Origin of the sequence: Pseudomonas sp. PB120, assembly GCF_009761815.1 — a bacterium.
Taxonomy (GTDB): domain Bacteria; phylum Pseudomonadota; class Gammaproteobacteria; order Pseudomonadales; family Pseudomonadaceae; genus Aquipseudomonas.
Window position 1 is genome coordinate 1 of record NZ_RWIN01000048.1, and the last position, 40,799, is coordinate 40,799.

Here is a 40,799-nt window from a genome sequence, read left to right on the forward strand (position 1 = left end):
CCTGCTCGCGATGACGGAGTGTCAGCTGAATCAATGTGACTGTCACACCGCCATCGCGAGCAGGCTCGCTCCCACAGGGATCTCCACAGGGATTGTGTGGTTCAGAAAACTCTGGGGTATCAGGGCTTACCGGAAATCCCGTACTTGCGCAGGCGAATGGCAATCGCGCTGTGCGACGTCTGCAACCGCGCAGCGAGCAAACGACTGGAGGGATAGCTGCGGTAAAGCTGTTCGAGCAAATGCTTTTCAAACCCTTCGACAGCCTCTTCCAGACTGCCCACTTCACCGTCGATTTGCCGCTCGACAGCCGTCCGCGCGATGTCCAGATCATCGATGCCCACCAACGGATTTTCACAAATGGCAGCAGCACGAAAAATCACGTTTTGCAGCTGCCGCACATTGCCCGGCCAGCGGTTGCCGAGCAGCGCCGGGTAGGTGCCGGGCGCCAGCCGACACAGCGGCCGCTGGATCTGCGCACAGGCCTGCTGCATGAAGTGATTGGCCATCAACAGTATGTCATGACCGCGCTCGCGCAATGGCGGCACCTGCAGGTTGAGCACATTCAACCGGTAAAACAGGTCTTCGCGAAAGCGGCCTTCGGCGACCATTTTTTCCAGGTCACGGTGCGTGGCGCTGAGCACCCGCACGTTGACCTTGACCTCACGGTCGCCACCGACCCGACGGAAGCAGCCATCGCTCAAAAAGCGCAGCAACTTGGCTTGCAGGTACGGCGACATTTCACCGATTTCATCGAGGAACACCGAGCCGTTATCCGCCAGTTCCAGCAGGCCGAGCTTTCCGCCGCGCTGAGCGCCAGTGAAGGCGCCGGAGGCATAGCCGAACAACTCGCTTTCGGCGAGGCTCTCCGGTAGGGCCGCGCAGTTCAGGGCCAGGAACGGCGCGTCCCGGCGGGTGCTGATGGCGTGGCAAGCACGGGCCACCAGTTCTTTGCCGGTGCCGGTCTCGCCCTGAATCAACAGCGGCGCGTCGAGAGTTGCAACGCGTTGGGCGCGGGCCTTGAGCGCACGGATCACCGGCGATTCGCCGAGCAACGCGTCGAAGCCTTCAGCGTGGTCGTGATGCAGCGCTGACAGGCGTTCACCGATGCGGCTCGGTTGATACAGGGTGAGCAACGCCCCGGCGTCGGTGATTGGCATGGCATCGAGCAGCAAGGTCTGGCCGGCAAGGCTGACCTCATGCATCGGCAGACGGAAACCGTGCTCGATCAACGTGCGTTGCAACGACGGGTCATCGAACAAAGCCGTCAACGGCTCACCGGCCGGTTCGCGGCCGCAGAGTGCGATCAGCGCCGGATTGGCCAGCAACACCTGACCCTCTCCATCCACCGCCAGCACCGGGTCGGAACTGGCCGCCAGCAATGCATCCAGCTGCAAGCGCCGACGTTGCCCCGGCAGGATGTCGACCATCGTCACCGCTTGCACGCCGCGTACGCCGAGCAGCGCATCGCGCAGTTCCTCCAGCACATCGGCGCCGAGGGTCGGCGCGTCGATGTACACGTTCGGCGGGACCATCTCCACGGCGTCCAGGTTGAAGCTGCGCCCACCGAGCAGGGCCAGCACTTCCTGGGTGATGCCGACGCGGTCGATGAAGGTGACGTGAATGCGCATGGGAGGCCTGCAAGGGTGGCGAACGAAAATGAGTATGACCGGCAAGCATCGTGCCTGTCAGGTGCTGCCGGTGTTGCGCGAGCAGGCGGCCAGGTCTTCGAGAAATGCCTCGAGGATCGGCGGCGGGGCGGTGCCGCGCCGGGTGATCACGTCGAACGGCGACATCAGTTGCAGGCTGGCCGGCGCCAGTTGGTGCATCTCGCCGGTCTTGATCCACTGCGCGGCGAAGTGCGCGGGCAGAAAGCCCAGGTAGGCCCCGGAGATGATCAGAATCGCCAGTGCTTCGATGTTGTCGACGGTGGCCGCTGCCTTGCTGACGCCCAGGTGTTCCAGGTCGTATTGCTGCATGTAGCCGCGCACGACAATCCGGCTCGCGGAAATCTCTTCGAGCAGTTCATCGCCCTCGGCGGTGCTCCCATGCAGCGGATGCCGCCGCCCGCAATACAGGCCCAGCGCTTCCTGATACAGCGGCGAGTGCAACAGGCCCGGCACGTAGATCGGGAAGTGCCCGATGGCCAGGTGCAGGCGGCCGTCGAGCACGCGTTCTTCCAGTTCGGCGGGGGTGCCGACGTACACGTTCAGGTGCACGTCATGCCCCCGGGACACGAAGCGCTGGGTGGTGCGCGGGATCGGCGAGTCCGGGTCGGTGATGGTGGTGTCGATGATCCCCAGGTTGAGCTTGCCGCTGATGTGCTGCTTCAACACATCGGCGTCCATGCAGAAATTTTCCACCGCCGACAACAGGCGCTGGGTCGCTTCATGGATCGCCACGCCTTGCTCGGTCAGGCGAAAACCGCTGCGCCCGCGCTGGCAGAGTTTGACCCCAAGGCGGGTTTCCAGGTGGGTCATCTGCTCGCTGATGGTCGACTGCCCGGCATTCAACGCCGCTTGCGCCGCAGAAAAACCGCCGCACCGGACAATCGTGGCAAACACCCTGAGCAGTTTCAGATCGACGTCGTGAAGCTGAATCACCTTGGACCTCCCGCGTGTGGATGCATCGGTAATGCCGATATGAGTATCTGATGTTTAGCATTTTTTCCACGAAAACCTGCGCCCATAGTCACTCCAACGGCGAACGCCTTCCACGTCCGCCGAGCCGACAACAAGAATTGGAGAGGCCTGAAATGTCGAACAACGGTTATGAATCCGGTCGCCTGAACCTGCCATTCGTGGGGCACTGCACCTTTGGCAAATCCCCGGTGTGCACCGATTGGGATGCCCTGGACGCGGACGTGGCGGTGCTCGGCGTGCCCAACGACATGGGCACCCAGTGGCGCTCCGGCGCACGCTTCGGGCCGCGCGGCATTCGCGAGGCATCGACCTTGTTTTCCTTCGGCCATGCCGGCGCGTATGACCATGAAGATGACGTGATGTACCTGACCGCCGCCGACGTGCGCATGGTCGACGTCGGTGATGCCGACATCGTGCACACCGATATGGTCACCAGTAACCAGAACACCGAATACGCCGTGCGCAAGATCCTCGACGCCGGCGTCATGCCCGTCGTGCTCGGCGGCGATCACTCGGTGCACGCACCGGTGATCAAGGCGTTCGAGGGGCGCGGGCCGATTCACATCATCCACTTCGATGCGCACCTGGACTTCGTCGACGAGCGTCACGGCGTTCGCTACGGCCATGGCAACCCGCTGCGCCGCGCCTCGGAAATGAACCACATCGTCGGCATGACCCAGATGGGCATCCGCAACGTGTCGTCGTCCAATCGTGATGACTACGAAGCGGCCCACGCGGCGGGCTCCAAGATCCTCTCGGTGCGCGATGTGCGCCGCCTCGGCGTCGAGGGCGTGCTGGCGCTGATCCCGCAGAACATCAATTACTACATCACCATCGACATCGACGGTTTCGACCCGTCCATCGCCCCCGGCACTGGCACGCCGAGCCACGGCGGCTTCCTCTACTACGAAGTGCTGGAAATCATCCAGGCCCTGGCCAAACGCAGCCAGGGCAACATCGTCGGCATGGACCTGGTCGAGGTGGCGCCGGTGTATGACCCGACGGGCATGACTTCGATCCTGGCGGCGCAACTGCTGCTCAACAGCATCGGTTTCATCTTCCACGAGCGGGCCCAGGCGCGGCACGTCCTGAACAAAACCAGCACCGCTTCGGCGTGACCCACAGAGAGCCTAGAAATGGACACGATCGTTAAGCAGTATCTGCAGAAATTCGGTGTATCCGAAGCCACCCAGACCTTTCTCAGCAAGGTGCAGAAAATGTTCATCGGTGGCGCCTGGGTCGAGGCCAGCGACGGCCAGACTTCTGACGTCATCGAACCCTCGACTGAGGGCCTGATCACGCGCATTCCCATGGGCACCACCGACGATCTGGACCGCGCCGTGCAAGCCGCCCGTGCACAGTTCGACGGCGGCGCGTGGCGCCAGGCCAAGCCGGCGGAACGCGAGCGGATGATGCAGCGCCTGGCTGATCTGATCGAACAGAACGCGGCCGAGCTGGCGGAAATCGAGTCGATCGACATGGGCAAGTCCGTGGCGTTTGCCAAGGATGTCGATATCCAGGGCACGGTCGATACCCTGCGCTATTTCGCCGGCTGGGCGACCAAGCTCCACGGGCGTACGGTCGAGCCTTCGTTGCCCGGCAATTACCTGGCCTATACGCGCAAGGAAGCGGTGGGCGTGGTCGGTGCGATTGTGCCCTGGAACTTTCCGCTGCAAACCATGGCCTGGAAGCTCGGCGCCGCGCTGGCGACCGGTTGCACGGTGGTGGTCAAACCGGCCGAATTGACTTCGCTGTCGGCGCTGCGGTTTGCCGAGCTGGTGCAGGAGGCGGGCATTCCCGACGGGGTGATCAACATCGTCACCGGGCGCGGCAGCGTAGTCGGTGCGGCCATGGCCACGCACCCCGGCATCGACAAGCTGACCTTCACCGGTTCGACCCCGGTCGGTCGTACTGTCGGGCGCGCGGCGCTGGACGAAATGAAGCGACTAACCCTGGAACTCGGAGGAAAATCACCGGTAATCGTGCTGGCCGATGCCGACGTTCCGGCGGCCGCCCAAGCCATCGCCAACGGGGTGTTTTTCAATTCGGGGCAGGTGTGCGATGCCGGTACTCGCGCCTACGTGCATCGCAGCATTTATGACGAATTCCTGCGCGAACTGATCGCCTACACCCGCACCCTGAAAATGGCCCCGGGCCTGGACCCGGACTGCTTCATCGGCCCGCTGGTTTCAGCGTTGCAGAAAGAGCGCGTGACCGACTACATCGAGACCGGCAAGCGTGAAGGCGCGCAACTGGTCTACGGCGGCCAGCCTGTCGAGGGTCCTGGTTTCTTCGTCGAACCGACGATCTTCGCCCACTGCCGCAACGATATGCGCATCGTCCAGGAAGAGATCTTTGGCCCGGTGCTGGTGACGGCGCCGTTCGATGATGAGGAAGAGGCACTGTCGCTGGCCAATGACTCGCCGTACGGCCTGGCAGCCGCGCTGTACTCCAATGACCTGGGCAAGGTGCACAGCCTGATTCCACGGTTGCGAGCGGGTTCGGTCTACGTCAACGCCCACGGCACCCTCGACCCGTCGATGCCGTTCGGTGGCTACAAGCAGTCCGGATTCGGCAAGGACCTGGGCGCCGAGCAGCTCGATTACCTGCTCGAAACGAAAGCGGTGTGGATCACATTGCCGTAAGTCACAGCCCCCTGTACGAGCGAGCTCGCTCGCGATGAACCCAAGAACACCACGGGGTGTCAGGCCGCCAGCGTTATCGTTGGCGACCATCGCGAGCAAGCTCGCTCCTACAGGTTTACCGGCAAGGACGCGCCGAAAGAACGCGGTTATTTCGTCATGATCTTCCAACAATAAGAGCCCATCATGAACACAAACGCCAAGTCCGCCACGAGCGTGTCCAGCTTCGATGACAAATCCGTCGTCGAAGGGCATTCCATCGATTTCATCCCGGAGAACGAGCGCACCGACAAACTGTCGAGCCAGGGCCCGTTCTGGTTTCTCGGCAATTTCACTTTCTTCACCATGACCATCGGTTTCGTCGGTCCCAGCGTCGGCCTGACCGCACTCTGGACCACACTCGCCGGCACACTGGGCATCATGTTCGGCACACTGTTCATGGCGTTTCACGGTTCGCAAGGTCCGCACCTTGGCCTGCCGCAGATGATCCAGTCGCGGGCGCAGTTCGGCTATCGCGGGGTGATTCTGGTGCTGCTGGCGACGCTGTTTGTGTTCGCCGGTTTCAACATCGTCAACCTGGTGTTGATGATGCAAGGCCTGCACACGCTCTTCGGCTTCAACCCCGCCGTGATCGCGGTGGCGGTGACGATTCCGGCGGCGGTCCTGGCCATCCTCGGCCATGACTGGATGCATCGCAGTTTCAAATGGGCCTTGTACCTGTCGCTGCCGTTGTACGGCCTGGTGACGTTGGCGGTGTTGATGGGCTGGGTGCCCGATACCGTGCTGCCGGCGCTCGCGCCCGGCGAAGTGGCCCCGGCACCGTTGGGGTTCAACTGGACCGGTTTCATCGCCCAGTTCGCCGCGGCGGCGAGTTACAACATCGCTTATGCGCCGTACGTGTCCGACTATTCGCGCTACCTGCCGAAAAACACTTCCAGCGGCAAGCTGATTGCGGTGGTGTTCCTCGGCGCTTCGTTGTCCGGCGCGTGGATGATTTCCGTGGGCGGCTGGCTGGCCGATCACCTGCACTCCACTGACGTGCTGGTGGCCCTCGGGCAAGTCGGCAATACCGTGTCGCCGCTGATGGGCACGGCCGTGGTGGTCATCACCATTCTGGCGTTCCTGCCGGTGATCGCGATGAACATCTACAGCGCGAAGCTGACCACGCTGACCTGCGTCGACTCGATCAGGCACATCGAGCCCACCCGCAAGGCGCGGATCCTGGCCATCGGTTTTGTGATCCTGCTGCAACTGGGCGTGGCCCTGAGCATCCAGAGTTCGGGCAAAGGCCTGTCGGTACTCGGCATCTATCTGGTGGTGATGTTGTACTTCCTGGTGCCCTGGACCTCGGTCAACTTGACCGACTACTTTTTCGTGCGCAAGGGCCGCTACGCCATCCCGCACTTCTTCATGCCCCACGGCAACATCTATGGCAGCTGGGGCCTGCGCGGCATCGCGGCGTATGCCATCGGCTTCATCTCGATGATCCCGTTCTTTTACATCTACGACGGTGTCGAGCAACGTGAAGTCTACGTCGGCCCGCTGGCCAAGGCCTTGGGCAGCATCGACATCGCCTGGCTGGTCGGGCTGATCGTCTCGGGGCTGGTCTACTACTGGTTCAGCCGTTCGATCGACCTCAAGCGCGAAGAAACCGTGATTCAGCACATCGAAAAAACCACCCCGCAATACACCACCGGCGACACGTCGACCCAGCACTCGTTGCCGGTTTTCAAAGAATCGACGGTCGGGAGATAACCATGGCTACGCAAAAATACGACTACATCATCATCGGCGCCGGCTCCGCGGGCTGTGTGTTGGCCAACCGCTTGAGCGAAGACCCCGCCACCTCGGTGCTGGTCCTGGAATTCGGCGGCAGCGACCGCAGCGTGGTGATCCAGATGCCGAGTGCGTTCTCGATCCCGATGAACACCAAGAAGTACAACTGGCGCTACGAAACCGAACCGGAGCCGTTCCTCAACGGCCGGCGGATTCACTGCCCGCGCGGCAAGGTGCTGGGTGGCTCATCGTCTATCAATGGCCTGGTGTACATCCGTGGCCACGCCTATGACTTTGACGAATGGGAATCCCTTGGTGCCCAGGGCTGGGGCTACCGCAATTGCCTGCCGTACTTCAAACGGGCCGAGAGCTACGAGGAGGGCGGCGACAACTATCGCGGTCAGACCGGGCCTTTGCACACCACCAACGGCAACCACATGAAAAACCCGCTGTACGGGGCCTGGGTCGAAGCGGGCGCCGAGGCGGGTTACATCAAGACCGACGACTGCAACGGCTTCATGCAGGAAGGCTTCGGCGCGATGCACATGACGGTGAAAAATGGTGTGCGTTGCTCCACCGCCAACGCCTATTTGCGCCCGGCCATGGGCCGTCCGAACCTGACCGTGATCACCCACGCCATGACCCGGCAGATCCTCCTCGACGGCAAGCGGGCAGTGGGCATCAGCTATGACCATCAAGGCCAGACCCACGAGGTTTATTGCAACCGCGAAGTGCTTATTTCGTCCGGCCCGATCGGCTCGCCGCATTTGCTGCAACGCTCCGGCATCGGCCCGGCCGACGTGCTGCGCAACGCCGGGATCGAGGTGCGCCATGACTTGCCGGGGGTGGGGGAGAACCTGCAGGATCACGCCGAGGTGTACATCCAGTTCGGTTGCAAGGAACCGGTGACACTCAACAGCAAAATGGACCCGCTGAGCAAACTGCTGATCGGCCTGCGCTGGTTGCTGTTCAAGGATGGTCTTGGCGCGACCAACCATTTCGAGGCCGGTGGTTTCATCCGCTCCGAGAAGGGGTTGCGCTGGCCGGACATCCAGTTTCACTTCCTGCCGGCGGCCATGCGTTACGACGGCAACAAGCCGATCAAAGGTCATGGCTTCATGGTGCTCACCGGGCCGAACAAACCGAAAAGCCGCGGTTACGTTCGCGCCCGTTCCGCCGACCCTTACGAGCATCCGCAGATCCAGTTCAACTACCTGCAACGCGAAGAGGACCGCGAAGGCTTCCGTCGCTGCATTCGCCTGACCCGCGAGATCATCGGCCAGAAAGCGATGGACCGTTTCCGTGACGGCGAGATTTCGCCGGGGGCGTTGGTCACCTCCGATGCGGACATCGACGCCTTCGTGCGCGAGAACCTCGAGAGCACCTACCATCCGTGCGGTTCGTGCCGCATGGGCGAGGACGACATGGCGGTGGTCGATTCCGAATTGCGCGTGCATGGCATCGCCGGTTTGCGGGTGATCGATTCATCGGTGTTCCCGACCGAACCAAACGGCAACCTCAATGCCCCGACGATCATGCTCGCCGAACGGGCCTCGGATCTAGTGCGCGGCCGCAAAATGCTGCCAGCCTCCGAGGTGCCCGTCGGGCTGGTTGAGCATTGGGAAACCAGCCAGCGCTCATCGCTGCCGGGGCGCAACGTTCGGGTCTGATTTGCTTGAGCCGGCCAGGCAACCGGGGGAGGTTGCTTGGCGATAAGGCATATTGCTGGCCCCCATGTTTTCAAGTTACCGCCAAAATCACTTTATTTTCAGGTGGTTAGGCGGAATGGAAATGCGCAAGGTATTGATCACGCTGGTGTCGTTTTCTGTGTTCAGTGGTGTGGCCGGGGTCCAGGCCAAAGAGCTGCAGTCCAATGATCGCTTCATGTGCAGCTGGGGCGCGGGCACGGCGGCGAGGGCGCAGGAACTCAAACTCTCGGGCGTCTCGCTGTACGCCGCCCGGCAAAAAATACGCGCCTACAGTTTCAACAAGCCCTGGATGCGGATGATGGCCATGGGCATCACCGAGCAAACCTACGACAGCCCGTCGCGTTACAAACCGGCGGCTGTCCGGGAGAGCTTTTATGAAGAGTGCCTTCGTTACAAGCTGGCTCGTAAATAACCGAATCCCCCTGGCCAGACACACTCACCGAAGCCGCTGACCAACTGTGGCGAGGGGATTTATCCCCGTTCGGCTGCGCAGCAGTCGTGAAACCTGTGCGCTGGGTATTCCCGAAACACCGCATCGCCTGATTTCACTGCTGGGGCCGCTTCGCAGCCCAACGGGGATAAATCCCCTCGCCACGGGTTGCCATCTGCCCCCAAGTCTCCCCATCACAAAAAACGTCGCGACTGTCGTGAAAACGACCTGTTTACGCTGAACGCGAACCACGATGATTTTTCTGTTGAACGACTGTTCAGCTTCGACTATGTTCGTTCCACCTCCCCGGCTGGTTTGCGCGGGCTTGCGTTTCTTCTATTTGAACGAGGCACTGGCATGCGGTTTTCACCCTTTGTAGAGCGGATTTCAGGCGACGGCGTAGCCGCCTGGGATATTCACTACGCGGCGTTCGAAGCCCAGCGGCGGGGCGAAGACGTGATCATCCTCAGCGTCGGCGACCCGGATTTCCCCACGCCTGATTTCATCACCGACGCCGCGATCCATGCGCTGCGCGAGGGCGATACCCACTACACCGAGATTGCCGGGCGCATGGCGCTGCGTGAAGCCATCGCCGCGCGCTACAGCACCCTGTTCGGCCGTGAGCTGCAAGCGTCCAGCGTCATCCTGACGGCGGGGGCGCAGAACGCCTTGTTTGCTGCTTCGATGTGCCTGCTGACGGCGGGCGACGAAGTGATTGCCCTGGACCCGATGTACGTGACCTACGAGGCGACGCTCAAGGCCTCCGGCGCGACCCTGGTGCGCGTGCCGTGCTCGGCAGAAGCGGATTTCCGGCTGGACGCCGCCGTGCTGGCGAAAGCCATTACCCCGCGCACCCGGGCCATTTTCCTTTCCAATCCGAACAACCCGACCGGCGTGGTGCTCAGCCGCGAGGAGTTGCAAGCCATCGCCGAACTCGCCATCGCCCATGACCTGTGGGTCGTGGTGGACGAGGTCTACGAAAGCCTGTGCTTCGAGCGCGAACACCTGAGCCTGGCGGCGTTGCCGGGCATGGCCGAGCGTTGCGTGGTGATCGGCAGCCTGTCGAAATCCCATGCCATGACCGGCTGGCGCATCGGCTGGATCATCGCCGACGACACCCTGGTGGCACATGCCGAAAACCTGGTGTTGAGCATGCTGTACGGCTTGCCGGGGTTTGTCATGGAAGCCGCGCTGGAAGCTGTCAAAGCCCATGAAGAAGTGACGCACGGCATGCGCGACATCTATCGTCGGCGCCGCGACCTGGTGGTGGCCGGGTTGTCCGACTGCCCGGGTATTTCGGTACTCAAGCCCGATGCCGGCATGTTTGTGCTGCTGGACGTGCGCGAAACCGGGCTGACCTCGCTGGAGTTTGCCTGGCGGCTGCTGCGCGAGGCCCGGGTCTCGGTGCTGGATGCCGCCGCGTTTGGCGAGCCGGCCCAGGGTTTCGTGCGGCTGTCGTTCACCCTCGGCGAAGAGCGGCTGGCCCAGGCCTGCCAGCGCATCCGCGATTTTGTCCTGGTGCTCAAAGGTGAAGCGCCACGGCCGGTGATCAGCCGCGTCACCTGCGAAGCGACCGTGGAACCGGTGGCGGGCAAGACCATGATCGAAGTCGATCGCCTGCACAAACGCTTCGGCAACATCGAGGTGCTCAAGGGCGTTTCCCTGACGGCCCGCGAAGGCGATGTGATTTCGCTGATCGGCGCCAGCGGCTCCGGCAAAAGCACCTTGCTGCGCTGCATCAACATGCTCGAAGTGCCGGACCAAGGGCGCATCCTGGTGGACGGCGAAAGCATCCACCTCAATCAAACCCGCCCCGGCCTGCCGCTGGTGTCCGACGCCAAGCAGCTGGTGCGCATCCGTTCGAGCCTGGGCATGGTGTTCCAGAACTTCAACCTCTGGCCCCATCGCACAGTGCTGGAAAACCTCATCGAAGCGCCGACCCAGGTCCTGCGTGAAAGCCGTGCGGAGGCCACCGAGCGGGCCGAAGCCTTGCTTGAACGCGTGGGGCTGGCGGCCAAGCGCAACGAGTACCCGGCGTTTCTCTCCGGGGGGCAGCAACAACGGGTGGCAATCGCCCGGGCCCTGGCCATGCGGCCCAAGGTCATGCTGTTCGATGAACCCACCTCGGCACTCGACCCGGAACTGGTCGGCGAAGTGCTGCGGGTGATCCGCTCACTCGCGGAAGAAGGCCGGACCATGATCCTGGTGACCCATGAGATGGCCTTTGCCCGCGATGTCTCCTCCAAAGTCGCCTATTTGCACCAAGGGCTGATTGAAGAAGCCGGTACGCCGGACGAAGTGTTCGTACACCCACGCAGCGAGCGTTGCCGGCAATTCGTCAACGCTCATCAGACTCGCTAAAACATCATAAAAAGACGGGGAACAATCATGGGAAATCGACGTTTGGCAAACTGGATGACAGGCGTGGCCTGCGTGTTGCTGGCCGGCATGAGCGCGGCACAGGCGCAGCCGATCAGGTTCGCGGTGGCGGCCGAACCCTATCCGCCCTACACCGAGAAGCAGGCCAACGGTGAGTGGAAAGGTTTTGAAGTCGACCTGATCCACAAGCTGTGCAGCGAAATGAAAGCCGATTGCGAGATCAAGGAAGTGGCGTGGGACGGGATCATTCCCTCGTTGCTGGCGAAGAAGATCGACGTGATTTTCTCCTCCATGTCCGTCACCGAAGAACGTGAAAAACAGATCGCCTTCAGCAAGGCCTATTACGATTCGGTGGTCGCGCTGGTCGGACCGAAGGGCACGTCGGTGAAGAAATACCCGGATGACCTCAAGGGCAAGATCATCGGCGTACAGAACTCCACCGTGAGCGCCAGTTACCTGAAGCAGTACTACGAAAAAATTGCCGACGTGAAGTATTACGACACCCAGGATTCGGCTAACGCTGACCTGATTGCCGGCCGTATCGACCTGATGATGGCCGACGGCACCGCCATGGCCGCCTTCGTCAAGACCCCCGACGCCAGCAACCTGGAATACCTCGGCGCGGTGCCGTATGACCCGGTCTTCGGCAAGGGTGTGGGCGCCGGCCTGCGCAAGGATGACGCCGAGCTCAAGGCCAAGCTCGACAAGGCCATCGCGACCTTGCTTGCGAGCAAAGACTACGACGACCTGTCCCAGAGCTACTTCGGTACCAGCGTGAAACCGGCGTTCTGATAACCGTTGGTTAACATCCAACTCCTGTAGGAGCGAGCTTGCTCGCGAAGGACGCCCAGACAACGCGGGCACTCAGACAGCCCGCGTCTTCGTTTACGGCCTTCGCGAGCAAGCTCGCTCCTGCAGGGGGACGGTGGTGATTTGAAGTGCGTGACCGGAGAGCCAGTAATGTTCGAGTTGATCAATTTCAGCGAACAAGGATGGGGCAGTGCGCTGTTGAAAGGGCTCTGGATGACCCTGCAGATTTCCGCCGGGGCGTTTGTGGTCGGGCTGTTCATCGGGCTGGTGGTGGCCTGCCTGAAACTGGGCGCACCGAAACCGATTGCGGCGCTGATGCGCGGCTACACCACCTTGTTCCGCGCTGTGCCGGAGTTGTTGCTGATCCTGTTGCTGTACTACGTCGGTTCCATGCTCCTCAATTCGCTGATGGCCAGGATGGGTTACGACGCAGTGAACGTCAGCGGTCCCTTGGCCGCGATCCTGGTGCTGGGATTGGTGCAGGGCGCCTACGCCTCGGAGATTTTCCGCGCGGCGATCCAGGCGATTCCCTTCGGCCAGATCGAAGCGGCGCGGGCGTTCGGCCTGAGCGGGTTCGGCCTGTTCCGGCGCGTCACGCTGCCGATCATGGCGCCCTATGCGATGGCGGGCATGGCCAACCTGTGGATCAACCTGATCAAGGACAGCGCGCTGATCAGCGTGGTCGGCACCAACGAGCTGCTGTACACCGCCAAGCAAGGCGCGGGTTCGACGCGTCATTACCTGTTGTTCTACCTCACGGCTGCGGCGTTGTATTACGCGGTGACGTTGGTGTCCAACTACCTGTCGGGACGGCTTGAGCGACGCATCCGTCGCTGGATGCCTTTGGCTGAGTGAATGACATGATTCCAGCGTGGATAGTTGAATACGCGGCGCTGTTGGGCCGGGGGCTGCAAACGACCATCACCATCCTGATGATCTCCATGGTCTTCGGTTTCATGCTGGCGGTGCTGGTGGCGTTGGCGCGGATCTCGAAAAACAAAGTGATCGCCAAGGCCAGCCTGTTTTACACCAGCGTCTTGCGCGGTACGCCGCTGCTGATCCAGATCTACATTTTCTACTACGGGCTCGGCAGCCTGTTCTCGCAATTTCCGCTGATACGCGGCAGCTTTCTGTGGCCGTACCTGCGTGACGGTTACTGGTACATCGTGTTCGCCCTGGTGCTGTCGGTGGGGGCCTATGTCGGTGAAGTGATTCGCGGCGGCCTGCTGGCGGTGCCCAAAGGCGAGATGGAAGCCGCATCGGCCTTCGGCATGACCCCGCGCCAGTCGCTGCTGCGGGTACGCTTGCCACGAGCAATGCGCTTGCTGTTGCCAACCCTGGCCGGCGAAACCGTGATGCTGCTCAAGTCCACGGCGCTGGCCTCGACGATTGCGATCATCGACCTGCTCGGCGCGGCGAACGTGGTGCGGGCGCAAACCCTTCAGGTGTATGAACCGTTGCTGCTGGTGGCCGCGGTGTATGTCTGCCTGACGTTCCTGATCGAGGCGCTGTTCGCCTTCGCCGAACGGCGCGGAACGCCGATTCGCAGGTCAGTGTGATGACGGCGCCACGGATCGTCGACCGCTCGTTGCAGGGCATCGGCCTGTGCACCCTGGGCTACGCGTTCCTGGCGTTGCAGGACGCGGTGATCAAATGGCTGGTGGCCGATTATTCGGTGGTCACCATTCTGTTCTGGCGCAGCCTCGTGGTGGTGCTTGCGTGTTTGCTGGCGGGGCGGTTGCGTCTGGTCAAACGGGCCTGGCGCTCGCCCAGCCGCCGCTTGCTGGTGGTGCGCGGCCTGCTGTCGATTGTGGCCTGGGTGTTGTATTACACGGCGGCGCGGGACCTGACCCTGGCGGAAATGACCACGCTGTATTTTTCGGCACCGATCATGGTCACGGTGTTGGCGGCGTTGATTCTCAAGGAGCGGGCCAGCCGCTGGCAGTGGTTCTCGCTGATCATCGGGTTTATCGGGGTGGTCATCGCCTGTCGCCCGAGCAACATCGCCGACCCTTTGCCGATTGTGCTGACGCTGCTGGCTGCGATGTGCTGGGCGTTCACCTACATCCAGTTGCGGCAGGTGGATGACCAGACCTCGGTGCTGGAGCAGATGCTGATCACCAACGTCGTGTTTGTGCTGTGCATGACGGTCGCATTGCCGTGGACCTACACCCCGGCGCCGACCCCGGCCTGGCTCGGAATGCTCGCTGCCGGGATGGTGGGCGGCATCGGCCAGTTCCTGTTGTTCGCCAGTTTTCAGCGCGCCACCGCGACCTTGCTGGCGCCGTTCGAGTACACCGGGTTGATCTGGGCCTTCGCGCTGTCGAGCCTGATCTGGGGCACGCTGATGGACGTGTCGCTGATGATCGGTGCCGGGTTGATCGCGGTCAGCGGCACCCTGGCAATGATCGTCGGGCGCCACCCCTCACATGACGTCGTCGGTGCTGAATGCTCCGTGACGCAACCCCTTTACCCAGCAGCGGCAGATGTGGAGGCCGTTGGCGGGGCTGAAGGTTTCGGGGTTCAGGCACCACTCGATCCAGAGGCCGTCGAGCATCGCCGATAAACCGATGGCGGCCAGGCGGGTGTCGTGGATCGTGAAACCTTCGCTGGCCGCCAGGTCGTCGAGCAATTGGCAGAGCAGGTCGAGGTAGGCGCGGTAGCTTTTTTCATGGGACTGGCTGACGTGTTCGGAGTGACGGATCAGGCTCCAGAACACCACCCAGGCGCCGAGCAATTTCGGGTCCAGCACCCGTGGTGAAAATGAACCGGTGAGGAACGCGTCCATCTTTTCGGCCGGTGTGCCGGCCTGGGCGATTTCCTGATACAGCGCGGTGGTCAGTTCACTCGCGAGCTTTTGGTAGGTGTCGGCGATCAAGGCATCGATGCTGCCGAAATGATGGTTGAGCAAGCCAACGGACACCCCGGCCTCGGTCGCGATACGCCGCACGGAAATACCGGCGTGCCCGTCGCGGACCAGGCAGCGCAGGGTGGCGGCCACCAGCATTTCGCGACGCTCGTCGGGTTCGGCACGACGGTTTTTATTGGCGAGGATTGTCACGAGGGGCGTCCTTGGGTGCAGTGCCTGGTTGTCGAGCTTAGTTGAACACACGTTCAATCACCACCCGCGACAGCGGCAAAGCAGCGGTTTTTAACGGTCATGACGGGAGGACAAGCGGATGGCGCAGGATATTTCGTTCAATGTTCGCAACAACAACGGTGGCACGGTGCAGGTCGGCGCCTGGCGTTTCGAAGGCAATGGCAGCGGGCCGACCGTGCATTTGCAGGCCGGTGTGCACGCCGATGAAATCGCCGGGATGCTGGTCCTGCATGTGTTGATGCAGCGCCTGCAAGTCGCCGAGGCCGAGGGCCGGCTCAAGGGCAGCATCACGGTAGTGCCGCAAGCCAATCCGCTGGGCATCGGCCAGTTTCGCCAGGGGCGCATTCTTGGTCGTTTTCACGACGCCACCGGGCACAACTTCAACCGTTCGTTCGACCAGTCCGCGGCCATGGCCCAGCCGTCGACCAACGTTCAGGAATGGCAAAAAAAACTGGTGCAGCTCGCGTCTTCGGCTCAGGTCATGCTCGACCTGCACACTGACGACCAGGCCTTGCCGTACCTCTACGTTCACCGCCGCTTCTGGCCGCGCGGCCGCGACTTGGCCGCCGCGCTGAAAATGGACGTGGCGATCATCTGGGACGACGGCGGCGATGGCTCCTTCGAGGAAACCATCATTGCGCCCTGGCTGCGCGAGGGCGTCACCGACCAGCACATGGCGGCGACGCTGGAGCTGCGTGGACAGGGCGATGTCAGCGACCGGTTTGCCACGCAGGATGCCGAAGGACTGTACGCCTGGCTCTGCAGTCATGGGGTGATTGATGACGCCGTGACGCCGGGCGACTGGCCCGTCGAGGCGATGGAAATGGGCCACATGGAAACCCTGCTCGCACCGCAACCGGGAGTGCTCATCTTTGAAAAGGAACTGGGGGATTTCGTCGAAGAAGGGCAGCGGTTTGCGCGGATTCTCGGGCGACCGGGGGACCCGTCCAGCGAAGTGGTGTTGTACGCCGAGCAAGCGGGGCGGATGGTGACGCGCTACCGCGACCGGCTGGTGCCGCAGGGCATGGTGGTGGCGAAATTCACCGGTAGTCGCGTTTCGCGCAACTGGAGCGGCGGGTTGCTGGACCCGAACTGATGTGACCTTGTAGGAGCGAGCACGCTCGCGAAGAACGTCCGGACAACGCGTTTATTCAGACAGCACGCGTATACGTTCACGTCCATCGCGAGCAGGCTCGCTCCCACAGGGGTGTGGTGTTGGGTTAATACACCTGCGGCACAATGATTTCCGGCGGCGTCGGGTTACGCGAGTAGTCTTCCTGGCGCACGCGCTCCGGCAGTTCGATCACTGCCTGCTCGACTTCTTCGTAAGGCATCTGCCCCAGCAAATGGCTGATGCAGTTGAGTCGGGCTTTTTTCTTGTCGTCCGCTTGCACCACCCACCACGGCGCTTCGCTGATATGGGTGCGTTCGAGCATGATTTCCTTGGCCTTGGTGTAGGCCTCCCAGCGGCGACGAGACTCCAGGTCCATCGGGCTGAGTTTCCATTGCTTGAGCGGGTCATGAATGCGGCTGAGAAAGCGCAGGTGTTGTTCCTGGTCGGAAATCGAGAACCAGTACTTGATCAGCTGAATACCCGAGCGCGCGAGCATCCGTTCGAATTCCGGCACGGTACGGAAGAACTCTTCGTATTGGTCAGCGTTGCAAAAACCCATGACTTGCTCGACCCCGGCGCGGTTGTACCAGCTGCGGTCGAACAGCACGATTTCGCCCGCGGCCGGCAGGTGCGAAACGTACCGCTGGAAATACCATTGGGTGCGTTCGCGGTCGTTCGGCGCGGGCAGGGCAGCTACCCGGCAGACCCGTGGGTTGAGGCGCTGGGTAATGCGCTTGATCACGCCGCCCTTGCCGGCCGCATCGCGACCTTCGAACAGAATCACCACCTTGTGCCCGGTTTTCACCACCCAGCTTTGCAGCTTCACCAGTTCGCCTTGCAGGCGGAACAGTTCGCTGAAATAGCGGCGTCGTGCTTCTTTTTCGCTGCTGTCGCCGGCGTGCTCATCGAACAGCGCGTTGAGGTCGTGATCGTCCTCCAGCAATTCCAGCTCCAGCTCTTCGTCACTGTGATCGAGCAGCTCGCGACGAATGCGTTGCATCAGGGTGTCGTTGTTCAACAGCATGGTGGGAACTCCCGACGAAGGTGAAAGTGGCCATGCTAGGCCCACAGATGTGACGGACCGGTGACGGTGACCGTTGATGCAAAAAAAAACCGGGTGTCATCTGGGTGTCACCTATGGCATGGCAGCATCTTGGCAAACCGTCTTGAACGTTCAGCGGAGCGCCTCCGCTGGCTGATGAACCTGCCAGGAAATCCCACCATGAAAGGCGACGCCTCCCTGTTTGCAGCCATTGACCTGGGGTCCAACGCCTTTCGCATGATGATCGGCCAGTCGGTGCGGCGTAATCAGCAATGGGTGATCCAGGAAGTGAAAACCCTGCGCGAGCCCGTCCGTCTGGCGGAAGGATTCCAGGCCGGGGCGCTGGACGAGCTGGCGCTGGATCGCGGATGGCAGGCGCTCGCGCGGTTCGGCAAAAAGCTGCGGGGTTTCGAGGCCGGTCGCGTGCGGGCCGTGGCCACCAGCGCGGTGCGGGAAGCCGACAACGCGCAATTGTTCCTGGCCAGTGCCGAACGGCACCTGGGGTTCGGGATTGACGTGATTTCCGGTCACGAAGAAGCCCGGCTGGTGTACGCCGGCGTGACCCACACGCTACCGGCCGCACAGACGATGCGACTGGTGCTGGACATCGGCGGCGGCTCCACCGAGCTGATTCTCGGCCGGGGCGCTGAGCCGCTGATCACCGAGAGTATCGCGATTGGCAGCGGCACCTTTGGCACGCGTTATTTTCAGGGCGGAAGAATCACCGCCCCGGCGTTGCTCGAAGCCGAGCGCGTGGCCACGCTGCAGTTTGAAAAAGTCGCCCGTCGCTACCGCGAACTGGGTTGGCAGCAGACCATCGGCTCATCCGGCACCGCACGGATGCTGGCCAAAGTGCTTAAGGCAAATGGCCTGAACGACTACGGCCAGAACGGCATCACCTACAGCGGCCTGCTGCGGTTGTCGTTGCGCCTGCTCGAAGTCGGGCATGTCAAACAACTCAAGCTGGCCGGCTTGCAGAGCCATCGGCTGAGCATTCTGCCCGGCGGCCTCGTGGTCATGCTGGCGGCGTTCAAGGTCTTCGGCATCTCGCACATGACACCTTCGGAGCCCGGCTTACGGTTTGGCGTCCTGCATGGTTTGATCCACAAGAGCTGCTAGGCTTGGGGTCGATCCCAAGCACTGAGTGAATCCCTGACATGGCAGTCCAGACCCTGCGCGCCGACGCAACTCACCTCGATAAAATCGCCCCGCTGTTCGATGCCTACCGTGGCTTTTATGGCCAGCCGCCGAACCTGCCGCAGTCCCGCGACTTCCTCGCCGAGCGCATCGACCGCGACGAATCAGTGATTTTCTACGTGCAGGACGCCACGGGCGAAGCACTGGGTTTCGTCCAGTTGTACCCCACGTTTTCCTCTATCGATGCCCACCGCACCTGGCTGCTCAGCGACCTGTTCACCGCACCTTCGGCCCGTGGGCAAGGCGTCGGGACGCTGCTGATGAACGCTGCGCGGGACTTTGCGCTGTCGACCGGCGCCAAGGGCATGGTCCTGGAAACGGCCACCGATAACTTTGGCGCGCAACGCTTGTATGAGTCGTTGGGCTACGTGCGCGATGTGGGTTACTACACCTACTGCCTCGATTTGCGCCAAGGCTGACGGGTCAGAAACCGCTTTCGCGCATCAATACCGCCAGCAGATGAGTCGCGGCATCACCGAGCAGGCTGCGCCGTTCGCCTTCGATCTTCAGGTGTCCGCGGGTTTCGCGCAGGGTCGGCAACGGTTGATCGAGCTGAATCAGCACCTGGAACAGCGCGGCACTCGGGACCAGCGGGTGTTCCTGGGAGGTGGTCGGTACCGGGCCGCCGAAGCGCGACGACAACATGCGATGGGACAGTTGACTGGCGCGGGTACTGCCGATGACCAGCACCTTGCCGCTCAACGGTGTGGTCTGGCCGTCGGGGTAGAACCGCACGTGATCGCCGGTGACCAGGCGGTGTACCTGATCCTGTGCGACATAGGCATCCACTTGCCAGCTGCGCGGGTCGATCAAGATCCCGAGGGATTCCTGACGCCCGATCCATTGGCCGGGTTTCCAGTCCGGGTTCACGTCCAGCCAGACGCCGCCAAACGGGGTGGCCAGGTTGAGCCGGGCGATTTCCGAGCGGGCGGCACGGGCTTCTTCGAATTGCACGTTGAGGCGCTGACGGGTGACCGCGTCTTCGGCCAGTCCGCCGGGGTCGGCCAACAACCCGGAGAGGCGTGCTTCATAGCTGCGGGCATTGGCCTCGCTGCTGAGCATGCGCGAGGCGATGTCTGGTTCGTCGAGCACCGCCAGAATCTCGCCAGCCTTGACCGGGCCGCCCTCGTGGATCGATTGCAGCCGGGCCGGGTACGGCGCATAGACCCGCAACTGGTGCTCGGCGCGGGCCACGCCGACCGCATCGATCTGGGTTCGCCACGGCAGCGCCAGCCCGAGCAGAATCAAGCCCAGGACCGCATAAAACAGCACTTTGCGTCGGCTCGGAATCGCGGCGCGGTGGGTCCACCAGTGACTCAATTCACGCAGCACCGGCATTGCGATAAACCACGACAGTTCAACCATGAACAGAAGAATCCCGAGCAGCTTGAAGAAGAACAGATAGACCGCCAGCGCGATCCCCAGAAACAGCACCAGCCGATACAGCCAGGTGATGATCGCGAACGTCACCAGCAGCCGTCGTTGCCCGGTCGGAAACGGCTCCGGCCAGTCCTCCTGCAAGCCCAGCAAATTGCGCCGCAACGTGACCCGGGCCAGCGCCGACGCACGTTCGTGAAGGTTGGGAAAATCGAGCAGGTCAGAAAGGATAAAGTAGCCGTCGAAACGCATGAACGGGCTGGCATTCAGCGCCAGCGACAGCAACCAGCTGGTGGTCGCCAGATAGAGCAGCGCGTTACGCAACGCGCCCGGATCGCACAGGGCCCAGCCCAGGGTCGAAAGCCCGGCGAGCGACAATTCGGTGACAATCCCCGCCGCCGCGATGGCCAGCCGCTGCCGCGAGCGGCTGAGCTTCCAGCTTTCGCCGGTGTCGGTGTAGAGCATTGGCCACATGACGACAAACGCGATGCCCATGTGCCCGACGCGCAAGCCCAGGCGTGTCGCCACCAGCGCGTGCCCCAGCTCATGCAGGGTTTTGGCGACGATCAGCGCCAGGGCAAAACTGAACAGGCCTTCGGTGGAAAACGACTCGACCACGGCGTTGGTAAAACTGTCCCACTGTTGCAGCACCAGAATCACCCCGAGCAGGCTCAGGCAAAACACCAGAAGGCCGGTGAGCGGGTGGAACACCCATCGCAGTGCATGTGCCAGGTGCTGCAAAGGTTGTTGCGGGCGCAGCAGCGGAATTCGGAAAAACAGGTAATGGTGCAGCCACCAGCGCCAGCTCAACCAACTGCCTTGCTCGCCTTTGGCTTGAAGTCGCGCCAGCGCCGCCGGACCGACGCGCAGCAGCTGGTGTTGTTCAAGGAATTGCCGGAAGTCGAGGATTTGCTCCACGTCCGGTTTGAGCGCAGTGCCTTCGGCGATCTGTTCGCTGATCTGCCGGGGTGACTGGCCCCAACGCAGCAGGCATTCGAATTCCAGCCAGCCGATGCGGTAGAAGCGGTTGATCACCGTGTCCTGGATCACCCACGCCGGCTCACCGTTGCTGCCGTGGGCGGCCTCGCTCAGGCGCAGGTCCTCGCGCAGGGGTGGCAGGGGCAGATCGGCCGGGTCGAGCATTACCAGCCACTCCACGCCCGCAACGTCGCCAGCGGTCGACGCAGCAGGTAATAGCCGAGCATTACGCGACCGCCATACAACTTGGCGGTGCCGTGCAGGCCAAGGCGCGCATGTTCCGGCGTGCCGTCAATGCTCGCCAGCAACCGATACGCCACCACGCCTTCGTCGCTGGGGCGCGCCTGATAACTGGTTTCCAGAATCTTGCCCTTGAGCGGGGTCAGCGGGTACGCCGTCAGGAACAGCGTGACTTCGGCGCCGGGTTCCAGGGCAATCGCATCGGCCACGGCGAGCTGGATCAACATCGCGGGCTGGGTCGGGTCGGCCACCTGCATGATGCGTTCACCGGTGACCACCGGTTTGCCCAGCCAGTCGTTGGGGTCGCTGAACACCGCGACGCCGCTGCGTGGCGACAGCACTTGAGTGCGCTTGAGTTGGGCCTGGACCGCCGCCAGTTCTGCCCGTCGCTGTTGCGCGCGACCTTCAAGCAGGGTCAGTTCGCCTTTGCTTTGCGGGTTGTCAAAGGCCCGCTGGCTGGCGGCCAGCAGCTCGGCATCGGCCACCGCGACTTCTTTGCCGAGCACTTCGGCGCGGCTGCGCAGGGTGGTTTCGTTGAGGAAGAACAGCGGGGTGCCGGCGTCGACGGGCTGATTGGGCCGGACCTGAATCTGTTCGATCACGCCATCAATCGGCGAGCTGATGATCTGCGCCTGGCGGGAGACGATTTCCGTGGGGGCCAAGGCCGTTTGCCGCACCGGCAGTAACAGCAGCGCACCGACCACCAACAGCCCCAGCACCAGCTGCTTGCGGTTGGGCCACCAGCGCCCGAAGCGTCGACGTCGGACCAGCGACGCCCAGCAATAGGCCCAGGTCTGAATCAGTCCGCCGAGGTGTTGGCGCAGCACGGCGGGCGGTTCCTGATCGAGCAGCAGCAACAGCAGGCCCAGCCGTCGTTGATCGCGATCCTGCAGCGGGACGCACCACACCCCCGACGGCCACCATTCGCTCCAGCCTTCGGCAATGTCCGGGGGCGGGGGGGTGGTGTCTTGTGTCAGCCAGACCGGCTCGCCGTCGGGCACCTGACTCGCGACCCAGCGACTCGCCCGGCGCAGCCACACCAGATAGGGCGAGTCTTCGCTGGGCCGTGACAGCCCGGACACGCTGAGCAATTCAAGGGCCGACTCGTGCTGGGCAAACACCAGCGCCTGATGAAACGCCAGCAACGGGTACAGGTCGTTGGCCATGCTGAACGCCAGGGTGTTCAGCGAATCGGCGGCCATCGCCTTGTCACGCAGGGCGTCGAGTTCGAGCAGCAAGTGCGGATGGGGTAGGGGCTCATTCATGGTCATGGCGGGTCACGTTCATGGCTGAGCAGTGTCTTGGTTGAACCGGGCGGTGCCGCTCATGCCGGCCATCAGGTCCGGGAATTTTTCGTCAAGCCGCGCCTCCAGTTCGACGGTCTGGGCCACCGCGTCGACCCGCGAATTGATGGCGCTGACATGGGCCGGGTAACTCTTGCCCGTTTCATGGATGCTGATCTGCAATGGCAGGCCGGGCCGGAGGGTTTTCAGCAGGTTGGAGGGCACGTTGAGCCGGACTTTCAAGGCGCCGTCGCTGACCAGGTCAAACAGCGGCGTGCCGGCGGTGACGGTCTGGTACGGCTTCACGTAGACCTTGGCCACATGCCCGGCAAAGGGCGCCAGCACCTGGCAATAGCCGGTCTGGGCCACGCCCATGGCGCGGGCGCCATCGGCTTTCTGCACCTCGGTGTTGGCCATCGACACTTCAATGTCGCCCACCGCATTGAGCTCGCGCAGTTGCTTTTTTGCCTCGAGATTCTGCTTGGCCATGGCCAGTTCCGCGACCGCCACTTTGCTCCGGGCTTCGGCTTCGTTGCAGTTGAAACGGGCCAGCAGTTCCGACTTCGCGACATGTTCGCCGAAGCTGGCCTTAAGCTCGCCGAGGGTGCCGTTCATCTGGCTGGACAACGTGGTTTCCAGTTCGGCGGCAAGCAGCACGCGGATGGCCGTGGCGCTTTCCATGGGCGGGTCTTCGGCCTGAGCGGCGGGGGCGGCAACCGCCATCACCAGTAAAAACCAACGGGGATCAAGGCTGTGTCGGGACATTCGGCGTTCCTTGCTGAGTGACGAGCAGTCGTTGCTGTTCCTGCTCATTCAGCGTGCGCTGAATTTCCCGGGACAGCGTCTTGATGTCGTGTTTTTCGATTTCGGTGGGCAGGACGTCCAGTCCGACCGAGTTGTACAAGCGGCCCCACGCTGCCTGGGCACTGGAGAACGCCGCTTCACGCTGGTAACGCGACAACAGGTAACGACCTTCGGAGCGAATCACTTCCAGTTCGGACCCCAAGGCGCCGGTTCTCGCCGCCTGGGCATAATCGAGCAGGCTGCGGTCGACCCGCAGGCTGTCTTCCGTGAATTCCACTTCCTGACGCGCCAGTTGATAGCGCAGGGTGCCGACCCGCACTTGGGTCAGGATCGCCATCGACAGCGCCACACGACGGGTGTCGTCGGTTTCGCTCTGGGATTTCTCGGCAGCGTTCAACGCCGGCAGTTGCAGCAAGCGCACCAGGTTCATCGAGACTTGCAGGCCGGTACCCATCCAGTCGTTGTTGTACAGAAACTTGTTGGAGTCATAGCGGTAGCCGTAATCCACGGTGACATTGGGCCAGAGCTGGGCCTTGGCGATGTCCAGGTCTTTCTGGTTGACCCGTTTGCGGTACCACTCCTCCATGATTTCCGGGCGGTGTTCCAACGACAGCTGTTCAAGCTGGGCCATGCTCTGACGCAGTTCCGGCAGCGGTGGGTCGGCGGTGTCGGCGAGGACCATTTTCGAGCCCGGAGGCAACGACATCAGGGCCGCCAGTTCAGCCTGGGCAAACTCCAGGTCCTGGCGGCGCACGGTCAGCAGGTAGATCGAGTCGAGCAGGGCACGTTGATAGGCGAGGATTTCCTGGCGCGGCAACAAGCCCCGGGTCTCGGCTTCACGGGCTGAGGTGAGGGCGGTGTGGGTCCGGATCAGCAGCTTGTCGACTTCCGGCATCAATCGCTGCGCACCCAGTGCGCGCCAGTAGGCATTGCGCACGTCTTGCAGCACGTTCTGCGCGACTTTGCGCCGGCGTTCTTCGGCCATCAGAATCTGATCGGCCTTTTGTTGGGTGCGGTAATAGGCCACGCCGAAATCCAGCAGGCTCCAGCTGAAGCCCAGGCCGTAGATTTCGCGGTAGCGCTCTTCGGAGGTCGAGGCGCGCAAGCTGACCTGGCGATCTTCAATGCCGACGGAGGTGCCGCCGGAGTCATTGTTGCGTCCGGCGTACCCGGCCGACGCCACCAGCTTGGGCAGCATTTCGTGGCTGGACACGTCGCGCAGGTCCGAGGCCAGTGCGCTTTCCATGAGTTTGAGGCGGTAGTCGAGGTTGTATTTCAACGCCCGTGCCGCGGCTTCGTAAAAGGTGATGGGCGCAGTGACCGGTTCCTGGCCCGAGTACATGCGTGACTGGTCGGCCAGGATGCGCTGGCGATTTTCTTCGTCAGTAGAGGGCTTGGGCTCCAGTGACGAGCAGGCACTCAAGAGCACTGCGCAGGCAATGCTGCTAGTCAACAGCCTGGTAGCGGTTTTCGGCATATTCATTCCTTTGTCGTTAACCCAATCATTCGGTTCGTCCGCTGTCGACACCCCGGCTGGTAGGGTGCAAACGCTGGGCGGCATTGCGCAGTTGGGCGCTGAAACCTCGCGCCGGACGCGGTTCAGAACGTGCTTCGGTTTGCGCCGGGCCCTGCGTCAGATGCGCAGCGTCCAGGGTAAACAGGGAGGGATCGCTCAGCAGGCCATCGGCGCTGAGGCTGGTACGCCCCTGGCGACCGAGAATCCACGCCAGGTCCAGATCGCTCTCGGCGCGGCTTGCGCGCACGGCCTGCGACACGAACTGGCCCGGGACGATGCCCAGGCCCGCGCCCACGGAATCGGCGGTGAACTCACCGATCGAACTGATCCGCAGATTGGCGCCGCCCGCGTTCCAGGTCGACAGCTCAAGCAACTGCGCTTCACGCTCGACGACCGGGGTGATGAACACCGCCGGCAACGGATCAGGCAGGCGCAAGGTGCGGTCCCGGTCATTCGGGTCGCGGTCGAAGAAGTTGCCCTGGGGCGCCGGAATGAACGGCGTGGCGATGTCCAGGTTGATCACCAGTTCGGCCTGGTCGCTGGCGCCGGTCCGGTCATTGATGGTGTAGGTGAAGATGTCCTGCAGCACTTGCCCTAATCCGGCGGCAGCCAACACCTGCGGGTTGCTCTGATCGATGGTGTAGGTATAGCTGCCGTCGGCGTTGAGCACCAGCGTGCCGTAGAGACCGATGATCGGCTGGCCGACCACACCCGTCGTGCCAGTCCCGGCCTCGGTGCCGGTGCGGATCGCCACGACTTGCAAGGCATCGTTGCCATCGACATCGCTGTCATTGGGCAGCACATTGCCGGTGGCTTGCGGCGCGGGCGTCTGGTCGCTGGCGACGGCGCTGTCGTTACTCGCCACGGGGGCGTCGTTGGCGCCCTGGATCACCACGGTCAACCGCGCATCCGAGGTCGCGCCGGCGGTGTCGGTCATGCGGTAGGTGAACGTCTCGCTGAGGGTTTCGCCTGCCGTGCGCAGTGCCTGTACCGTCGGGTTGTTATTGTCGATCACGTAGGTGTAGCTGCCGTCGGCATTCAGGGTCAGTTGGCCATAGAGGCCGGCCAGCGCCTGACCGGCACCGCTGGACTGGCCGTTCTGAGCGCTGACGCTCAGCACCTGTTTGGTCTCGCCGTTGGCCACGCTGTCGACATCGGTGTCATTGTCCAGCACGTTGCCGGTGGCATTGGTGCCCGGCGTGCCATTGGCTATGCCGCCGGCTTCGAGGGCCGTGGCGCCGTCGTCCTGCGCCACCGGCGTGTCGTTGCGGCCGTCGAGGGTGATGCGCAACTCGGTGCTGTCCGTGCCGCCGAAGACATCGCTCACGGTGTAGGTGAACACGTCGGTCAGGGTCTGGCCACTGATGCGAAGCGCCTGGACTTGCGGCAGGTCGTTGTCCACCAGGTACAGCCAACTGCCATCGCTGTTGAGGATCAACTGGCCATATTGCCCGCGCAACGCCACGCCCAGGACGCCATTGGTGCCGGCCTCGGCCAGTCCGCCGGTGTGCAACGCCGAGACGGTGAGGGCGTCGCCTTCAAGGTCGGTGTCGTTGCTGAGCACATTGCCGCTGGGGTTGATCCCGGCCTGGCCATTGTTCACGCCGCCGGCTTCGACTGCGGTGGCGGTATCGAGGTTGGCGACCGGCGCGTCATTGCGTCCGCGAATGATGATGTGGATTTCCGCCAGGTCGCTTTGCCCGCCCAGGTCGGTCACCCGATAAGTGAAGTGTTCGTCCAGGAACTGCAGCGGCCCCAGGGCCAGGACGGTCGGGTTATTGGAGTCAACGATGTAGGTGTAATTGCCGTCGGCGCCGATGATCAATTGCCCGTAGAGGCCGTTGACCAGTGTGCCATTGGTGTTGGTGGTGCCAGGGTTGACCGCATCAAGCGTGCCGCCCGCCGCCTCGGTGCCGAAGCGGATGCCGCTGACGTGCAGCACGTCGCCCTGATCGACGTCGGTGTCGTTGGGCAGCACATTGCGGGTCGGATTGACGCTGTTGCCGGCGCCGTTATCGGCCACGGCGACCGCCACGTCATTGGTCGCCACCGGTGCGTCCCAGGCGCCGTCGATGCGAATGCTCAGCTGCGCGATGTCGGTGGCGCCGACGGTGTCGCGCATCCGGTAGGTGAAGGTTTCGACCAGTGAATCACCTGGTTTGAGTGCCTGAACCGCCGCCAGCGTGTTGTTGACCACGTAGCTGTAAGTGCCGTTGGCGGCGATGGTGAGCGTGCCGTACAAGCCATTGATCGACTGGCTCGCACCCAGGGTGGTGAAGGTACCGCCCGCCGCTTCAGTGCCGCCCCGAATGTCGGTCACGGTTTTGCTGTCGCTGGCATCGACGTCGGTGTCATTGGTCAGCACATTGCCGCCCGGGTTGGTGCCCGGCGTGCCATTGGCGGTGCCGCCGGCCTCGACCGCGACGGTCGTGTCATCCACGGCCAGCGGATTGTCGTTGGTGCCCCGCAGGGTGATGGTCAGCGTCGCGGTGCTGGTGGCGCCGGCCAGGTCGCGGATCTGGTAGGTGAAGGTTTCGGTCAACACATCGGTGTTGGTGCGCAGTGCCTGAACCTGCGGATTACTGTTATCGACAACGTAGGTGTAACTGCCGTCGGCGCCGAGGGTGAGAGTGCCAAACGCGCCAGCCAGGCCGCTGCCGATCACGCCAACCGAGGCGCCCTGGCGCACGTCGACCACGCTCAGGGTTTCACCGTTGCCGTCGACGTCGCTGTCGTTGGCCAGCACGTTGCCGCTGGGGTTGACGCCCGGCGTGCCGTTGTTCAACCCGCCGGCTTCGATGGCGGTGTTGGCGTCATTCTGGGCGACGGGCGTGTCGTTGCTGCCCTGAATAGTGATGGTCAGCGCCGCGCTGTCTTGCGCGCCGCTGGCATCGATCACGCTGTAGGTGAAGACGTCGGCCAGGGTATTGCCGATGCGCAACGCCTGAACCTCGGCCATGCTGTTGTCGAGGCGATAGCTGTAGCTGCCGTCGGCGTTCAGCGTGAGCCAGCCATAGGTGCCGCGCAGCTCGGTGCCCAAGGTGCCGGCCGTGCCGGTCCCGGCTTCGGCGCCGGTGCGTACCGACGACACCGCGCGGGTTTCCCCGTAATCGTGGGCGGGCAGGTCCGCCGGGATTTCCCCGCCGTCGACGTCGCTGTCGTTGGTCAGCACGTTGCCGGTGGGGTCTTGCCCTGGCTGGTTGTTGTTCAGACCACCGGCTTCAATGGCGGTGGCGCCGTCATCGGTGGCGACCGGGTTGTCGTTCTGGCCGCGAATCAACACGATGATTTCAGCGGTGTCGATTTCCGGTGTCGGGTTCACGCCATCGCTGATCGTGTACGTGAAGCGTTCGAGCAGCAAGTTGCTGCTCAGGCGCAAGGCTTGAACGTCCGGGTTGTTGTTATCGACCGCGTAGCTGTAACTGCCGTCGGGGTGGATGGTCAGCGTGCCGTACAAGCCATTGATCACCGTGCCGCCCGCCACCACGGCCACGGAGGGGCCGGGCGTGCCTTCGGCACCCGTGCGGATCAGCGTGACGGTCAGCGGATCGCCATCGGGATCGAACGCCGTCGCGGTCACGTCACCTGTCGGGTCGACACCGGGCGAGGTGTTGTTCACGCCACCTTGTTCAGTGGCCACCGAAATGACGGTTTGCGCCACGGGCGGATCGTTGACGCCGTGCACCGTGATCACCAGTTGCGCGGTGTCGGTCAGCCCGGCCGTATCGACCACACGGTAGGTGAAAAACTCGGTCAGGGTTTGCCCGGGTGCCAGGGCCTGGACGGCGGCGTTGGTGCTGTCGACGTCATAGAAAAACGAACCGTCGGCGCCGATGCGCAAGGTGCCATAAAGCCCCGCGACCAGCGTGCCGTTGGCCGAGGTGGTGCCGGTGCTGACACCGCTCAACACATCGGTGGCCGGGTTGTAAGTCGCTTCGCTTTTGTTGATGACGCCATTGACCTGCAATTGCTCGCTGGGCCGGTCGGCCTGATCGACGTCCTGGTCGACGCCGTTGCCCCCGGCCTGATCGATGGTTCCCGGACGGCTCGGGAACAGAATGACGTTGCCCGTCGGGTTGCTTTCCGCCGCATTGCCGTTGGTGGACGCCGCTTGCGCATCGGCGGCATCGTCGCTGGCCACCGGGTTGTCGTTGGCGCCCTGGATCACGATGCGCAATTGCGCCACGTCGTTCAAACCGCCGGCGTCCGTCACCCGGTAGCTGAAAAACTCGACCAGTTGCTGATTCGCGCTCAAGCGCTGCACGGTGATGTTGTCGTTGTTGACCACGTAGCGGTAAGTGCCGTCAGCGCTGATCGTCAGGGTGCCGTAGAGGCCGTCGATCGGAGTACCGAGCGGTTTGAACTCGCCAGGGTCTGCTTCAGCCACTGCACGGATACCGGTGACGGTTTTGGTCTCGCCGTTGGCCGGGGTGTCAACGTCGGTGTCGTTGCCGAGCACGTTGCCGGTGGCATCACTGCCCGGCGTGCCATTGAGCACACCGCCGGCTTCGACGGCCGTGCCGGCATCGTCGACGCCAACCGGCGTGTCGTTGGCGCCCTGGATCGTCACGGTCAGCGTTGCGGTGGCGGTAGCCCCCGCGAGATCGGCCAGCACATAGTTAAACGACTCGGTCAGGGTCTGGCCCGACAGTCGCAAGGCCTGCACGAGGGGATTATTGTTGTCGACGAAGTATTGGTAGCCACCGCGGGGCCCGACGACCAATTGGCCGTACTGACCGTTAATCACCACCACGCCGGATATCGGCAGTTGCGCACCGGTGGCGGGTCCGACCGAGACGAGGTGTAACTCGTCGGCGTTGGTGGCGATGTCGACGTCGGTGTCGTTGCTCAGCAATTGGCCGGTGGGGTCGACGCCAACGACAGCATTGTTGGTGCCGCCGGCTTCGACGGCGGTGGCACTGTCATTGACGCCCACCGGTGCGTCGTTCACCGGGGCGAGGATGATTTGCAAGGTGTCGGTATCGGTCAGCGCATCCGCCGCCGTCCCCGGCGTGCCGTCAGCATTGGCGTCGCCGAAATTGCCCTGGTCGTTGCTGACCACGGTGAGTGTATCGGTGCCGTTGAAGTTGGCGTTGCCCAAATAGCGCAGGCTGGCGAGCACCGTGTTGACGTCGGCCAGGGTGCCGCTGAGGCTGATGGTGGCCGAGTTGGCGCCGGTGACGGTGACGCCCGGCAATGTCGCGCCGAAAGACAGCGTGCCGTGGAGCACGCTCAGGGTCACGCTGATATTGCGGCCAGCCACGTCTGGATCTCGATCGGCATCGACGTCGGCGACGCTGATGCCGCCAATGCTCAGTGGCACGTCTTCCAGGCCTTGTTGCGTACCGGGGAGGGTGTTGACCGGCGCGTCGTTCTGCTCGACATAACCGGCGTTCGCCGCCTGCGTATCGGCATCGCCCAGGGTGAGGGTGATTTGCCCGGGAGTGCCGCCGTCGCTGTCGATGCGCACGCGCAAATCACCCAGCGGTTGCGGAAAGCTGACCAGGCCGGCCGGCACGTCGATGCGGAACACGCCCAGCGGCAGCACACCGAAATGATATTGCCCGTTGCTGTCGGTGACGGTGCTGAACACCAGATTGTCGGCGGTCGTATCGAGCAAGCCATCGGCACCGGCCCAGGTCAGGGTCACCGTCTGCCCGACCAGGCCCGCGCCATCGGGCACGGTGCTGGTAGTGGCCGAGGCGGTGTCGTCCCACAAGGTACCGGTGATGATGCCGAGCCCTGCGTTGTCGTGAAGAATGTACTGGTTCGGACCGACCGTGCTGCCGGTGCGCTCGCCGTCGATGGCACCGTCGGTGCCGACGCTGTTGCCGCCCCAACTGGTGAAGTCTTCAGGCAGGCTGCTCCAGGTCAGCGTCGCGTCGCTGCTGGCAATCGCCGCCGAGTTGGGCAGGGTGACCTGATACACCACTTTGATTTGCGCGCCGACGTCCAGCTGATCGAAGTTGACGCTGATGCCGCCCGTCGTGCTGAACGTCACGCCGCTGGGCAGGTTACCCGGCCCGAACACGGTGCCGTTGATGCTGATACTGACCAGGCTGTAATTGCTGCCGCTGGCAAAACCGTCACTGAGTTGAGCGTCGAACGCAGGCAATCCACCGTTCTGGGTGAAGCTCAGTTGCACCGTGGCGGTGCCGCTGCTGCCCGTTGGGTTGGGGTCGAAACCGACCACCTGTTTATCGAGGCCGCTGAAGCTGGGCTCGACGATTTGTTCGAGTACCGTGTTGCTGTTGGCGCGGCCGATGCCGTTGACGATTTCATGGGCACTGGCGCCCAGCAACGCACCGCTGACGTTGCTCGCCTGGTTGGTCACGCGAACGTTGAACTCCAGGACGATGCCTTCCAGGTCTGTGTCCGGCACGCCGCCGTTGACGACGTTGCCGAGGTTGAAAGTGATGGTCTGGCTGCCATCGGCGTTGGTGACCACCGTCAGGCGGCTCGGGTCGAACACGCCGTTCGGCCCCAGGCCCAGCAGGTCGGGCGTGATCGGCAAGGCTTCGGGGCTGTTTTCGTTGCCGTTGATATCGAGCGTACCGCCGACGATCAGGTTGGCGTCGCTGGTCAGGCCGCCACCGGAAATGAAGCCGATGCGCAAGGCGTTCACCAGCGCATCCGGGGAGATGAACTGCAGCCCGTTGGCCAGGGTGATTTGCACCTGGTAGTTGGGGTTGTTGCCTTCGGGCACCAGCACCACCACCCGATAACGGATCACTTCACCGATGGTCACGGCTTCCTGCGGTGCAGTTGTTGGCGATGGGGCCGGGCTGTCGGGCAGGCCGCCGACCCGGGAGATCTGGATCGCCTGGGCCACCGGCACAATCAGCGTCGAGGCGTTACGGTAGTCGTTCAGCGTGCCGCCATTGAGCGGCCCGTCGACCCCGGTGCGTTCACCACCTTGCGTGCCGTCGAGGCTGGTCCATTGCACGATCGCCACGTTGGCGAAGTTGGACTGGCTGGCCGCCGTGGCGTTGACCACCCCGGACAGACTCAGCACGATGCTGCCGCCCTTGCTGATGTCGATGTTGGCGCCGTTGGCCGTGCGCAACTGACCGTTCACCAGCTCGAAATCGACGCCGCCGTTGTTGGTTACGCCGTTCTGATAAAGCACGCCGGTCAGGGTGATGTTGCTCAGCTGCGTAGGCAGGTTGTCGAAGAAACTGATGTCGAACGCATTGAAGTCGTTGCCGCCCGCGCCGTTGCTCAGGGTGATGGTGAAGGTCACCGTGTCGCCCTGGTCATAACCGCCGAGGCCGGAGGTGGACGTCAGCACCTGCGTGACCACTACTGTCGGTTCACGCACGGTCACCGTCGGTTGCCCGCCACTCAACGCCACCGTGCGATCTACCGCGACGTTGCCGTTGGGCGTGTCGGTGTCCGGGTCGCTGAAGGTCAGTTGCGCGGAGTTTTGCAGCGACTGATTGGCCTGGTTGGCGATGACGTTGTTGGCCACCAATTGCAGGCGAATCACGAAGGTGTTGTTGCCGGTCTGGTTGTCCGCCGTGGCGCCGGAAACGCTGAAGGTCCAGCGCGCATCGACGCCGTCGCCCCCCAGCGCGCCGCCCTGGCCGGCGAAGCCACTGACCACGATGCTACCGGCAAAATCGGCGCCCAATGCACCGCTGCCGGCCTGAGTGGTGATGATCTGATAACCCAGGCCGCCGTTGAACGTGGTGTCGAGGCGCATGCCCGGCGGGATCAGGTCCTCGATGCGCAAGGTTTGCGTGGTGCCTTCGGGCAGGGTGACGACGATGTCGTACTGCATGCTTTCGCCGATCACCAGATCGCTGCCGGTGGTGTGGCCGGCGCTGGAATCGCCATCGTCCAGGGTGCCGCCGGCGAAGACTTTGCTGATCACCGGGGCTGCCACTTGCTGGCTCGACAGGTCGGTCAGGTCGGTGGGGGTAAAGTCGGTGCCGCCGTTGACGCTGGCGTAATTGCTCAGGGTCGCGGTGCTTTGCAGGCTGCGGCTGGCTTCGATGGTCGCGCTGACCACCACGTCGTAGCTGATGACCACCACGTTGGCGCCGCTGGTATCGGCGGCGGTGCCGCTGCGACCGGCGAGGAGGGTGGCTTGGCCGCCCGCGTCGAGGAAGGTGATCTGGTTGCCGCTGACGCTGTAGTCCACGCCGAGCACCAGCGCGGTACCGTCGCCCCGGTAAATCTGCAGGTTGGCGGCGCCCAGGCTGCCACCGACGAAACTCAGGCCCGTGGGCAGGGTGATGCTGGTGCTGACGTCGAACGCGCCACCACCGCCGGTGTTCTCGATGGCCGTGACCATTCGCAGGTTGTCGCCGCCGTCGATGCCGCTGATGTCGCCGTCCACCGCGGCCAGGCTGGTTACGCTGCCATTGAATGGCGAACCGGTGCTGCCCGGCGGGTTCCAGCTGCCCGTGGTGTTGGTGATGGTGCCGTTGCTGCTGGAGACCACGCCGTGCTTGATCGACAGCACGGGTTCGGCCACGGAAACGATGGCCACCACGTCCGAGGAAATCAGCGTGCGGTCGGTGAGGGTGGTTTGCTGGCTCGACTGCGCCAGCACGTCCAGTGAACGCTGATCGGCAAACGGCTGGTCACCAACCCGCAAGGTAAAGCGCACGACAATACGGCTGCCGGTGGTGTCGGCCGTGACAAAACTGCCGAAGTCGAAGATGACCGAATTGCCGGCACCGTTGGTGACCGTGAGTACGCCACCGGCATTGGTGTTGCCAGGGCCGATTTGCCATTGCCCGGAGTCGCTGCCGATGGTCCAGGCCACGCCGTTCACGTCGAACAAAGGCAGCGGCAGATAGGCCGTGAGCTTGAATTGCTCGTAGTCGCCGGTGAGCAGGTTGTAGCTCAGTTCGAAGGTCACTTCGTCACCGGGCTTCAGCTCGCCGCTGGCCGGTGGCGTACCGTTATTGACCTCGACGATCTGGATGTCGACGGTGTTGGTCGGGATCACGCTGGTGGTCGCCGAGCCATCCGTTTCGCTTTGCCCGGTCAGGTTGAAAATGTCTTGCAGCAGCGTGCCATCGACCACGGCACTGTTGCCCAGCTCGTCGCCTTCGTTGATTTCGCTGTGGGGCGCGCCCGAGGGCGGCTTGTAGGTCTGGCCGACGATGGCGGAATAGCTGAGCACCGCCAGCACCGCGCCTTCCAGACGATCATCAAAGGCCAGGTCACCGTTGAGCCAGCCGCGAATGTCGGAGAAGGCATTGCGCAGCGACTGGGCAATGTCAAAGGCCAACGAGGTGCTGCCGTCGGCGTTGGTGACGACGGTGGACACCAGGGTGATGGTCTGGGTTACACCGGCGAGGGTGACGGTCAGGGTCGGGGTGCCGGTGAGGGTTTGTCCGTCGCTGAGCTGATCGCGGATGATCAGCTGGCCTTGGTTGAAAAAGTCCTTGCCGAAGGCGAAGTAGTCGGAAATCGCCAGGTTCAGCGTGTACTTGAGCGTGTCGCCAGGGGTGATGCCCGTCTGGCCGATGTCCGTCTGCAGGGTCACCTGCTTGAGCAAGGTGATGGACTTGGCGACGAAGTCGGTGGTTCGGCCGGTGCCGGAAAAATCGATGACAGTGTTCGGCGCGACGACATCGCGCGGGTCCAGCGGCGCCCATTGGCCGGTGGCGCTCGGCGCGCCGAGGGTAATGGTGACGGCGTCACCGGTGACCGGATTGATGATCGGCTGGCCGTTGGCGTCGGTTTCCGGCACGTAGAATGCGACCTGGGTATTGGTCGCGGCGGTCAGCGTGTCGTACTCGACGGTAAACGAGTTGATGAACACTGCGTCAGAGGCGATCAGGACGGCGATTTGCGCCGGGTCGGTGACCACCGTGCCATCGTGCAGCGTGATGGAGGTCAGGCGCCCACCCGCTCCGGGCGTGATAGCGGTGACCTGGATGTTATCCGGCAAGGGTTGGGTGACGATGACATGCTGCAGCGTCTGCCCCGGCGCCGGGGTCACCGTGACGGTCAAGGTGCGGCCATAGTTGGGTCCGGTGGCAGTTTCACCTTCAGGGGTGGAAAGCGTTTCGTTGAACGTGATCACCGTCGGATGCACGACAAACGCGCTGGTGCCGGCCTGGATCAGGGCGGGGTCATCGAACGGGTTGTCCAGCGCATCGTTACCGAACTGGAAGCCGCCGCTGGCGCGAATCGTCAGGTCGGGGCTGCCATTGGAGAAGTTGGTATCGGCCAGGTTGCTCAAACTCGCGCTGATCTGCACCGAAATCACCGGCTGGCCGCTGGAAACGCTGGCAAACGGCAACTCGATAATCACCAGCTGGTCGCCCGGTTGCATGCCAAAGCTCGAGGCGTTGATGGTGAGGAAATTGCCGCTGGCGTCTTTGGCGATGGGGTGGGTCGCGTTGCCGGCCGCATCGAAAATCACGATGTGCGTGACCAGGTTCTGCCCCAGGTAACTGGCGGAAATAAAGCTCACGCCGTCGTCGCCGTCCTTGCCGCTGGTGGGCATGAACAAGGTCAGGAACGGCGCGTAACCTTCCTGGCCGGAGGTGTTGCTGAAATTGACGGTGAAATTGAAGCGGTCGCCCAGCAACACATCACTGCCAGTGGCCGGCAAGGTGACCGTCGGCGCGGCATCGGCCAGCAAGCCGTCGAAACTGGCGAGGGCGGTGCTGCTGATGGCGATGCTCTTGTCGATGTCGCCGACTTTGGTTTCCAGGACCCAGTCACCCCCGGCGGCTTTGCTGCCGGTGTCATTGCTGGAGGCCCCGACATCGGCGCCGGTCCAGCGCGCCAGTTCGGTGACCAGGGTCCTGCCGGCCGCACCTGCGCCGACGTCGCAGCCGTAGAGCTGGATGTCGGCGCCCTGGGTCAGGTTGTTACGCCATTGCTCGAAGGTCTGGCTGAGCTGGTCAACGTTGTCAGAGGTGATCGTGCGGTTGCCCAGAGTGAACTGCCCGGGCGCGCCATGGGAAATCACCTGGATCGAGTCGACCTTGCCCAGTTGCGCCAGCGCGGCGGAGATCGCCGCCAGACCGTCTTCGCCCACATTCACCACAATGGCGGTGACATTGCCCGGCAGTTGCGCCAGCAGTTGATCGCGGTTTTCGATGCGACTGTCCAGCACCAGCAAACTGCGCGCAGCGGACGGCGCGGGTTGCTCGGTGGCGGGCCGCGCTTCGGTGGGGGCAGCCGGATGAGCCGCCGCGGCATCGGCGGGCGCGGCGGGATCGTTGTGATGCTGATCGGCCGCTGCAGAGGCGGCGGCCCCATCGAACAGAATTCGCGGTTCCAGCGCCAGTGCCTGGCGCTGGGGGCGCAGGTGAAGGCCGGGAAAACGACGAGGAACTCCTTGCATAGTGGCGGCCCTCAAACCGTGCGGTGAATCATTCCGTTGTACAAACAGCCCACTATTGGACAGATTTAGCTTAGGACGACTTTTGCGCTTTTCCAGGCTGTAAGCCGCTGTTTAAAGGGATTCAAGACCTACGGTGCAGGAGCCATTGGCCATCATTGAGCGGTTTTGCTGGCATTGGCCGCTGTCTTTTCCTCTACAAGCTTATAAGCGACGTAGTACTTGTAGATGTTGCCGACGTAATCCACCGTTTCCCGGCCCACCACTTGCGCCGCCGCTTGCTCCACATTGCCGAACCATATGTTCTTGTCCAGACCCGACTTTTCGGCCAACGCCCGGAACTTGCGCAGGTTGCCCGGCCCGGCGTTATAGGCGGCAAAGGTCATCAGGGTTTTGTTCATCTGCGTCAGTTGCGGGTCGTTCAGGTACTTGTCCGCGAGCAGGCGCATGTACTTGCTGCCGGCCTCGATATTTTTATCGGCGCTCTTGTCGATGCCGCCGATGGCGACGGTCGGGTCCTTGGCGGTTTTGGGCAGCAGCTGCATTACGCCGACGGCACCTCGTGGGCTGCGGGCCTTCTGATCGAGTTGCGACTCCTGGAAACCCTGGGCCATCAGCATCAAGTGGTCAAAACCGTAGGTGCTGGCGTGGTGGGTGAAAATGTCCACCATCTCCTGAAACTTCTTCATTTCCGCTTCGGAGGTGGCGTTGAGCACCCGTTTGCTGCTGTTGGTGACGTACTTGGTCCGCAGGCTGTTGCCGAACGTGGTGCCGACCTTGTGGGTTTTGACGAATTCCGCCAGTTGGCCCTTGAGCTCTGGACTGTCTTTGCGAATCGCCCAGGCGAACTCGGAATTGTCGTGAATGGCAAACGTGTCGTGAATCTTCATGTCGGTGTACAGCGGGGCCCAGATTTTCGCGATATAGCGGTCAACCACTGTGGCCTTGAGCAATCCGGCGTTGACCATTTGCAGCAAGTCTTCTGATTCGAGGTTTTCATCCGCCGCCTTCAGGTCGATGGGCGCCAGGCCTTGTTCCTTGAACGAGGCATTCAGTGCCTGCAGGTGCTCGTAATAGCTGCTCGACGCCCGGACGGTAATTTCCTGACCGGACAGGTCTTCGAGCTTTTCAAAGGCTTTGCTGCCAGGAGCGGTCACCAGCACTTCGGGGATGTTCACCGCAAACGGGTCGGAGAAATCCACTGTTTTCAGGCGATCCTCGGTCACGGTGAGCCCGCCGGTGGCAATGTCACCGACGCCCTGGATCAGTTTCGACATCAGTTCGTTTCGGGCGGTGGGGATGAACATGACCCGCCATTGCATCGACTTTTTCCCGTAGGGCTGGGTCTTGTTCAACCAGGCTTCGAGCCCTTTGCCCAGTTCATAGCTGAGACCCCGTTGACGACCGCGATCCAGTTCGAAAAAAGTCTTGCTGTAAGGCACCAGCACCCGGACCAGACGACGCTCGCGCATGCCTTCGAAGTCGCCGACCCAGTTCTCGGGGATCGGCAGGACCAGGCTTTGCACTTCGGCTTCTTCGGCGGGGGTGAGTTCGACGGCGGGCAGGTCGGGAACCGTCTGCGCCAGTGCCGTGTTGAGGCAGCACAGCAGCAAGAGGAGGATTGGTTTGAAGCGGCTCCACGCAATGTTCATGTTCGCGCACCGACTGGACAGGGGGTTCGAGGTCCAATTCAGTATGGCTAATGAATTACTGTTCGGCGGTCCGGTAATGGGCGACGCAGCGAACCTGTGACGGGGTCGATGCGCCGAGTGTCGCGGGGGTTAAAGCGGCTCGCCAAAAACCGGCCGGAAAAAGGTCCGCTCATAGCTGAGGATGCACTTTGTGTCCTGGGCGTACTGGAACGCCGCGATGCAATCCGGGTCTTTCATCGAGTCCTGTCGATAGCGCTCATAGGCTGCCAGGCTAGGGAACGTGAACATCGCCAGGGCAATATTATTGGCCCCCTCGGACGGCAGGAAATAGCCATGGTGAGTGCCCCCGAATTTTTCAACGAGGGGAATCCACAGCTTGCCATAGTGCTCGAACGCTTCGAGCTGGTAGGGATCCAGCACATACCTCAGGTGACAGGTGACCATTGTTTTCTCGCTTGGGTAGATTGAAGAAATCGCCAGTGGCGTGAACTAGACTTTGCCTCAGTTTTCTCTGGAGGTCTCTAGCCATGAGCGCCTTTGAGGTGTACTGGTTTCCCGTCATCCTCGCCGGTGCCAGCACGGTTGTAGGTGTCTGCCTGGCGCCATGGTGGGCCAATTACCAGAGCGCCCGGGTCTACCGGCGCCGCAACGACTATCTCGGTGATTGGGAATCGACCTGGCAGGATGCGGATGACCCCACGCAATGGGTCACCGAGAAAGTCAACGTGGACGTCGCCAAAGGTCGCCTGCGGTTGACGAATTCCGACAATGTGGGCGGTTACGAGTGGCAGGGCAGCTGTGACATTTATGACAACCGTTATCTCTATGGCACGTGGAAGTCGCGAAGAAACGCCGCGCCCTCGACCGGCGTGTTCAGCTTTCTGACGCTGCCCCAGGGACAGGTGTTGGTCGGGCAGGCGATGGGCCAGGATCGCGAGGGTGTTGCGCGAACCTCAGACTGGATTCTGGCGCGAGAGCAGAAGGGCCTTGCGCAAGGGAAGCAGTGGCTTGTCGAGCACGGGACCTACTTTCACGGTGATGCTTGATCGCTGCCGAGTGTCGCGGCAAGAAAATCGGCAAACGCCCGCGCCGCCATTCGAGTCGTGCGTCCTTGCGGAAAGTAGGCATGCACGGGCAAGTCAGCCATTTTCCATTCCGGCAGCAGCCGCACCAGGGCGCCGCTCGCCAGCTCCTGCGCGCAGGCCCATGACGTGGTCGACGTGATGCCCAGGCCGCCGGCCGCAGCCGCGAGTGCTCCGGCGGTGTCATTGGTTGAAAATTGGGGCGCCAGGCTGATGGACGACAAATTGCCATCGCGCTCGAATTGCCAGGAAGAGGGCTGCGCGCCCGCCGGACCGCCGATGATCCGGTGATGTTCAAGGTCGTCCGGAATGACCGGGGTGCCGTGGCGCGACAGATAGTCCGGGGCCGCCACGATCACCCGGCACATCGTCCCGATCTGCCTCGCGGTACCGGCCAGGTCCGGCAGATGCCCCACGCGAATACCGATGTCGACGGCCTCCTTGACCATGTCCTGCCACTGGTCTTCGAGCATCAGTTCGAGGTGCAACTGGGGATGACGCTCGGTAAAGGCCGACAGCCTGGGGATGACCACGCGGATGCCCATGGTCGACGGCATGCCGATGCGCAGCAGGCCGCGCAGTTCGCCGGTTTCGCGCACGCTGTTTTCGGCGTCATCGACAGCGGCGAGGATTGGCTCGATGCGCGCCAGAAACTCCAGGCCGGCCTCGGTCGGGACCACGGCCCGGGTGGTGCGCGACAGCAGGCGTGCGCCTAATCCCGCTTCCAGTTCGGCGATCATGCGCGAGACCTGGGACTGGGCGAGCCCGCTTTCACGCGCCGCCGCCGAGAAACTGCCGAGGCGGGCGACGCGGGTGTACAGCCGCAACGAGAGGATATCTTTGAGGGCCATGGCGATTCACTTATGCTGATTCGAGATAAATCTTAGCCTGATTCGACGGCTACCGACGGGGGCCTGAAAAGCCGATATTTCATGGGCACCCGCTAAGCCGAATCCCTCGACGTACTCGTCGCCGGCGCGGCATCGACTCAACCCTACCCGACGATAGAGGCACCCATGGACTTTCTTCAGACGTTGACCCAACGCAATGCGGCGTTCGCAGAGAACGGTTTCGCCGCTGACCTCAAGATTATTCCTTCGCAGAAAACCATGATCATTGGTTGCGTTGACCCCCGCGTCGACCCGATGGATGTGTTGAAGCTGGAGCCCGGGGAAGCGGCGGTGATTCGCAACGTGGGTGGCCGCGTGACGCCGGACCTGTTCCAGACCATGGCCATTCTGGGCACTGTTTCCCGAGTGGGTGGTGCGGGGGTGGGTGAGGGCTGGAACCTGATCGTGCTGCACCACACGCAATGCGGCATTTCCGGTTGCTACCACCACGCGCCGGGATTGTTGGCGAAGTACATGGGCGTCGCGGAGCAGGAACTGCCGGCATTGGAGATTGATAATCCGTACAAGTCGGTAGCGATTGACGTGGCCGCGCTCAAGGCCAATCCGAACCTGCCGGGCGGTTTGACGGTGACCGGGCTGGTCTACGACGTGGCCACCGGGCTGATCGAAACGGTGGTGCCCTCGGGTCTATTGCGGGCGGAATAGGCGAGCCGTTGAGATAATCGATAAAAAAGCGCTGAAGGCGCTGAACACACCAAACGTTGAGTTGACACTCACCTGTGGCGAGGGAGCTTGCTCCCGCTGGACTGCGTAGCAGGCCCATCTTTTGGGGCCGCTACGCGACCCAGCGGGAGCAAG

The 40,799-nt window shown here is 62.8% G+C and carries 26 protein-coding genes and 1 pseudogene; 15 read left to right on the plus strand and 12 right to left on the minus strand.

What is annotated here, in order from left to right; all coding sequences use genetic code 11:
* Positions 1-119 precede the first annotated feature (119 nt).
* Together EJA72_RS10045 and EJA72_RS10050 are read right to left on the minus strand one after the other, a co-directional pair.
* On the minus strand, positions 120-1,628 hold the full coding sequence (locus tag EJA72_RS10045) for a sigma-54-dependent transcriptional regulator (RefSeq protein WP_157711309.1): 1,509 nt from the start codon (positions 1,626-1,628) through the stop codon (positions 120-122).
* Positions 1,629-1,685: 57 nt separating this feature from the next.
* Entirely contained in the window at positions 1,686-2,600 is a 915-nt protein-coding gene (locus tag EJA72_RS10050; RefSeq protein ID WP_178129234.1) for a LysR family transcriptional regulator, read from the minus strand.
* 152 nt (positions 2,601-2,752) lie between these two features.
* Here EJA72_RS10050 and speB point away from each other — a divergent pair, with 152 nt between their 5' ends.
* From speB to EJA72_RS10100, 10 genes are all read left to right on the plus strand, one after another.
* Positions 2,753-3,757, plus strand: coding sequence for an agmatinase (gene speB / locus EJA72_RS10055; RefSeq protein WP_157711310.1), 1,005 nt, complete (start codon positions 2,753-2,755; stop codon positions 3,755-3,757).
* 18 nt (positions 3,758-3,775) lie between these two features.
* Complete coding sequence (locus EJA72_RS10060; RefSeq protein ID WP_157711311.1) at positions 3,776-5,284, plus strand: aldehyde dehydrogenase; 1,509 nt, start codon at positions 3,776-3,778, stop codon at positions 5,282-5,284.
* Positions 5,285-5,467: 183 nt separating this feature from the next.
* The gene (locus EJA72_RS10065) at positions 5,468-7,036 is read left to right on the plus strand and encodes a cytosine permease (protein ID WP_157711312.1); all 1,569 of its coding nucleotides are present in this window, start codon (positions 5,468-5,470) and stop codon (positions 7,034-7,036) included.
* A 2-nt stretch (positions 7,037-7,038) separates the two neighbouring features.
* Entirely contained in the window at positions 7,039-8,727 is a 1,689-nt protein-coding gene (gene betA, locus EJA72_RS10070) for a choline dehydrogenase (protein WP_157711313.1), read from the plus strand.
* A gap of 121 nt (positions 8,728-8,848) precedes the next feature.
* On the plus strand, positions 8,849-9,178 hold the full coding sequence (locus EJA72_RS10075; protein WP_157711314.1) for a hypothetical protein: 330 nt from the start codon (positions 8,849-8,851) through the stop codon (positions 9,176-9,178).
* Between the two features lie 375 nt (positions 9,179-9,553).
* The gene (locus EJA72_RS29495; protein ID WP_157711315.1) at positions 9,554-11,557 is read left to right on the plus strand and encodes an aminotransferase class I/II-fold pyridoxal phosphate-dependent enzyme; all 2,004 of its coding nucleotides are present in this window, start codon (positions 9,554-9,556) and stop codon (positions 11,555-11,557) included.
* Between the two features lie 27 nt (positions 11,558-11,584).
* A complete protein-coding gene (locus EJA72_RS10085; protein WP_157711316.1) occupies positions 11,585-12,367 on the plus strand; it encodes a transporter substrate-binding domain-containing protein in 783 nt (260 codons plus the stop codon).
* 168 nt (positions 12,368-12,535) lie between these two features.
* Positions 12,536-13,240: an ABC transporter permease gene (locus tag EJA72_RS10090; RefSeq protein ID WP_157711317.1), complete on the plus strand. Its 705-nt coding sequence runs from the start codon at positions 12,536-12,538 to the stop codon at positions 13,238-13,240.
* A gap of 5 nt (positions 13,241-13,245) precedes the next feature.
* Positions 13,246-13,944, plus strand: a complete 699-nt coding sequence (locus tag EJA72_RS10095) for an ABC transporter permease (RefSeq protein ID WP_157711318.1) — start codon at positions 13,246-13,248, stop codon at positions 13,942-13,944.
* A complete protein-coding gene (locus EJA72_RS10100) occupies positions 13,944-14,951 on the plus strand; it encodes a DMT family transporter (protein WP_157711319.1) in 1,008 nt (335 codons plus the stop codon). Before EJA72_RS10095 ends, EJA72_RS10100 begins: the two co-directional genes overlap by 1 nt.
* Here EJA72_RS10100 and EJA72_RS29220 read toward each other — a convergent pair.
* Positions 14,907-15,392, minus strand: a pseudogene (locus EJA72_RS29220) (TetR/AcrR family transcriptional regulator); the annotation flags it as partial. The gene EJA72_RS10100 and the pseudogene EJA72_RS29220 overlap by 45 nt on opposite strands.
* A 172-nt stretch (positions 15,393-15,564) precedes the next feature.
* On the opposite strand from EJA72_RS29220, the gene EJA72_RS10110 reads away from it, so the two are divergent.
* Positions 15,565-16,581 carry a succinylglutamate desuccinylase/aspartoacylase family protein gene (locus EJA72_RS10110; RefSeq protein ID WP_157711321.1) on the plus strand — a complete coding sequence of 339 codons (1,017 nt, stop codon included), beginning with the start codon at positions 15,565-15,567 and terminating at the stop codon, positions 16,579-16,581.
* 124 nt (positions 16,582-16,705) lie between these two features.
* Here EJA72_RS10110 and ppk2 read toward each other — a convergent pair whose 3' ends face one another.
* Positions 16,706-17,599, minus strand: a complete 894-nt coding sequence (gene ppk2 / locus EJA72_RS10115; protein ID WP_178129238.1) for a polyphosphate kinase 2 — start codon at positions 17,597-17,599, stop codon at positions 16,706-16,708.
* 222 nt (positions 17,600-17,821) lie between these two features.
* On the opposite strand from ppk2, the gene EJA72_RS10120 reads away from it, so the two are divergent.
* Positions 17,822-18,760 (plus strand): Ppx/GppA family phosphatase, encoded by a 939-nt coding sequence (locus tag EJA72_RS10120; protein ID WP_157711323.1) that lies wholly within the window; start codon positions 17,822-17,824, stop codon positions 18,758-18,760.
* Positions 18,761-18,798: 38 nt separating this feature from the next.
* Positions 18,799-19,257, plus strand: coding sequence for an N-acetyltransferase (locus EJA72_RS10125; RefSeq protein ID WP_157711324.1), 459 nt, complete (start codon positions 18,799-18,801; stop codon positions 19,255-19,257).
* 4 nt (positions 19,258-19,261) lie between these two features.
* Here EJA72_RS10125 and EJA72_RS10130 read toward each other — a convergent pair whose 3' ends face one another.
* From EJA72_RS10130 to EJA72_RS10160, 7 genes are all read right to left on the minus strand, one after another.
* The gene (locus EJA72_RS10130) at positions 19,262-21,358 is read right to left on the minus strand and encodes an HlyD family efflux transporter periplasmic adaptor subunit (RefSeq protein ID WP_157711325.1); all 2,097 of its coding nucleotides are present in this window, start codon (positions 21,356-21,358) and stop codon (positions 19,262-19,264) included.
* Positions 21,358-22,704 (minus strand): efflux RND transporter periplasmic adaptor subunit, encoded by a 1,347-nt coding sequence (locus EJA72_RS10135; protein WP_178129236.1) that lies wholly within the window; start codon positions 22,702-22,704, stop codon positions 21,358-21,360. The genes EJA72_RS10130 and EJA72_RS10135 overlap by 1 nt, the downstream gene beginning before the upstream one ends.
* 12 nt (positions 22,705-22,716) lie before the next feature.
* Complete coding sequence (locus EJA72_RS10140; RefSeq protein ID WP_157711326.1) at positions 22,717-23,481, minus strand: efflux RND transporter periplasmic adaptor subunit; 765 nt, start codon at positions 23,479-23,481, stop codon at positions 22,717-22,719.
* Positions 23,462-24,997 (minus strand): TolC family protein, encoded by a 1,536-nt coding sequence (locus EJA72_RS10145; protein WP_157711327.1) that lies wholly within the window; start codon positions 24,995-24,997, stop codon positions 23,462-23,464. The genes EJA72_RS10140 and EJA72_RS10145 overlap by 20 nt, the downstream gene beginning before the upstream one ends.
* Positions 24,998-25,022: 25 nt before the next feature.
* Positions 25,023-36,359, minus strand: coding sequence for a VCBS domain-containing protein (locus tag EJA72_RS10150; RefSeq protein WP_157711328.1), 11,337 nt, complete (start codon positions 36,357-36,359; stop codon positions 25,023-25,025).
* 152 nt (positions 36,360-36,511) lie between these two features.
* Complete coding sequence (locus EJA72_RS10155) at positions 36,512-38,008, minus strand: lytic transglycosylase F (protein ID WP_157711329.1); 1,497 nt, start codon at positions 38,006-38,008, stop codon at positions 36,512-36,514.
* Between the two features lie 129 nt (positions 38,009-38,137).
* Positions 38,138-38,452, minus strand: a complete 315-nt coding sequence (locus tag EJA72_RS10160; protein WP_157711330.1) for an NIPSNAP family protein — start codon at positions 38,450-38,452, stop codon at positions 38,138-38,140.
* A gap of 83 nt (positions 38,453-38,535) precedes the next feature.
* On the opposite strand from EJA72_RS10160, the gene EJA72_RS10165 reads away from it, so the two are divergent.
* Complete coding sequence (locus EJA72_RS10165; RefSeq protein WP_157711331.1) at positions 38,536-39,054, plus strand: hypothetical protein; 519 nt, start codon at positions 38,536-38,538, stop codon at positions 39,052-39,054.
* Here the strand turns inward: EJA72_RS10165 and EJA72_RS10170 are convergent.
* Positions 39,039-39,941: a LysR family transcriptional regulator gene (locus tag EJA72_RS10170; RefSeq protein WP_157711332.1), complete on the minus strand. Its 903-nt coding sequence runs from the start codon at positions 39,939-39,941 to the stop codon at positions 39,039-39,041. The two genes, EJA72_RS10165 and EJA72_RS10170, sit on opposite strands and share 16 nt — an antisense overlap.
* A 165-nt stretch (positions 39,942-40,106) precedes the next feature.
* Between EJA72_RS10170 and EJA72_RS10175 the strand changes: the two genes are divergently transcribed.
* A complete protein-coding gene (locus EJA72_RS10175) occupies positions 40,107-40,646 on the plus strand; it encodes a carbonic anhydrase (RefSeq protein ID WP_157711333.1) in 540 nt (179 codons plus the stop codon).
* Positions 40,647-40,799 lie beyond the last annotated feature (153 nt).

Excerpts from the sequence above, each read along its gene's own strand:
- EJA72_RS10110 (WP_157711321.1), top strand. The coding sequence starts at position 15,565 with ATGGCGCAGGATATTTCGTTCAATGTTCGCAACAACAACGGTGGCACG.
- EJA72_RS10170 (WP_157711332.1), bottom strand. The coding sequence starts at position 39,941 with ATGGCCCTCAAAGATATCCTCTCGTTGCGGCTGTACACCCGCGTCGCC.
- EJA72_RS10120 (WP_157711323.1), top strand. The coding sequence starts at position 17,822 with ATGAAAGGCGACGCCTCCCTGTTTGCAGCCATTGACCTGGGGTCCAAC.
- EJA72_RS10150 (WP_157711328.1), bottom strand. The coding sequence starts at position 36,359 with ATGCAAGGAGTTCCTCGTCGTTTTCCCGGCCTTCACCTGCGCCCCCAG.
- EJA72_RS10075 (WP_157711314.1), top strand. The coding sequence starts at position 8,849 with ATGCGCAAGGTATTGATCACGCTGGTGTCGTTTTCTGTGTTCAGTGGT.
- ppk2 (WP_178129238.1), bottom strand. The coding sequence starts at position 17,599 with ATGCAACGCATTCGTCGCGAGCTGCTCGATCACAGTGACGAAGAGCTG.
- EJA72_RS10135 (WP_178129236.1), bottom strand. The coding sequence starts at position 22,704 with ATGACCATGAATGAGCCCCTACCCCATCCGCACTTGCTGCTCGAACTC.
- EJA72_RS10085 (WP_157711316.1), top strand. The coding sequence starts at position 11,585 with ATGGGAAATCGACGTTTGGCAAACTGGATGACAGGCGTGGCCTGCGTG.
- EJA72_RS10045 (WP_157711309.1), bottom strand. The coding sequence starts at position 1,628 with ATGCGCATTCACGTCACCTTCATCGACCGCGTCGGCATCACCCAGGAA.
- speB (WP_157711310.1), top strand. The coding sequence starts at position 2,753 with ATGTCGAACAACGGTTATGAATCCGGTCGCCTGAACCTGCCATTCGTG.
- EJA72_RS10100 (WP_157711319.1), top strand. The coding sequence starts at position 13,944 with ATGACGGCGCCACGGATCGTCGACCGCTCGTTGCAGGGCATCGGCCTG.
- EJA72_RS10165 (WP_157711331.1), top strand. The coding sequence starts at position 38,536 with ATGAGCGCCTTTGAGGTGTACTGGTTTCCCGTCATCCTCGCCGGTGCC.
- EJA72_RS10175 (WP_157711333.1), top strand. The coding sequence starts at position 40,107 with ATGGACTTTCTTCAGACGTTGACCCAACGCAATGCGGCGTTCGCAGAG.
- EJA72_RS10125 (WP_157711324.1), top strand. The coding sequence starts at position 18,799 with ATGGCAGTCCAGACCCTGCGCGCCGACGCAACTCACCTCGATAAAATC.
- EJA72_RS10155 (WP_157711329.1), bottom strand. The coding sequence starts at position 38,008 with ATGAACATTGCGTGGAGCCGCTTCAAACCAATCCTCCTCTTGCTGCTG.
- EJA72_RS10160 (WP_157711330.1), bottom strand. The coding sequence starts at position 38,452 with ATGGTCACCTGTCACCTGAGGTATGTGCTGGATCCCTACCAGCTCGAA.
- EJA72_RS10095 (WP_157711318.1), top strand. The coding sequence starts at position 13,246 with ATGATTCCAGCGTGGATAGTTGAATACGCGGCGCTGTTGGGCCGGGGG.
- EJA72_RS10090 (WP_157711317.1), top strand. The coding sequence starts at position 12,536 with ATGTTCGAGTTGATCAATTTCAGCGAACAAGGATGGGGCAGTGCGCTG.
- EJA72_RS10060 (WP_157711311.1), top strand. The coding sequence starts at position 3,776 with ATGGACACGATCGTTAAGCAGTATCTGCAGAAATTCGGTGTATCCGAA.
- EJA72_RS10145 (WP_157711327.1), bottom strand. The coding sequence starts at position 24,997 with ATGCCGAAAACCGCTACCAGGCTGTTGACTAGCAGCATTGCCTGCGCA.
- EJA72_RS29495 (WP_157711315.1), top strand. The coding sequence starts at position 9,554 with ATGCGGTTTTCACCCTTTGTAGAGCGGATTTCAGGCGACGGCGTAGCC.
- EJA72_RS10065 (WP_157711312.1), top strand. The coding sequence starts at position 5,468 with ATGAACACAAACGCCAAGTCCGCCACGAGCGTGTCCAGCTTCGATGAC.
- betA (WP_157711313.1), top strand. The coding sequence starts at position 7,039 with ATGGCTACGCAAAAATACGACTACATCATCATCGGCGCCGGCTCCGCG.
- EJA72_RS10130 (WP_157711325.1), bottom strand. The coding sequence starts at position 21,358 with ATGCTCGACCCGGCCGATCTGCCCCTGCCACCCCTGCGCGAGGACCTG.
- EJA72_RS10140 (WP_157711326.1), bottom strand. The coding sequence starts at position 23,481 with ATGTCCCGACACAGCCTTGATCCCCGTTGGTTTTTACTGGTGATGGCG.